Source organism: Cyclobacterium sp. SYSU L10401, from assembly GCF_010993705.1.
Lineage (GTDB): Bacteria > Bacteroidota > Bacteroidia > Cytophagales > Cyclobacteriaceae > Cyclobacterium.
The window spans coordinates 346,029-393,826 of sequence record NZ_WOFO01000003.1 but is presented as its reverse complement, the minus strand read 5'-3'; the positions used below and the strand labels follow the sequence as shown (position 1 = coordinate 393,826).

Sequence of the window (47,798 nt, the reverse complement as noted above, 5' to 3'; positions counted from 1 at the left end):
TGGCTATACCGTCATTGCGAGCCTTGCGAAGCAATCTGAATCGAAGCGATTACGCCAGGAATGAAGAATGACAATGGAATACACCGGACGTAAACGTATCCGTTCAGACTGCCACGGGTGCATGGGATGTTTTCGATAGGTTTTGTTATTCAAAAACGCACCCTCGCAGTGACGGTACCGGTCGTCATTGCTATGGTCCCTGAGCGGAGCCGAAGGGAGCAATCTGAATCGAAGCGATTACGCCAGGAATGAAGAATGACAATGGAATACACCGGACGTAAACGTATCAGTTCAGACTGCCACGGGTGCATGGGATGTTTTCGATAGGTTTTGTTATTCAAAAACGCACCCTCGCAGTGACGGTACCGGTCGTCATTGCTATGGTCCCTGAGCGGAGCCGAAGGGAGCAATCTGAATCGAAGCGATTAGGACAGCAAAATGAAGAATGACAATGGAATACACCGGACGTATACATATCCGTTCAGACTGCCACGGGTGCATGGAATGTTTTCGATAGCCTTTATTATTCTAAAACGCACCCTACCGATAACGTGTTTTTACCACCCCCTGTCTCCCCCTCCTGAAAACAGGAGGGGGCTGGGGGGAGGTGATTTGATGTCACTCTTTATTTTTTTTAAAATATTGATTTATAAATAGTTATAAACAAATACCGTCATCCCTATTTCTGCGATTTTTAAAATATTAGGTCTACCGATGACGTATTAAATCCATTTTTTATTGAAGAAAACCACCGAAAAAAATAATACAAATCGAAGAGCTACATTTAAATACGCAAAGAGCGCTGGACCGACAAAAAACCGGGGTGCGCAGGAGGCTGGTGGGGGGAAGGATTTTTTTGTTCCCGATGAAAAAATCGGGACAAAAAGTACAGATAATTAAAGGAAAAATAGCTAATTTCAAGCCATAACCCTGATAATACGACCAAATATATATTCCAAAAAAACCTATCGTCATCCCGATTTCTGGGTTTAAAAAAAGTTAATTCTCGCAGTAAAGATGAACCCCTTAGTGAGGACGGGTTTACTAAATAGTAAAAAACAATGAGTTGTAAAAATTCAACGTCATCCGAATTTCTACATTTTTTAAAAAAGTTAATTCCCGGAATACCAGTTTTATTATTAAATTCGGTCGAACTCAGGTTAATAATATATGCACCAAATACTCATCCGGTAACCCATGGACAACGATCACTATTTTTCAATATACCACCTCATCTTCGTATGTTTCCTGGTTTTATTCACGGCTGCCTGTAGCCAAACCAATCCAGAAGGTGCCGGGGCTGACTGGGCGACCTATCTGGGTCACCCTACCAGCAACCAGTACTCCAGGCTGGATCAAATAAACAAAGACAATGTGGCCCAATTGGAACTGGCCTGGACGTATAAAACCGGTGAGGCTGCCAATTACCAAACGAATAACCTTATTGTCGACGGTTGGCTATACACGGCTACCCCGCACAGCCGGGTGGTGGCTTTGGATGGGGCGACAGGGAAGGAACATTGGACGTTTGATCCTTCTGAGATTCATGAATCCCTTGCGGATGGAGACCAACGGGGGCTGATGTATTGGCCTGATGGTGAAGCTGGTCGCCTACTCACCATGAAAGGAAACCGGCTTTTTGCATTGAATGCCAAAACGGGCGAACTTATTGATTCTTTTGGCGAAAATGGATCCATTCACCTGGGTGCCGAAATGGACCTCCCGGGCAAGCCAAATGTAACGCTCAATACTCCGGGGCAGATTTACAAGGACCTATTTATCATTGGAGCCAATGTAGGAGAAGATGTCCCCGGTGCGGTGCGTGCATTTGACATGCGTACCGGAAAGCGAAAGTGGATTTTTCACACCTTGCCCCGGCCTGGTGAATTTGGATCCGATACCTGGCCGGAAAACTATTTGGAAAAGACCGGAGGGGCATCTGACTGGTCCGGTCTGGCCATTGATATACCGCGCGGCATTGTCTATGTATCCACCGAGACGGCCGGTCCGGATTTTTATGGAGGCAACCGGTTTGGAGAAAATTTATTTGCCAACTCGCTCATTGCCCTAGATGCGAATACCGGAAAACGACTCTGGCACCAGCAACTGGTACATCACGATCTTTGGGATCTGGACATTCCTCAGCCACCGACTTTACTGACGGTAACGCACGAGGGGAAGAAGGTTGACATTGTTGCTGTAGGTACAAAAATGGGGCTTTTGTTTGTGTTTGACCGGCTTACCGGAGAACCCCTTTGGCCGATTCAAGAACGTCCACAAGCAGCCACTAAAATCGACGAAATCCAAACCTGGACCACACAACCTTTTCCAACCAAACCACCGCCATTGATGCGGCAGGAATATACTCCGGAGGACTTTTCGACTATTTCTCCCCGAGCGCAGCAAATGAGCAAAGAGGTATTCCGTCAATCGGGAAATTATGGGGCCTACCCTCCCCCCGGTACCGACCAGACGATCATGTTTCCCGGATACGATGGCGGGATGGAATGGGGTGGCGCTGCGGCTGATCCTGAGGGAATCCTGTATGTGAACGTAAATGAGATCCCCTGGTTTTACCAGCTGGTTCCAACAAAAAAAGCTGATGGCAGCCCCTTGCCTACCGGCGAAAAGCAATACCTGATCCATTGCGCCTCCTGTCATGGAACGGATCGTAAAGGCAATCCTTCCGGCGGCTTTCCTTCCCTTGAGGAGGCGCCCAGCCGATTAACCAGGGAAACGGTAATGCAGGTAATGAAAAAGGGAGGAGGACGCATGCCCGCCTTTGATCAGGTTTCGCAATCCCGCCTGGACGCCATCGTATCGTTCCTATTTAGTGAAGAAAAGGCGATAGGCTCAAAAGATAATCGGGATGATAACGCCCCACCCTATGTCTTCCGCGGTTTCCAACGCTGGAACGATGAGAAAGGATATCCCGCCATTAAGCCGCCCTGGGGCACACTAAATGCGGTGGACCTGAATACCGGGACCATCAAATGGAAAGTGCCGCTGGGAGAATACGAAGCGCTGACCAAACGGGGTGTTCCGATTACCGGCACAGAGAATTATGGGGGTCCGGTCGTAACAGCCGGTGGGCTCCTGTTTATTGCTGCCACTGCTGATGCCAAAATCCGGGCCTTTGACAAAGACAACGGACAAGTACTATGGGAATACCAGCTACCTGCTGAGGGACATGCTACGCCCAGTATATACGCTGTAAATGGCAAGCAATACCTGGCCATCTCAGTAGGAGGCTCGAAACTAAAACCCCACCCGGAGGGGGCTGTGTTTGTATTTAGTCTGCCCGATTGATGCAGTTTTGATAATATGTCATTCTCTCGGGCGCAAGCTACAATCCGATGAACTGGGATGGAGCGGTAAGAAATGATGCACCACGGCGAGTCAGTTTAGCGAAGAGCCGGGATGCAGGTTGGATACAGCCGGTCCGAATTCATCGGGAAGACCGTATCTCCGGTGTTGTATAAAGCGCTCCTCATCAGCCAAATCTGGGGGGAAACTACAAATTTGGCATAGGTTATTATATTTATTGCAACATGTAGTCATTAAATTCTCCTGTTTTGGGGTAATATTCAATCCATCTGTCATATCCGCTTATATTTCCTGTAGCAGGTATCATATAATATTCGACCGATCCAGTTGAATCTATTCTCAATAGGGAATCTACTCTCTCTTGCTCACGTTTCCATTGCAATTCGTAGACAAAGGTATTATAATGCTGAATGTCGAAAGTCCATGGAATCGAATCAATTTGATAGTTTTTTAAATAGAGACTGTCTATTGGAGTATTTTTAGACCTCAGAAAGTCTATTATCTTCTCGATTGCATTTTTAATCTTTGGATTTTCATTTGGAGCGTCTGAAAGAAGGGGCGTTTCAATGGAAACTGAAAATTTTTGTTCCTGGCTACTCTTCTCTCCACAGGCTGTAAAAATTATAATAAATCCTATTAATAATTTTTGTATCATTTTTCAAACATGTTGTAACGGTTCTAATAGCCGATTCTTTATTTGTATTCCAATCACCTTTGTAGCTATGAACGGCGGGGGGGACCCTATCTTTTTGTCGGACGCAACCTGCCATCCGGTGAACTGAGGCGGAGCGTTAAGAAATGATTTGGCGCAGCGAGTCAATTTAGCGAAAGGCCAGGATACAGGGTGGATACAGCCTGTCACGATCCGGAAAGATCCATCGCTCGGTGGGCCCGATTATCAGAATAAATTTTGAGGAGTGCTCCACAGGCGTATGGCCTGCGGACATCCATGATTATGAACTCGGCCTAACCGATGTCGTTGTTTTACGCTTTTTGAAGTATTCCAAAATCTCTTCTTTTGTCATTTTTGTTAAGTTCACACTTAACCTTTCCCGCTGTTCTCGCATAAACTTCACCGCATCAAATGTCTTTTCAGTCGTCTTCATATTTTTCAAATTCTCTTGGTGAACGAATTTCCAATTGTTTATACCCGTTTTTTATATTAATTGAGTTGTAACCATTTATTCTTTCAATGTTTACAATATGCTTGAAGTTCCAACTGACCAAAAAGTCTGCCCTGTTTATTGTAGCTAACGCAATGTGTAAGCAATCAGCATAACTTGCTCGACCAACCACCTTTTCATAAATGTAGTCATTGGCTAAGTCAACTGCCTCTTCGGAAATCTCAAGAAATTCCGTTAGGTCAGCTTTTAGATTTCTTACCAGTTCTCTTACATGTTCTGGCGCATTTTCAAGTTCATCTTGCGTAATGATTGAATAAAGAACAACAAATTCACCTTTTTTTATCCTATCAAACAGTGGAACAGTATGTTCTGTAAATTCTTCGTCAAAATGTCCCCCAAAAACCAAAGTGTCTATGTAAATTCTTTGCTTCACCTTTTTAATAGTATAAACTTCATAAAAATACGAATTATTTTCTTTTAAACAGTTCGTTCTTCAAGATGTGTTTTTTGCATGGTTCATAACGGTTCCAGGAATGAAAGGTAGGGCATTTTGAAGCGCTTTTCTGTCTTCCTGAAACTAAATTTGCAAAGTGCCAAAAGCTTGTGGAAACCACTTTCACCCCCTATTCGGTGCCAATCAAAATTAATCATTTCATATTTTGCGTCAAAACCACTTGCTAATCCTTGCACTGTTGCTTTTTTTGCTTGCAGGTAAATTGGGTTATATGACGGGCGTTTTCGTGCGGTTTTCAACGTGGTAAAGGTTAATTTATGGATTAAGGAAATTTAAGTTCAAAGGTTTGGCTAAAGCCATGGAGATCTGGATACCAAATTCCCTACAGCTATTAGGCAATTGATACAATAATCAAAAATTTTTACCATTGGGTATTATCGCATTACTAATAATCTGACTTCACAAACAGTGACTTTGGCCAAAACTCCTCCTCAATAGTGCCTTGAATGGTGAATATAGGAATCCGGCTTTAGCCCATTCCTATAGATGGCATCTCAACATTTCGGCTTTAGCCAAAAATACCTAAATAACGGATTGATAATCAATACCTCCCAAGCGAATCTGAAAATTGGTAAAGCTAATAATACTGAAATAGTATAAGCAATCAAGCCTTTTATCAAGTTCGAAATGAAATTATTGAAGGAACGATGCCTTGAATGCTCAATCTGGCACACCTGACTGTCGTCAGGCAAGTTGTTTTCAGTTCCTTATTTAACCTTTCGATTTTTGGTTTATTTCTCAGACGATGTTTTTCGACGGATTTGTCAAATTCAATGCATCATTCGTCAAAAGATAGAAAATTTCGGTAATTTTATTGGCAGTCAAAGCGATATAAGTATAGATAGTTTTTTTATTTTCAAACCTTAATTTTAATAAAGACCATGGCATTTTCTGTTTTTTGCAATTATTATTTATTAAAAGCCTAATTCAAATATGAAAATATCCAATCTATATATTCTCTTAACAATTGTACTTATTTTAACCTTTTCTTGTACGTCCAACTCAGGGAAAATTCCTTCTATTAAAGGAATAGACATAATGGGTGAAGAATTGATGCTTTCCGAAATAGCCGTATCAATCGAAGAAATTCCTTTGGAAACGCGTGATGATTTACTTGTCCAAAACGTTGGTGCTATTACTAAGTCCGATAGGCACATTTATATTCGGGATAGGGATCCAATGCTATTAAGTTAAGGTTTTTGGTTTGTTATTTTAGTTTCAAAATGGAATAAATTTGATTTTCAGCTATCGGTTTACGGCTCTTTATCAGGTTATGGGCATACTTTTCCCTGCACCTAAAACAGGTAGCAATTTTTCGGGCGATATGTTGTATTTTTTTCTCTTTCCTTCCGTTTTTTCCTATTTATAGTATTGGTTGGTCCTTGCCGGTTTTCCTAGACCCTTTCTCGAGAATTTCCTTCCCATTTTTTACCGCTACCAGCTTTCGGGCTATCTTGTTGACCAGGGTTTCCAATATTTTTTCCACACTTTCCCGGCTGAACAACTCCACAATCCTTTTCCTGAGTTGTAGAAAGGCATTTTTCCAGTTGTATTTGTACGTCAATTTCCGTTTCTTTTTCCTGGTCCTACTTTTCTTTTCAATCTGCTCAGTAGCAGCTATTCCGGCAAGTGCTACCAGGTTCATGGCCAGGATATGGGCATAAAATTCCTGATAGATTCCCTGCGGCTTTCTACATCCGAACTGCTCTCCTTTAATCTTAGGCTTCAAGTTTTTTATCCCTTCCTTAACACCCCATCTCATGCCATAAAGTTCCACAAGATCTTCAGTTTTAATTGATTCCATATCCAGTAGACTGTTCACCAGCAATTCGGTTTCACCTGAATCAAGAACTGCTTTGGTTACCCTTACCCGTATCGTTTCCGATGTTTTGGCTGTTTCCCTCTCCGATCTACTTGGTGCCCATTCGGTGATAAAATCCATCCTGCTATCGGCCATTACGGCTTTTGCAAAATTGGATATCCCGGTAGACGTCTGGATGCAGAAGGGTCTTCCTTCGCAGGTCATTTTGTGTGCAATATGGAAGTTTCCAAAATTCCTGTCCAGCATCAACAGGTCATCCGGCCTGGGTGGAATTTCCAACAGGCAGTCATCGAGTAAGCCGGATTCGCCTGTACTCATTCTTCCGAGTCTTGCCTGTAGCGTAAGGCCGGTAAGTACGTCATAGACAAGAAGTATCCTAGCCAGAGAGGTCTTTAAACTATTGGTTTGAACTCCAAAATACCCTCTGATCTGCTTGGATGCTGGCAGGTTTAGCATACTTCCATCGCCGCCAAAGACGCTGTACCCCTTCCATCTGGCAGTAGTGAACCTGTCATAATCTTCTGAACTAATAGCGAAGAGATCAGAAAAAAATTGCCATTCAATATTATTGCGCGCCTGTGAGAAAGCACTTCCGGCGACTTCTTGTTTCCCCAGCTTGGAAAGGACATCTTCGGTATCAGAATCGGCGTATTCCTTGAACAGCTGGAGCACCGAAAGTACTACAGTTTGGAAGTCGAGTGGGGAAGATCTGGAAAAATGGGCAGGATCTGAACAGTAAAAGGACTGATTTTCTGTCGATTGAATTTTTTCAAAGATTTTTTTTCGGACAATCCCAAGATATATCCGTCGAGTTTTGGTTGATATTTTGTACCTTCAAAGCTATATGTTTTAGACGACATAATTTACCTAAAGTAGGCCGGTTTTCATAAGGAAAACCGGCTTATTTTAGCTCCTGAGGACATTTTTTTCTTAACTTAATAGCATTGCAGGGCAATCAGACCCGACAGACAGCTTCGTTATTGTAGGCCGGCTTTCTCGATCAAAGATCATCTATGGTCGTCACGTTGATCTTTCCGACAAACCTGGAATTGTTTTCCATCTCTATAAACCGGTGCATTTCCTTTTCCACAAGTTCAGCAATTACTGACAAATTGGCCCCATTCCTATCTTTTAAAAGCGCCGTATTTAGTTATCTAATATCTCCAAAGTCAGATGTTCATCAGCAAGCCACTTCCTAATATCAAAAATAAGGCATTCATATAAGGACAGAATAGTAACGCAATCTATTCTTTTATAAAATGACCAAAGTCATGCTAAAGAATGACGTAAGTCTTCGTAGATCGGAACTTGATTGATTAAATTTGATGAATCAATTTTACGAGGCGAAAATAGGCATGAAGAAAATATTATATGCTACCGACTTTTCTGAGAATGCAGAAAAAGCCTTTATTCAGGCATTAAAAATTGCTCAGAAGCATAAAGCAAATTTAATCATGCTGCATGTGTTTGATATTCCAACTTCATGGAACTATCCTTATACGGAAGATGCGCTTGAAATGGAAAGACAGGCCATCTGTGAATCGGAAAATAAGCTGAAAGGAATATTTGATCAGTATGCAAAGGATATAAATATAAAATACATTGCAGCCGAAAGTACTTCTATTGTAAAAGCTATTATTTCTGTTATCAGAGAAAATGATCCAGGATTAGTGGTCATTGGCACTAAAGGAGGAAGCAAGGTCAAAGAAGTCATTGTTGGCAGCACAACAAAGGAATTGATCAACAAATCACCTGTTCCAGTTTTAGCTGTTCCTGAAAATGCTGTTGATAGCGATTTAAAAAAGATACTGTATGCAACAGACCTTCACGAAGCCGATATACCGGCGCTCAAAAAGTTGACTGCACTTGTCCGACCATTTGATTCTGAAATTACAGTAACACACGTAAGTACACCCAATGAATATAAGGGCGCTGAGAAGATGGAATGGTTTAAGGATTTGGTGAAAGACAGGATTAATTATGATGGCATCACGATTCAATTACTGTTGGTAGACAATATCTATGAGGAGCTTAATGCGTACATCAATCAACAGGGGTTCAATCTATTGGTGATGCTTGAAAAGGAGCGTAAAGGAATTGTTGACAGGTTGTTTCACAGTGATCTTGTAAAGAAAATGGAGTTCCACACTTCTATACCCTTACTGAGTTTCAACGAGCATTATTTGCGTGTACTGGAAAAGAAATAAAGACCGAATCACCAAGAAAATTATAAAGAAGTGGTAGCAAGAAAGATATATTGGACAATATTAGTACTCTCTATTATCGTAGGGGTTTACTTTTACGGTATAGCACCAGATAAGTACAATTCTGATTTTCTAGTCCTTTTTGCATTAGTGCCTTTTCTAATGTTTGCCGGAGCTGTCCATGGGTTAATTACCCACTTGCTAAAGCCATCTGTAAAAGGCAAAGGCGAATCGCTCTTTTATCCTTTGATTATGGGGATAGTATTTGTCCTGCTGTTTTTTATACATGTTTTTGTGATATTGCCCCTTGTGTGTCCTGATTGATCAGTACCGTTCTGCTCTCCATCCATATATTCATCCTGTCTTTCAAGTGGGTCGATGTGATGGGACTGAATAACCCTGCCCCTTCACTCACACCTATCCCGTTGCAGGAAATTTCTCGTTAGGACGGGCAGGTCCGTCTCCCGATTTTATCGGAATTCCCGAATTCCGTAAATGAGCCCGGATAGCGTTTCCCTCTCAACTGCGGGACAGGCTACGCTCGCCTAAATGACACCATCCATACGGACTGTAAACAGGGTTCCTCAGTATTCAAATGGATCGCTATTAATAAACCTGAGGCATTACGGATCACTTTCCTGTCCGCCCATGACAAAGGAAGCCACGAAAAACGAACATTGCGGAAACCACTAACTAACCCATATTTCTTTAGGTGCTTTTACCGGGTATTTTTATTTTCGTTTTCAATTTCTTTATTAAGTTCACCGGTTTTTGCTGCCGTCCTTTTTTAACTTGATATTCAATTATCTGTTCTGCTACTTTCTTAATGGTCCGTCTTGATATTATTGAGCTATCATTTTGCCGATACACGACTTCGGAACCTTCACAAATAATCAGCTCATAACCTGGAACATTAAGTCTCCCAAATCGAAGCTCTTTTAGTTTAACTTTACTTTTTTTCAAGTCAATTGACATTTTAATCTGTCGGTCTTTTCGATCAATATTTTCAATAAATAACTTGTCGGTACTCGTTTCCAATGAGATCAATAAAGTCCTGTATTTAAATCTTTTTTCATCGAGGTAATCCCAAATAATCCACAAAATGATAAATGGCACCAGAAGATACAATGATATTACTCCGTCCTTTCGGTACAATAAAATGGTTGGAGTTCCCAGTAACGGTAATTACCATAATATTTGAATTAAGAATCGAAGTCGATAGGACTTTAACCGACTATTTCTATTATCAAACAATATTTGAGTTTGGCTATCGGTGTTATCCATCTATTAATGCTCGCTAACGTTCAAATGACCTGCACACTGCACTTTATTCCCCCTGAAACTGTAAGCTAATTTAGCCATGATTTTACATTTGGCTAGGCTTTATTGTCTATAAACTGAAATTTCCGGTCCAAAATGCCGCCCCCTCTATTCCATAGAATTCAGGATGTATTGGCCTGTATTGATTCCCTTATTCCTGGAATCGCTGGCTGGCCAGGGCTTCGGTTACCATTAGTGCCCGATCGAAAAATCGTAAATAATTTATTTTTCCTTTTATATCTGGCCCTATCCTTAAGGTAGGTGAACCTGCGGCAGACTGGAAAAAGGGGCTGAATCTGCCCCAGCCAAATTGCCGGTCCTCTCCCCCATCATTTAAGCGCTTGTCTACGACAAATGCGATGATCTTTGGCCCTCCATCCACAATGATACTTACCTGATGGCGCTTACCGGCCTTCAATAATCCGGGATCAGCGTTCCAAACCGCACCTGTCTGGCCATCATTCATTTGAAATTCCAACGTTTCATTTTCCGAAATGCTTATCCACCAGCCTTTGCCGGAAGCATCTCTGGTATCTGCCAGCACCTGGCCTTCCCTGAGTTCATGAAGCACAAAGCCCATTTCAATGGTAAAACCATTCGCAGTGTTTTTACCCCTGTAATCGGCTGTGTTGGTATCTCTGATCCGAAAAGAAGGCATAGCTGCTGCAGGCAGCTCCGCAGGTAGCGCTGAACCTTCTCCCCGCCAATTTATTTTTAGCCCATCATTCACCGGGGAGACGGCGTCGAATTGATTCCAAAGGGTGTTGAGAAAGCTGCTGTCAATCTGATGGAGGCGGGCAATGTCCTTCTGGGTTTCGGTCATATAATAGTTGCCATCGGCCTCTATCAGGTCAGGATAACTTATTCTAATCAAGGGGTCATCATCGTAAAGCAGGATTTCGGGTTGACTCCATTGTATGATTTTCCCATCATCCCCATCTACTTCCTTTCCTCCTGCTATCCACACGGGATTTCTGTCATTGTAGCCAATGGATCCCGGATTGGGATGTTCGCTGATAAATCTACCCCCATGATTGTGAAACCAATACAGAAACTTTCCGTTTTGGCATTTCCAGGCAAAATTGGCTGCCCGGGGATGTTTCATCAACCGACCATCTGCATACCTCATGTACTGCGGAGGATCCCAGGTTTTGCCCTGATCCCGGCTGTAACTGTATACCGGGTGCCCGTCCAGCGAACGGTAAACCACAAAGAAGGAACCGTCACTTAGTACGGAATAGCTGTGTTCAGCAGCAATCGGCCCTCCGTTTTCAGGGGTTCTCAGGCCAATATCCCCCTCGGGCAGGGTTTGCCAAACAGCCCTATTGGGATCTGATTCTGTAAATAAATTATCACTCTTTAACAATACCCCCTCATTGGAGGTGAAAAACCCGTTCCCAAAGCCGCCTACTTTGGTCAGCGGAACAAAGGCGCTCCCGTTATGTGAAAAGGCTTTACCAACGTTCCAGAAAAAGCGGATATCCCCCTGATAGGGATTGTTTCGGTCGATTTCGAATTCACGTACCGGAATGGTATACCGGCCTTCCGACCAGGATTGGCCGTGATCGTCGGAATACTTAAAGACGAAATAGCCCTGACTGTCCACCCTTTTAACCACACCATCTTTGTAAGGAGGATCCTCTCCTTTCACTTCCCTGAGATTGTCGGTATTGTGGTTGTAGAATACAAATACCCGACCCGAAGGTGCTTTCAAAAGCACGGCATAGGAAGCCTCAGGGCCATCTGCGGGCTCTATTTCTGCCCTATCTTCCCAGGTAATGCCCTGGTCAACACTTCGCTGGCTGATGATATGCTGTCCACTGGCACCTTCATGCCCGGCTCCGGTAGTCATCACGCATAACCAGGCTCCGTCATCCGTTTTTACGATGTAGGGCTGGTCACTATAGCTTTTGTCAGGAATGACCAGGCCATTTTCAATATTTCTCCAATCGGTTGCCTGGGCTAAAGCAGAACCTGCATTGCCTGCAAATGTCCCAAATAACAGGGCAACGAAAAGGCTATGGATGGGGCTTAATTTTATGCTCATTGGGTCAAAACAAACTAAGTACGAGGCATCAATAAATGGCTTACTAGTTAAGATAAAAAATGGGTAAAGCCGAAATTTATGCGCTAAAAAATAAATAAAAACATACGGACTGAGGAAAAATCCCCCTTGCCCCCTTTAAAAAAGGGAGATTTCGTTTACTGTCGGATTTCTCGGTACATTCGGTTTACCAGTAACGGTATTCACGAGTAGTTTTTTCAGCCCGTTTAAATGGCACCTATTTAGCTTCAATCATGCATTTCAGCAAATCCCCCTTTTAAGGGGGTGCAGGGGGATTTTTTCGTGCCCATCCCATCTATGCGCTTATGTAAATTTGTGGTAGGACTAGCAATGAATAAAATTAAAATCTGTAAACCTATTTCAGGACGAGTCATTACGATTTTGATGCGATTTTCGTCCGTAAATCCCCCTTGCCCCCTTTAAAAAAGGGGGATTTCGTTTACTGTCGGATTTCTCGGTACGTAAAATTCCAGCCAGATGCCGTTCATTGTGGGAAGCACTACTCTTTTCCAATCCAGCTGATATCCTATTTATGCTTGTCCCAAAACCGCTTTAGTTTGACCTAAGTTCAATCAATTAGGCCTTGATTTAAAAAACTAGACCTGCATTTAATAAATTAAAATTACGTTTAAAAATCAAACATCAAGATACTGATATTCTATTACTTATACATTCTTTATTCGAAATTGGTTTAGGGTTGTTTTTATGCGCATACGCTATTTGAGTCTAGCTGAAAACCAAGGGGAGTTCGCTACAATCCTCGCTTAATAAATGCCAGTAAATCTGCCATCTCTTCCACGCTGATTTGATTTTCCAACCCCTGGGCCATCCCTGACACCGGCAGGGCTTGCATGCTGGAAATCTCTGACCGGGAAATGGTCCGGGTTAAACCGCCGGCCTGCACTAGCTCAATGGCAGTGGTTGTCTCATGGGAAATGATTCCCTGGACGGTTTGGTCATCGGACAGCTCTATTTGCCAAAGATCATAACCGTCTGCTATGGAAAGGTTGGGATCAAGGATGTCCTTAAGGATACTTTCATAGCGTCGGTTTCGAAGGGATGCCAGGTCGGGACCATACAATTCTCCCCGCTCCTCCGTCATTTGATGACAAATGGAACAATTCTCTTCGTAGACCTGCAGGCCCTTTTCAGGCATGCCTTCCAGCTCAAGGGCAGTCTGGAACGAACGAATGACATCCTCTCTTTCGCTTTCCGAAGGCACCAGCAAAGCCCTGGCCTTATCCCGGATGGCCGGGTCTTTTTGGTTCATCAAAAAGACCGTATTGCCCCAGGGAATATGACTAGGCAAAACGGTTCCCTGCTCCAGCCCGTCCAGTAACGCATGAATGCGAGAGTCACTATTTAAAAGAGAACCAACCGCAGTATTTCTCACCTCCGGGCTGAGTCCCTTCCACCGCTCCATTAAAAAGTCCGCATATCCCCCATCGGCCGTATTGCTCAAATAGGAAAGTACTTCTTGCTGTAACCTGACCGGCTCTTGTGGTTGAATCAATTGCTTTAATTCTTGGGATACATTTTCAGGCTGAAAAAGCCCCATGATCCGCAACCCAACCAATCGATCCTCCTCCTTCTCGGAAGGATTTAGCGTAATTTCGAATGCCTGATGCACTATTTTATTTTGTGCCGGGATTTCGGGTATTGGTCCCAGGGACACCAAATCAATAAAAGCATTTTTTAGTGGCAGCGAGGAAATCACCGGTAGCTGCAGGATTATTGCTTGCTGCAGGTCTTCCCAGCCCTTTCCCGAAGGCAGGGAATGTTGCAAACCGGAGGCCATGCCCTTTATGAGAGAGGGCTCCCAACCTGCTGTAGAATAAATTGCCTGCACTAATGGAGTTATTTTAGTCTGTACTGCTTCAAATCCATCCCTTGCGGCCTGCATGCGAGCGGCTTTCTCGATCATCTCATTGAATCCGGGCTGATCGGCACGGTACCCGCTGATCAGTTCTTCCAGTATATCCTCCTGATTCCCTAACGGTGCGGCCAGCACCGCCAACTGCACCCATTCATCGTCCATATCCTTTTTCAGTACGGCCATACGCGTAGCAAATGCCCATGGTTCTGAAAGCGTGCTCAATGTGTTTACCAACTGAAACCTACCCTTGGGATCCGGATCATCGACCATCGCCGTTAGGTCCTGTTTCCAGCCTGCCAGTTTGTCTGGAAAAAACTCCGCCAATTTCAAGGCATTTTTCCGGACCCCTGCCTCCGGATCTTGCAATGCTTCTTTCACCTGTTCTGCCTGCAATTTTCCCAAACCATGCAAGGTCCATAACGCATGAAGGCGGCCCAGTGGCTGGCTGGCATTTCCAGCAAGTTCCATCAATTGCCTGGGTAAGGGATTCGGGTTGCGCTCCACCAAAATTCGTTGCGCATTGGATCGCCACCAATGGTTGGGATGCGATAATTTTTCGATTAAGGCTTGTTCCGTCAGCTGCTCCAAATCAATGGACTGTGACCAATCGGCCTTTCCCGACCCCTTTGGACTGATTCGGTAGATTCTGCCTTTATCCGTTCCCTCATAGAGGGCTCCGGATTGCGTCACTTCATCCGCCATCCATTCCGGATGCTCGATGATTTTTCGGTGATAGTCCAGCAAGTACAAGGCGCCATCCGGCCCCAGATACATATTAACCGGCCTGAACCAGGCATCCCGGGATCGAAGAAATTCACTTCGAGTGTATAATTGGCTGCCGGTGAAGGTGGCTCCCTTGTCCTGCAAAATGTCTGCATGAACCAGATTACTAACGGGTTCTGCCGTAAAGATCACCTGATCAAATGGTTCGGGGAATGCCCCACCCAAATAAGGGGTGATTCCACAGGCTGAAGTCATGACTCCGATATCTGTCAAGAGCTGATGTTCGGGATTATCCGTGATGGGATACACCTCGGCGGCATTACCGTGATCGGATACGGATTGGGTGACATTGCTAATCGGGAAAAAGGGGTTTTTACCCAAATACCTGGCCGGAAGCACTTCGTGAATCAAATGGTTATTGTTGTTAATCAGAAATCGTTCTCCCCATTTATCCGTGGCATGGCCAAATTGCGTCCGGCTTGCCAAGCGTTCCAATCCGGATCCATCCGGCTTGAATCGAATGCTTCTGCCACCGGCGTTGACGGGCAGTTGGGGTCCTTCCGGGAGAAATGGAAAGTGGATTTCACTGCCTTTATCACCCAATTTTTCCGTAAACATTACCGTAGTAACGGCCGGTTCATGGCCCAGGTAAATCCAGTTGTCCAAACCATAGCGGGGACTATTTACATTATGTTGGGGATTGGAGCGGGCAAAACCTGTTAAAATCACCTCGCGCTTGTCTGCTATTCCATCCTCATTGGTATCCTCCAGGTAAAGTACATGTGGAGGGTCTGTAACCAACACCCCCTTTTTCCAAGCCATGATGCCCGTAGGCAAGATGAGACTATCGGCAAATACCGTATGCTGATCCATGACTCCATCCCCGTCGGTATCTACCAAAAGTTTTACCTTTCCACTGCCACTTACATCCAGGGGGTAGCCGTGCATTTCTACCACAAACACCCTTCCCTTTCCATCGATGCACATGTCAACAGGATCTGCCACTAAGGGTTCAGCTGCAATTAACTCCATCTGAAACCGCTCGTCCAATTCAAAACCAGCCGGAAGATCCGCAGGAGAATTTTCATTTTGGCAGGCGCTCACTACCGTCAGTAGGTACAGGAATGCTGGTAGATGAAATAGTACGTTTCTCATAATAGTAACAAGCTATTCATTTTTTTTCGGACAACCATCCCATTAAAAAAGAAGAAACAGCGGAGATCAGGTCATCACCGGCTCTTGGAGTAAAAGCATTTACCCTCTCTACTTCGTATCCACCATGGGCATAGGCTGCTGCCGTGGGCAAATAACCCAGCCAACCATTGCTATACCCATAATAAAAGGTAAAGGGAAAAGGAGAATCCTGACGAACTTCGTTGGACAATTCACAAAAGAGTTCCAATGGAGCACTCCACAAGGCGGCAGTTTGATTGATTCTTAAAAACCGCACCGGTAACAGGACTTGCGGATTACCTGCGGCATCATTATTCGTGTACTTTTCCAGATCTGAAGGCCAGGAAAGTCCATCTTTCCTGGGGGTAGTCACTGTAAGGGCAGAAGTCTGCAGGTCTATTTTTTCGGACAGGTTTCCAATTCCCTGATAAGCATCCAGGATTTTATCCCCTAATAAAACTTTGAATTGGCTCAGATGTCCCGCTGCCGGGTTGGGGTAAACACTATAAATGGGAGCAATATTTCCGGCGGCACCATTGATAAACAGCATGGGGACACCTATTTTTTCTTCTACATATTCGGCTACAATACCCGGGGCATCTCCACTGATGGCCGTATGTTCCTGACCCAATACAGTGCCATGTATGGCATAATTGGAAACTAGGGTCAAAGGGCTACCATCCATTTTATCTATCCGGATCAGCCCGATTTTCCGGTCTACCGGTCCGTCAGGATTCAAACCCAGGGAAGCCTTTCCAGATTCATCTATCGCCCTGCGGTTGATGTTTGCCTGGGAAAATCCCCAACCCAATCCCAATTTGGCAGGTTCAAGGTTGCTGAGTGCTTCTTCTATGGCTTCCAACATCTTATTTTCGACCATTTGGGTATACTCTCTGTCCCACTCGTGTTCATACCGATCACCCATAAAGGCTTCTGGCAAACCCGGAGGCCCAACTTCAGGAGCGGAATGCGTATGGGTAACTGTCCACCAGATATTCAATACGGGTATACCAAACCTACTGTGGATCTTTTCCGCTACCCGATCGTATTCGGCCGGAGACACCAGGCAAATATCCGAGGATATCAGACAAAAAGTGTCATCCCCATCATCCAAAATCAAAACCTTGTGGTAAATTTTATCGTGTACACCTGTAGACTTACGGGGACCATACCCTAGCAGCCATTGACTGTCTTCAGGGGTGATATCGGTTTTCACCACTGCTGCTTTCAAGCTTTGGGCTTTGCCAAAATGGAAAATACTTAAAGAAAAAACCAGGAATACAATCGTAAATGATAGGTGGAATACTGAGCCTTTTCGCATTTTTTACGGTATTTGATAATTTTGGAATCTTAATGTTGCCTATTCAACCTTAATCCTGTAATATTGCAGGCAAGAATCAGGTCGTTAGCTCAGTTGGTTCAGAGCGCTGCCTTGACAGGGCAGAGGTCACCAGTTCGAGCCTGGTACGACCTACTTTTTTAACTTCCATTATTGATGCCGGTCAAGTTTTCTCTGCAATAAATCCACTTCTTCCTTCAATGCCTTGATTTTTTCCTGTAAGTGGACAATGGCCTGAAGACCTTCTAAGTTGATTTCCATTTCGTAATGCAATCTGGATAGCTTTTCCAAATCTGATACCTGATCCGGCAGAATATAGCTTTTCTCTTCTACTATCACCACTTCACAAAGGCCATAATCAGATAGTTTTTGTACAAAAGCGATTTCTACCCCACAGGTTTTACAAAACAAATCAATGGGTATATAAGATTCGTCCGGGTTATTCATGTGCTTTCAGGTTTGCCAATTGAGTAAACAGCTTTTTTTCTTCTTCGCTAAGGTTTTTCGGAATTTTGATATGATAAGTTAAAAATAAATCTCCAAAAAGCCCTTCATTTTTATATCGGGGGAAGCCTTTTCCTTTCAATTTTACCTTGGTACCATTCTGGGTACCCGGAGGGATATTCAATTTAACCTTGCCATTAAGCGTCTCTACGATGATTTCCCCTCCCAGAACGGCCGTATATAAATCCAGCTTTTCAGTTTTAAACAAATCCTTTCCTTCTCTTTTGTAGGTAGGATCTGGTAAAATCTTAAAAGTAATGTAGAGATCACCTTTTGGCCCCCCATTGACTCCTTCCCCCCCATGCCCCTTGATTTTAATGGTTTGTCCATCTTCTATTCCGGCATGGATGGTCAGTCTTATTTTTTTGCCATTGATATCCAAGGTGCGCTTATGTGTTTTATAAACCTCCCTTAAAGGTAATTCCAGGCTGGCATTGAGGTCCTGTCCTTTAAATCGAATCCTGGACTCTGATCTGCTACCGCTTCCTCCAAAAAGGGACTCGAAAAAATCGGAAAATCCTCCCTGCCCAAATGCCTGTTCAAAATCCTCGGCACTGTATTGCTGCGATCTGCTCCTTCCCTGACCCTGCTGAGCTCCTCCTTGCTGATAGGCTTCGGCATGTTTCCAGTCCTTCCCAAATTGATCGTACTTTTTCCTTTTTTCCGGATCACTCAGGACCTCATTCGCTTCATTGATGGCTTGAAACTTTTTTTGCGATTCCTTGTCATCAGGATTGAGATCAGGATGATATTTCCTGGCCAGTTTCCTATAGGCTTTTTTTATTTCTTCCTGACTGGCCGTTTTGGGTATTTCCAGTAGGCTGTAATAATCTATAAAATCCATTTTCCACTAGTCTTTATGCTGACCATTTTTGTGTTAAAATTGCTCTAATACTTCTATCCTTTTTTCTATGGGTGGATGAGTTGCAAACAAGCCGGTAATGGCTGATAAAATACCGGATGATTTATCGGGTCGGTTTTCAATAAACAATTCGGCAACATCATCACTTTTAACCGATTGAACCCGGTAGTTTCCGGAGATTTTCTTCAATGCAGCCGCCAGCGCCCAGGGTTTTTTGGTCATCTCAGCAGCACCGCTATCGGCCATGTATTCTCTTTTCCTGGAAATGGCAAACCTAAACAGCATGCTCAACAGAAATGCAATAAAGGCAATCACCATGGCGATCAGCATGGCCCGGTTGTCATTTTTACCCCTTCTCCGTCCGGCACCGTACAGCATACTTCTGAAAAGAATCTGAGCAATAAAAGAGAAGATTCCCACAAAAATAATGGAGATGATCAGCAACCTTACATCCTTATTGCGAATGTGCATCAATTCATGGGCAATGACCCCTTCCAGTTCTTCATCATTGAGCTCATTGATAATCCCCCTGGTTAAGGTTACCGTATAGGTTTTTTCATTGATCCCACTGGCAAAAGCATTTAGTGCCTGGTCTTCTATGATGTTTACCTTTGGCATCCTCATGCCCTTGCTAATGCACAGGTTTTCTACCAAATTGTACACCCGCATGTTTTCCTTTCTTTCCAAAGGTTTAGCTCCTGCCGCACCGCTGATCATTTTTGTATGAAAGAAAAAGGCAATCACAAACCAAATGGCCACTGCAATCAATACGCCGGGGATGGTATCCAGGAAAATATCATTAATGGAAGCATTGGTATTCTCCGGAGGTAGGGTAAAATATAGAAAGGCATATACCGCTGCCAGAATTAACAGCGGAAAGCCCAGCAATAGCAAAACAGACCGCATATTATTTCTTCTGATTTGGGTCTGAATCCCAATATAAGTAGCCATTTATGGGTTAAAATTTTATTTCAGGCGCCTGGTCCAATCTTTCTCTTTCCGCATTTCCTACATCAAACATCGTTTCGGTATGAAAACCAAACATGCCGGCGATCAGGTTGGAAGGAAAGCTTTGCACGGCAACATTGTATTCCTTGGTAGCCGAGTTAAAATACCTCCTGGCGGCGGCCAGTTTATTCTCCACATCAGATATCTCATTTTGGAGTTGTAAAAAGTTGGTGTTGGCTTTTAGATCCGGATAGGCCTCCACCTGGATCTGTAATCCTTGCAGGGCGGCACCTAATTCCTGTTCTGCGGCGATTTTACCATCAATGGTAGAAGCTTTCATTGCCCTGGACCTTGCTTCGGTAACCCGGGTCAGGACCCCTGCTTCATGTTCCATGTATCCTTTTACACTGCTCACCAACTGTGGAATAAGGTCATGTCTTTGTTTGAGTTGCACATCAATGTCAGCAAAGGCATTTTCCCGGTTATTCTTATAAGCAACCAGTTTATTATAAAGTGAAACAATGAAAATACCGATTAGTACGGCAACAATAACGATAATTAGTGTAGTACTCATAGTCTGGGGTTTTATCCAATAAAGTCTGAATATACAAAAATTGGGATTTATTCTTATATTTAATGCCTTATAACTTCAATTTTAAGCTTATGAAAAAATTTATCGGCCCTGGAATCGTTCTGCTGGTCATTATCCTTGCCGGAGTTTTTTGGTGGAGGTACTATTTCGTTTTTGCCGAAGGAGTAAAAGCCGGTAATTTGAATTATTTTGAAAAAAAGGGATTTATTTTCAAGACCTGGGAAGGCCGTCTGGTTCAGGATGGGTTTCAAAGCCCAAACCCCGGTGCCTTGCAAAGCAATGAATTCAGGTTTAGTGCAATTGAAGGTGATTCCGTATCTATGATACTGGAAAGGTCAGGAGGAAAATTTGTAGAGCTCAGGTATAAGGAATATCTAAACCCCATCCCCTGGAGAGGGGCAAGTGAATATGTGGTCACCGAGGTTTTGGAAGTAGGTGATGACAGAGATTCCGGCTTGCCTATGCAATGAGAAAAAAAGGCGAAAACACCCTGTTTTCGCCTTTGATATTCTAATAAAACACTTACTTTCAGGCAGGATCGCCCAATTTGACATTTTTCATTTCTTCCTGCTCCATAAAAGGCTGATTCCTTACCCTTTTTCCGGAGGCCTTGTAAATGGCATTGGCTATGGCTCCGCCCGTAGGTGGCAATGCCGGCTCTCCCAGCCCTGTAGGATCTATTCCATTTTTGATAAAATGGGTTTCTATTTCAGGAATCTCCTTCATTTTGATCAATCGGTAAGAATCAAAGTTTTTCTGGTCTGAAATGCCATCGGTAAAGGTCATGTTGGTAAACATGGCATGTCCCATTCCATCTACCATTCCCCCTCTTACCTGCTGATCAGCTCCCGTAGGATTGACCACTATGCCACAATCGGTCACAGCATATATTTTATCCAAAACAGGTGCTCCGTTGACCATTCTGGCCTCGGCCACCTGGCCAACATAAGATCTGTGGGAAAAATACACACTAATACCTTGGGAAACACCCTGCTTTTTACCCCATCCGGATTTTTCCGCCACAGTTTCTACTACTTTCTTCATCCTGTCTATGTCGTAATGGATCTCTCCTACAGGGTTGGATTTTGCTCTATCCAATAATTCTAACCGGAATGCCACCGGGTCTTTTCCGGCAGCTTCAGCTACTTCGTCTAAGAAGGACTGCTCCGCAAAAGCGAGGAAGTTGGTGATGGGTGCCCGCCAGGCATTGGTAGTAATCGGAGATTTATACTCCAGTGACTCTATCAAAAGGTTCTCTACCGATCCTGAAGGAAAGTTATTCTCCCGGGTACAATTGCCAGCATTGATCCCAACACCTCTCAATTTGTACCCAACCAGCTTGTTATCGCTATCCAGAGCTGCTTCAAACCTGTATTTCACGGCAGGACGATAGGCACCACCGGTAATATCATCTTCTCTGGACCAGGTCAATTTCACTGGTGCATTGAGCATTTTTGATAATTCTACCGCTTCTTCAACAAAATCGGCCCTAAGTCTTCTACCAAATCCGCCTCCCAAACGGGTCATCTCCACAGTCACCTTGTCTGGTGAAACACCGCAGATCTCAGCCGCTGCATTTCTTGCCCGGTCCGGGGTTTGTGTAGGACCTACCAATTCTACCCCATCGGCTTTTACATGGGCAAAAAAGTTCATGGGTTCCATCGGACTATGGGATAAAAACGGACATTGATACTCACTTTTTACCACCTTGGCAGCGGTACTAAAAGCCGCATTTACATCCCCATCCTGTCGCTTGATGTCTCCTTTTCCAGTATTCAACATGTCATCAAATACCTGGTTGTGGTAGGCAGTGGATTCGAGTTTACCGTCTACAGGTTCATATTGTACTTTTAACTGCTTCCTGGCTTTCATCAAAGGCCAGGTAGCTTCCCCAATAATGGCTACGTTTTCCTTAAAGGTAACCACATCTTTCACGCCTTTGATTTTTTTGGCGGCCTCAGCATCTACTGATTTTAGCTTCATGCCAAAAGGAGGACGCTGAATCATGGCATGTACCATTCCCTCCCGGTAAATGTCCAGGCCATACAACGGCTGCCCGGTAAACATGGCCTTGTTGTCCACATTTTTTACCGGCGTACCAATGATTTTAAAATCATTGATGTTTTTCAGTTTTACATTTTCCGGAACCGGACCAAGTGCAGCTTCATTTGCCAATTCTCCATAGGTTAATTTTTTCGACCCATGAATTACCTGCCCATTTTCCGTTTTCAAATCGTCTATGGAAACCCCCAGCCGTTTGGCAGCCGCTTCCATCAGCATTTGCCTTGCCGTAGCTCCGGCAGTTCGTAATCTTTCCCAGGAGTGTGGCATGGCTCCTGAGCCTCCCGTCACCTGACGATCATATTTTTCAGTATCCAGGAAAGCTTGTTGCACCCTTACCTTAGACCAGTCAACATCCAGTTCTTCGGCTACGATCATCGGAAATGAAGTTTTGATATTCTGACCCAGCTCTGGGTTGGGCGAATATATAACCACATGATCTGTAGGTGAAATAGATAAATAACTATTGAAATTCAAGGCACTGTTCAACACTTCCTCATCACTGACCACCTTCATTTTAGGGGAATCACAACCAGACCAGTTAAACCCAATCAAAAGTCCACCGCCTGCAGTGGCAGCAATTTTCAAGAAATCTCTTCTATTTGTTTTCAATCCTTTTTCCATGGTTATTTGGTTTTAGCTGATGCCAACTTTACTGCCTCTTTGATTCTGTGATAGGTACCGCACCTGCAAATATTGGCATTCATACCTTCCACAATTTCTTCATCACTAGGTGCCGCATTCTTTTTGAGTAGTGCCGCAGCAGTCATGATCTGACCTGCCTGACAGTAGCCACACTGTGCCACATCCACCTCTTCCCATGCCTGTTGCACCGGATGATCTCCCTTTTCTGACAACCCCTCTATGGTAGTCACCTTATCATCCTTTACGGCAGAAATGGGTAAGACACAAGACCTTACTGCTTCATCATTGATATGCACGGTACAAGCACCACATTGGGCAATGCCACAGGAATACTTGGTCCCGACCAGCCCGAGGTTGTCACGGAGAACCCACAATAAAGGGGTGTCTTCATCGACATCCACCTCATAGCTTTTTCCGTTGATTTGAAGTTTGTAGTTAGCCATTTTTTTCTTAATGTTAATTTTTGAATTTAAAGTTTTATCAGTTGTAATTCAATTGATTGCTATTTCAATGGTTATATGCTGGGATAACTTGCCAGGATTTTAGAAATCTTTAATTGATAGACAGTTATCAAAGACTATAGCTTTTAATTTTGGTTGGAATTTAATAAAAATCAGAGAAAATTTAATGGCAAATATAGAAATGATGCAAAATGAAGCCTGAAAAACAGTTATCTATAATTGATCTAATTTACCAAAGCCCAAAACCCAAAAATCTATTTATTCCCAGCGGCATATTTTTTTTAAAAAAAGGCAAATAATTTTTTTGAACTTCTATTTTTAATAATTAAATTTTGATACCAATAAAACCAACATTATTTTTCTTTTGCCCTATAACTAAAATATGCCAAATGAACAGGTTTTTAGGACTTCTGCTGCTAGGTTTGGTGGTTCTGGTCATTGCTTTCTTTATATACAATCCCCGGTCTTTGGAAAATATTTGGATGTGGGTGGTTGGATTTATAGGTTATGTGATTTATTTCCTAAGAAAAGGTGCCCAATCCATAAAAGAATTATTTAGCGGGCAAGGCCCTTCCCGGTCAGTAGTCCTTGAAGAAAAAAAGGCAACCCAGACCGGGGTTCCCCTAACGCAGCTGAATCAGAAAGAACCTGATATTTCCAGCCTGGAGAGATTGCTCAGTAAAGTTCAGCATGAGGAAGAAGGTCTTTCTCAATCAGACCTTACCGTATTGAGGTACCTGGATGACGGACTCACCACACTGGGCTTGCTGTTTATTGATGGGCGCTTTTTTGCCTATACCCTGGAGGATACCCACAGGGATGAAAAGATTTCCGGCAATACCCGAATTCCCGAAGGCAGGTACCCCTTGTCCTATAACCAGAATTTAACCGAATTAACCCAAAGATACCGCAAGCGATTCCCCTGGTTTGAATACCACATTGAAATTAAAAATATCCCGAACTATGACCTGGTTTACATTCATATTGGCAATACGCATCAGGATACCCGGGGATGTATATTATTGGCTGACGGAGTCAATACAGCATCTAAAGAAAAAATGGTGACTCATTCCCAAAAGGCCTACGAACGGTTTTATCAAGCCATATATCCAAGAGTAAGTTCCAATACACCCCTCAGCATCCAGATTTTAGATGAAAGCTGGGTGAAAAGGGCTACCATAAAAACAAAACATTTACAGGCTGTCCCCCAGACCTGAATAAATTCATTTTACAGACACTGACAGTAACTATGGAAACGGATAAAGAAAACAATAAGGGTCCCCTGGAAAAAAACAAAGGTATTTCAGAAAGAAAATATTTGTACATCCATATTGGGTCAATACTACTTATCATGTTGGCAGTACTCCTATTTATTGTCCCTGGTATGGAAACAACCAATCAATTACTGGGTTCGGGATTGGTAATTGTGACTGCATTAATATTTATTTATGGCCTATTGGCCAGGTATTTTGGTCCAAAAACAAAGGACAGAAATCCAAATTTCAACCCGTACCATACTTTCTTTTTTAAAGGTACCGTCATATTATCCTCCGTTTTAGTGATTTTTGGTATCCTGGGAGCCTTTTTCGTCTATGTGGAGTATGATAATCTTTTCCAGGCAGTGGGCTTGGCCACCTCTGTTGTATGGATCGCTTTATTCCTGATTTATTTTATGTGGTCTGTTTACCATTACAACATCAATTATGGACTGACAGACCAGGATTGGCAGCGGATATACGATGCAAAGGACCGGTACAGTCAGGGTTTGCCTGTAAAGGCTTCTGAAATGTCCATGCCTGATCACAATCCCTATCGGAGCCAGACCTTTGGGCTTCCTCCCGGAACGGTGCGGGGAATGATCGCATTTACTTTGTTAATGGGCGGCATGGCATTACTGATCGTAAGCTTTGGAACCCAATATACGGGAGTGGATGCCGCCTTGCTGAGTCAGCAATTTGAATTCTTTGAAACAGCTTTTCTAATGATGATTGCCTTTTATTTTGGGGATAAATCACTCAAATACTTGCAAAACAGGTGGGTGCCAAGAGATCGTCCTGAAGAAAATGAAGGGGAGGAAAGCAAATCTCCACGTACTACTGCTACTACCAAAAGCGATGCACCAGCCCACCCATTAAGTAGTTTGGATATGGACAATAGTCTTTTTTCAATGGAGGATGCAGGCTTTGAGCAAAAGGAGGAAACATCCAAAAGTGAATTGACTGACCAACGGATATCTTTATCCACCTCATTTGATAATAAGCAGGAAGATTTGATGTATAGGGAGGAATACGTGCAAATCAAAGACAATGTCAACAGTAAAATTTTAAGTGATATGGATATCCGGCTTGCTTTGGATGAATTGGAGCAGCGGGATAAAATCAAAATCAGCCTGCCAGTAATCAAGGCCATCGTAACCGTAGAATCAGCCGGAAGGGGTCACCTTCATGATGGCAGGGCGAAAATCCTCTTTGAAGGGCATAAGTTTTGGTATTGGCTGGAAAAATTCGGCAAAGATCCCAAAACCTTGAGCCAGGGAAAAGAACACATTATTTATAAAAAGTGGACGAGAAAGCATTACCGGGTAGGTGCCGGTGAATATGACCGCCTGAATGAAGCCAGGAATATTGATCCCAAAGCAGCGATTTATGCTACTTCCTGGGGCCTTTTTCAGATTCTGGGAGAAAACCTGGAACATCACATCAAGGGTAGAAAGTACAAAAGTCCGGCTGAATTTGAGGAACGCCAACATGAATCAGAATATTTTCATTTTTTGGATTTTCTGGAGTTCATTAAATCCAAGAAAGTCCGGGGAAAGGCATTGATAGATTATATATCCGAAGAAGTGCAGGACAATTACGACTGGGAGTCTTTCGCATATGGATACAACGGGAGCGGATATAAAGTCAATCAATACCATATCAAAATGAAAAATCACTACGAAAAATTCAAAAAAGAAGGCACATGGTTGACTTGAAATGGAAAGTTATAGCAATTGGCTGCCTTCTAATCCTTTCTTTTACTGCTTGTGAAAAGGATGAAAGAGGCCTGGTCATAGGGAAAATTCAACAGGCAAGTGATTTGGTGGTTTCCGAATTCGTGGTGGATAAAGTTGTTTTTGGAAAAAAAACGAAAAACATCTTATTCATTCCGCTTAATGAAGCCTCCTTCCTGGCCTATTCCAGGGCAAAGATAAAAACCGGCATTAACCTGGATAAGATCAGCGAAGAGGACATCCTTATACAGGGTAAGAAAATAACCTTGAAATTACCTCCCATTGAAGTGCTTAATTTTTCCTATCCACCCGAAGACTTTGTTGAAGACACTTTGATTTCCAACCCTGAGCGGTTTCTTAATGAAATCAACCTGGAAGATCAGGAAACCTTCTTTAGAATGGCTGAAATGGATATCAGGGATAACCTGCCTTATATGGGATTGGTAAGCACCAGTCAAAACCATGCCCGCGAACTCATTCAAATGGTTCTTAAAAGTTTTGAGTTTGAAGAAATCTATATCCAATTTGAAAATGATTCCCTTTTAATCCGTCAAGTAAACAGTCCCGATAACCTGATGAACCCATGATTAGGCAAATCCTCCATAGCGGCCGGTTTATTTTGGAAATCCTTTTGGTGGGAGCATTGGTTGTGTTGCTTTTTTGGTGGAACCCACTGCATATTTTCGGAGGAAAACCTGAACTACAGCCTACAGCAAACATTGTTTCTGAAATCCGTGAAGTTGGTGAAATGATTACCGCGGAGTACTATGGGGAAGTGCTGGCATCCATAGATGAGGCCCAAATCAATCTGCTGGAGGAAGAAGATATCAGATCCCAGGCAGAATACATGTATCAGGATATAAAAACTGCTCTGGAAAACCTGAGAAACTTTCACACACTTTCAGCTGAAAACAGGCTATCCATTGGAAATGAAGACAATAGTCTCAATCGCAGGGAAAGAAAAAGGTTACTTATCGATCCAGTCAATCAGAAAAATATACTTGAAAAACTCTATTTCCTGGAAGATTGGGCCAATACCAGTCAAATGGCCTTGTATGATGAGGTGTTTCATTTCATCGGCCTGGAAGCTGGGATCATCCGTTCCGGCAACTCCATTTCCGATAAGCAAGCCAGACAAGTCCTCATGGGATGGTACGAAAGGCCTGAAAACGATTGGTGGCAACCTGATGGATTTGTCACTGATTTTTTTGAAAACAGACTATCAAACTTATCACGAAGGGAGTCCAGGAAAAAGCTGGCCATCATTGGTCGGGGAACCGTCAAGGCAGGGTTTGATTTTAACGATTTGGATCAAAGCATGTATCATTTCAATGAGGATATGGGCGAACTCCATTTTTTTGGACTGGCACCACAGGTCCTCAATTCAGATATCAATCCCTGGTTTATTCCGGAAAAGGGAATCCCCGGGTTTGATATCCTGACCTACAATGGCAAGGTTGATTTTAAAGACAGTAGAAAAGTAAAAATTTATGCTGTTCAAAAGCTAAAAACCAATGCCCGCAATGCCGGGATAATTGAGCAGGCTGAAAAAAATGGGGCTGAAACCCTAAGTCGTCTATTTTCATTGCTGACCGGTAAAGAAATAAAAAAGGTCATTTTCCACCATGACAAAATCATTCAATTAACCAAAGAAATTAACGCGGACCGATACATCAGTTACGAGGAGGCCGTACAATTTGAAAAAACGATTAAACAGGAGCTGACTTCCATCGACTCCCTGAGGGCTGCGTCCGAGGACCGGTACAACAACAGGAACCTGGCCGAAAATAAATGGAATACCCTTATACAAATGATAGCGCAGGTACAGCAATTGGAGTTTGAAGCCCATGCCTTGCCCTATAATTTTTATTCTACCTTTTGGTACAAGATCACCAGGGATTCATTGATTGATTCAACGGAGTGGAGGGACATAAAAAAACATGCCCGCCCTGAGTTAATAGATAACCAATCCATACAACTTTGGTCAAAAAATGACAGCCTGTGGTTTCAGGCATTATATAGCGAAGGTTTATACCAGTTGTTTAAGGAGAACATACCCATAGGCTCATTTTCAGTAGATTCCACTTCCCTGGAAGCATGGAAAAGTATGGAAAAACCTCTCAATCGGATCAAAAATGTTTCTTTTCATCGGGAAGGAGTGGTTTTTGAGTATTTTCAGCCTCAGCCAGACTTAAGGGACAGCTTGTACCAACTCATGAGTCCGCTGAGGTACAATCCGGTAAAATTTGAGCAATGGATCTCTCAGAAAAACACCATAGAAACCATTGGGCAGATGGATACTGTTCAAAGTCTGTCTGCTGATCCGGAAGGGTTTTGGCTTTTAGATACCAGGAAAAACGAGGGACTTTTTAAAATCAATGTTCCTTTGGATCAGGTTACCCTACCGGATATATTTGCCAATGATGCATTGCCCGAAGGGTCACAGCTATCCCTGGATAGCATGGTAATTTTTAAATCCACCAATGATTTCCCTGCTTTACGGAACAATCCCAGCTCCTCCTCAAATCTAAGCCAGGATCAGAAAGAAATGCTGAAACAGTACCTCAGTACGCTCTATTCCTCCCACAAAACCTATCATGGAAGAGATTTTTTAACCAAAACCAAGTCCTGGTTTGCGGAAAAATGGGAAAGTAAATCCAGCCTGACGGAGAAATTTCAATAACCTGATGCCTTCTTTTACTTAAAACTAAAGTAGGTTTCATAAACATTCCCAGCAAAGAATTTACCGAAGGTAGCTATGGCCGAGATTCCATCACCTTTGCTTTTGGGATGGATGGCTTTTACGGTTCGCAATTGCCGCAATAAATCAGCCACTTTGATCACTAATTTTCCTTTTCCTAACAATGGTCCTTGGGAGTTCTTTCCTTCATATACTGAGATAAACAGCGTTGTAGTATCCTTCCAGGCATCCACCACATGGTCATTAAATACATCCTTAAATCCTTCAAAGTAATAGCTTTTCCCTTCTTCACTCAACAATTCAGCAGTATAATTCATTTTCTTTCTGGAGTCATCGGATTTATCAATGATAAAAAGATTGAAAACACCATTATAGGCACTCATTGGTTTTTCAGAAAGGGCAGGTGCCAGCATGGTCCCAATCATTTTGCCCGGATGATTCTCCTGCTGTACAAATTCCTGAATGTCTTCTGTCTGAATGGTCAGGGTAAATTCGAAGGGAGAATTATCTTTCTTACCCCTGGAAAATCCGGATTCAAAGTCTTCCGTTTCCCCCATACCAAAGAAACCTTTCATTGATTCGGTAAATTGTACGCCTGTTTCCAGCGAAGGAGGGTTGTCAGGACCTTCTGGCACATTTGAAAAGCCATCATCCAGCTGATATCCTTTTTCATCAGCAATCAACTGGCAGCTCCTTTCCGCCAGGGCACTTATGGTGAGCAAGGGATTGGTGCCCACCGGCCGGGGAATGACCGCCCCATCCATGACATACAATCCTTCATGCAGTTCTTCTCCCTCCTGTCCGGCAAAAACCTGTCCTTTGTGGTCTACCACCCCCAAGGCTGCATGGTCTGCCATACCACATCCACCCAGGGGATGCACCGTTACCAAATCATAGTTCATCAACTCATTCCAGGTGGGATTGGGAATCTTTGTCCCGCCAAGCGCTTCAGTGGCACTGTACATTTCACCATTTACCTTTTTAAAAATCTCTTGCTTCCCTACTCCCTGCCAACTGATGTTTAATTTGTCCGTTTCATCCATTTTCAGGACCCCATTTCCATCATCATGGGTCATCACCAGGTAAACTTGTGTCCTGGCAAGCGCTCCATGAAAGGGACCCAAAAACAAGCTTCGGATTTCCCGCCATTTTTCCTTCAGGTAATCCATGATGCCCCGATCTGTGTCTTTACCGGCAAGTCTGGAAAAAGCAATAAGTGCTTTTGGCATGATTCCCCTGATGGGACCAGGTATGGTCCCTTCCTCCAGTGTCATGCCAGCTTCCAAATCCTCCCTTTCCCTCAAATCTATGACGCTGGTAATGCAGGGACCCACGTCGGCAATGCTTTCCGTACCTTTTTTCCCGAGGCCAATGCCGTTGATGCGGTGCTCATTGTTATACCCAAATCCCAACACGTCGCCATTTCCGGTAAATCTTTGGCCTAATTTCTTAGAAACCTCCAGTCCCATTTTTGCGGATCTGAGGAGAATTTCAGTGGAACCGAGGGAACCAGCTCCCAGTATTACATTTTTGGCCTGTACAAACAACAAAGGGGCATCGAAATGATCTCTCCCGATACCAATGGGATGATAATATACTTGCCAGAAGGCTCCCTTTTTCTTTATGTACCGGACATTGATTTCAGTAAAAATTTCTGCTCCATGATTATAGGCATCCGGTAAATAATTCATGGCGGTGGTATTTTTCGCCCCAATATTGCAACCGGTAACGCAATCTCCACAATTGGTACATTTGGCCTGCCTGATCCCAACATGGTTGGTCTGATCCTCGAAATTTACATTGATATCCAATAGGCGAAAGGGGGCAGACATGTGGGCTGCAGATTTACGCATGGCTTCCGTTTTTTGCAATTTCGGATATCCATTTTTATTCTCAGGATAGGGATTGGGCTTTAACATTGCCCAGGCCCGTTTTATCCCCAATTCAAAAGAAGGCATGTCTGTTCTCAGTGCATTGGGCCAGGCGGGGTCTTCCATTACCCTGGGTTCAGGTTCAATAGAAACGTTGGCATTCACAAGGGAAGTACCTCCCAAGCCACAACCTTTGAACACATTGATACCACTTCCCATGGTAAATTCGTACAGGCCGTTCTTTTCCAGATTGACAGTCTTTCCACCTACAAAATTCATCTCTTTCGATGCCTGAAACAATGTTTGTGGAAATTCACCCGGTAAAAATTCCTTTCCTTTTTCCAGGAGGCAGACAGACTGCCCACACCGGGACATCCTCGAAGCGGCAATGCTACCGCCATACCCAGAACCTATTACCACATAGTCATAATAGGGTTTAATGGAAGTCAAAGGTTTAGCTAACTTTTTCATTTTTGATGTATATAGGGTCCTCAATCAAATCATAATTTATATCCCCTCCTTCAAAGCGGGGCTTTTCAGCTGTTCCTACATTTTCCCAATTGCTTACTACCTTTTTTACGCCTACCGGAAAAATGGTGATTCCTTCGCTATTCACTGAAAACCGGAGGAAATTCTTATATCCCTCCCAGCGGTAGGAAGAAGAGGCTTCTGTAATATGGTTTTTTAATATCACTACACTGAAAGTCAGGTAAAACCCAAACAAAACCGCACTTATAATCCCTCCCGCAAGGACCATTTCAGCAGTAAATAGGATTACTTGCCGGGGTTCATTTATCCCAAGACCCAATTGGTTAAGGTTAATATAGGAAAAAAGCCAAAGTAGAAAATAAAAATTGACCAAATGAAGCATCCCGTGGATCAGCCCTGCCAGGTAATTCCAGTTTTTACCTCCGGACTTAACGTCCGTAAATATCACTATGCCTGCAAAGAGCAAAATATTCAAGAACAATGCACCCGGGTGATGACTTATGCCTTGTATGATCAAATAGAAAAAATCAGCAGCTTGTCCATCAAAGAGACTCAATTCACTCATCTTTTCCATTAGCGAGGCTCCCGAGTAAACCTTGGTTTGTAAAACCCAGGAAGTGAAAACATGAAAAAAGCCGAAGAAAGAAAGCATGGTAAGGCTGAAATAAGGGAAAAGTAAATTTAGCATACTCAAATTTACCGAGGTGCTTTTTGAAGGAAAAACCTTTTTCAATTCATGGGTTTTCCCATCAATTCCAGAAATTTCCTGCTTCAGGGTATGGGTTGGATGCATGAAGGCTCCCCCTCCTCCTGCGGTAATCAATTGACAAGGTTCACCCTTGCTATCCTTTGATTCATAGCGGGCGTAGTGGTGCAAATCCCCCGTCAACACCGCCTTAATCTGGATGGTTTTATTCTTTTCTTCATAGTTTTTTTCACCCTTTCCAAAAAGGACCCATTGGATAAAGAATTCCAGGCGGTCAAAAGATTCATTTTTGGCGTCAAAGGATTTGTAAACCCAGGATGGCTCAGAAGTGCATAATATGATTTTGCTCCTCTCATTTAAATGTTTTTGGGCAATTTCTCTAAAGTAACAGATCTGAGGATAATCAATGTCTGCATTCAATTGTACGTCAATGGCAATAATCCAATAATCATGGGGTAATTTTAAAGCAAAATAACTTCTGCTCTGCCGGGTTTGCCAATTTCCAAACGACCTTTTTTGGGTAAATAACCTCAAAAAATTGGTCAATCCGTCGTACCAGTCATGGTTACCCGGAACAGCAAAAACATCGGGACGGTCTGGATCATTTTCTATTTTGGGAAATGCAGCTATATAGGGGCCTCTCAGGCGGTTATCGTATTCAATTTTTTCAGGGGTAGGATAAACTTCATCTCCACCCATAATCAATACATCCCCTCGCTTTAACCGTTTTCCCCTCAAAGTAAGGGCATCCCTGGAAAGGAGTTCAGCCAGGGTATACGTAGGGTTAAACCCATCTCCCAGGTCAGAAATAAAGTCTACCCACAACTCCTCCTTGTGAGAATAATCGTAAAATTTGGTTTCTTTATCCAAAGCAGCTTGCAGCTCCCTCCTGTCGGCAAAATTCCCAAATACAGATGACAAAACTGTCTTAACTGCCGTGAAAGCCAATTGCTTTGGATCGTACCAATTGACCATGGGCTTTTTTTCAAACTTCATGTTGCATCATTTTTTTTATCAGGTTAAATTTTAATCTCATGCCCCCCCTGCCTCCATTTTGCTTTTTAGCCAAAGCCTTCCAGGTACAACGGAGCCTGGACACAAAGGATTGCTGGAGGCTGCCTTCCAGTACCATTTCAGAATCTGCTTCATTTTTGGGTCGCAAAGTAATTTCTGAAACTTTAAAATCCAGTCCCGCCAACCAATACCAGGGGCCTTTGCAACTCATTTTGGCAATCAACAGCCATTCTTTTCCCTCAATGGTCAGGGTGGTAATTGTTTCAAGCTGAGTCAGTGAGCCCAAGTATTTTACCTTAATCTCATGTATCCCAGCTAAAAACTCTTTTTGGTAATGACCTAAATACAAACTGGAAAATACCTCCAACTGCTGCTGATCACCTAGAAAAGAAAACCGTAAAAAGACAAAATATCTTACTATATCCAACTTCTTCTTGAATTCCAGCTCACCTGTAAAACGAAGACGGAAACACAGGTAATCACCCGTATCCCTGGTTTGGGTTGCAAGGATATCCAGTTTCTCACCAGCATCTGATACTTTTAAAAAATAGTTTTTTGCATCCTGATAGCCCATGTTGATCAAATCACGGTTGCTTATTGTTTCTAAAAAAAGCTCCGGATCCAGGGGAAGGGGAAAATGGGGTTTGATAAGGAACACTTTTATGGGTTGCCGTTGCCCAAATACAGCATCCCCTCTTTCTATGGCCCTGTTTATCAGTTGGATTTGCTCAAATTCTTCCCAAAGGGCTCCATTGGCACTCATTTCTATGGAGTGGACATATTGGTGCAATGCACCTGAAAAATAGGTTGGGTAGTTGCCTATCCCCCAAGCCAGCCAGATTTCTTCCGCCCCCATCCTTACTGCCTCCATCAGGTTGGCATCCTTGATCCAAACAGCATCTATGAACCAGTCTTTACCTATTTTAAGGGCAGGCATGAGTATAGGAAGGGAAACGCCGGCTAATAGGTGTTTTTCATCAACTTCTTTCGCAGAAACGGCCTGAATGGTTTTATTAGAAAAATTACACAAGGAAAAAGTAATGGGTAAACCCAGACCCTTAATGGTGTCCAACTGCACTCCAAAGTGCGGCAAAACTTTTTGTTGAATATTGTCGGCATCCCCCAGGCCCTTTAATTTCCAGGGCCTTAAATAATCCCGAAACCTGGCTAAGGAGGCAAAATGTCTGATAGGTAACGTCCTCCATTTTTCAATCATTTGGTCTACGGAAAGACCTGATGCCAGCATGGCAGCATTGAAAATCCCCCCTGAGGTACCATCCACATGGTCAAAGGTCAATCCCTCCTCTTCCATGGCCTTAAGGATTCCTGCCTGATAAGCCACCCTTATGCCTCCACCTGCCAGTATCAGCGATCGGTGATTCTTAGGTCCGTTATGGACTAAATGGGTCAGCATGAAGGTAGGATATAAGCATAAATTAACGGTCTATTGCCGTAGCCAACAGGTTCCCTAAGAAAAATTTTGGCCCTCAATTTTCCCATGAGCTCAATACTTTTAAATACATCAAGAAAACAATTCCGGAAAACAAATCAAAGAGGGCTACTGACAAGGCCAATAAGGAAAACAATCCTTTGAACACGCCTATAGAAACTGCCAAAAAAGCACCAAACTTCTGAAATGCCGTCCAGAGCATCACCTGTTTATTAGTAACCGCACTGTAAACCGCATGCACAACCATCCCCCCAAAAAGGGCCATGAACATACCCACTATCGCAAAGAAGTGAATGGCCTCTTCGGTATTGGCTGATTTGCCAATCAGGTTCAGAACCGTAGATGGGGTTATGAGTTGAACCAAGCCCGAAATCAGGGTAATGAAGGCAATTAAAACCACCAGCAACTCCACATATCGCGGAGAGATACCGAAAATCATTTGGTTATTTTTCATGGTTTAGTTGTTGATATTTTGGTTTGGCTTTTGCGATAAAAAAGTACATGGTGATTCCCCACATGATGGTTAAAATAATCCATCTTATATCATTCAGCCACATCCACTCCTCCAGCAAGACCTGAAGCCTTGCTTCATCCTGCAAACCAGCCTTAAATTGATTGTTTACGTCTTCGATATACCTTTGTTGGACGATTACAGGTATCAGGAGCCCGGGAATCCAGGATAAAGGAACCCAGCGCAAACCTGTTTTCCACTCCGTTACCAACATGACTACCAATGCCACTGCCATAATGGGGATGGTTATGAAGAAAAAATTGGTTGCCAGATCCGTCTGGGGAATGATGGCATCATAATAATTGTCCAGGTTTAAAGTATTAGGGTAATTGGGAAACCAAAAAAAATGCAGTGACCAGAACATGCCCAGGTACATGGAAGCACAGAAAAAAATATAGGCATTACTGAGGTCGATTAATGTCTTTTTTATCGGGTTCATGGCATTTTGAAAGGTTTAAGGGTCAAATACGGAATTTTTCGTAATCAGTAAACGCTGGAGGTGCCAGCCATTCCTCACCATAGCCCAGGGGATAAACCGTTTCCAGTCCCTCAGGCATCTCTTGAGGAGCCGACTCGTAAGTCATAAACCAACATTGAAAATGGTCATCCAGAATGCCATTCGTTTTTGGCATAAAAGTGGTAAAAAATGGATCCGGATTGATTTCCAGATCTCTTAGTTTAGCCACATTGGGGTGGTCACCAATAAAAAGGCTTCCCCTTGCTTTGCCAAATAAATTGATTCCCGCCCTGCTTTCAAAGTAAATATAGGAAGCCATCAGCATGTTTCTGAAACGGCAATAATTGGTGGCGCCAACTTTTAACTTGATGGTTGGAGATTTGGGCTTGGCTATTTCTATCCTAAAGGCAAATTTGCCATCCTTTTCATATTGGCTACTTACCGTTTGGGAGGTTTCAATGAAATCCAGGTTGGCCTGGTGCTTGGGCATACCCCAAATCCCCTTTCCCCCTTTCACCGATATTTCACTACTCACCGGCAAATCCAGTATATACTGTCCTGTGCCATAATGGCCCAACAATAAGGCATTCAAAAACCTGGGTGCAGGCTTTGAACCATGGGTACAGGCTATGGCAATGCTGTATTCTATGTATTTGCCAATACTGGTATGCAAATAGTTGATTACCGTAATCAATAATGCAGCACGCCCATTGGGTAATTTCATGGCATGAATTTCATTTCCTGGAAGCAAGGCATTGGCTTTTTCCCAGTCACAGGAAAATCCTGCCATAAGCGCAGGGGAATCTGAAGAACTGACGGGCATTTGGTAGGGGATGCCATCAACGAGAGCAAATCTTCCGGTATATCGCTTGATTCTTCTGGGAGGCATAACTTCAATTTAACCTTGTTCCAATTCACTGATCATTTTCGGAAACACATCTACATGTGCATTTTTACCGAAGAATACATCCAAATGACTATACCCGTCAAGGAGATATAGTTTATGAAATCCCGGTCTCACCTGTTCAAGATAATGAAAGGTTTTCTCTTGACTTTCGGGTAAAAAACATTTGTTCTTTTTACCCCCAAACAGCACAAATCTGGCTGCAGTCTTTGGGGAATCCGATACATAATCGGTTCCATTATCTCTTAACTTTTTTAAGGCACCATGCTGAATGCATTCTTTGATATGCCTGAAAAAAGAAAGCGGCACATGGGCAAATTCATATTGAATCCAGGATTTGGTTTTTTCATCCAGGTTATCCAATTCCCAAAGGGCCGGAAACCCGGAACCATAGGTGAAACTGACCATCTTACCTACTTTCGTATCGTTTTCCCAGTGGGTAGCCTTGACCAGATTCAATATGATCCTTGACTTAAAATCCGGTGGATAGAGACCCCATTGGGGGTCCAGGTAATTGAAAAACCTGCTCACAACTGGCATCAATACATTCAATTTGAATTTAGAGAAAAAGGGTACAACCGGGTGCAGGGAAACTGCATTACTGATAATCAGTTTCACTTCAGGAATCAGGCCCATTACAGCTGATATCATAAAACTGGTACTTCCCTGACAATGGATGATGGCTTTTATTTCTTTGGCTCCGGTGATTTCTACAATTTTTTTCACGGCAGCCGGATGGTCATTGCGTGCTACCTGGTCCAGGTCCCACTCGTTCGGTTCCAGGTGTATGCTACCCCTCCAGTTTTCCAGCCACACATCATATCCCTGCTCCGCAAGTTGGTTGATGATATTTTTCTGTGAGGGTGGATTAAAAATGTTGCTACTTACTCCGGCACCATGAACCAATAAGACCGGTCCTTTGGTAGCCTTATCAGATTTCAGGTGTCTTAAATCACACTTAAACCCATCCAAAGCTTCAAATTCTATGGTCTCAAAATACTGATTCATTATAATAATTTTTATTTGGGTTAATTTAACAAAATATCATGAATAATAAACACAAATAAATGGGTATTTTTAACATTTATCCTGCGAGTTTATTTCGGTAAATTTTCTATAATCGGTAAAAAACCTACCTTTACTTTATAAAAATCCATGCTTATGAAGTCCTTCTTTCCCTTTATAGTCCTTAGCGTGCTGGTCGTTATCGCTATCTTTGTATTCTTCCCCCTCCAACCAGAAAATAGCACTGAGGCAGAAGACATCAGGGCCATAGAGGCCATGAGTAATGCCCGGGCCGAAGCTTTCAATGCCGGTGATGCAGCAGCCATAGCTGCGCATTTTACCGACGGGGCTTTTCTGATGGCTCCCGGTGCAGCGAAAAAGATTGGGCCTGAGGCAGTAGAGGCATATTACCAGGAAATATTTGACACTTACCAAACCAGGCTGGAAAGCGGGTATGAAGAGGTTAAAGTAGATGGAGACCTGGCTTATGGAAGAGGTTTTGCCAAGGTCACCTTGTATGAAAAATCAACCGGGGATACCCTTAATTCCAGCTCCAAATATGTAAATATTCTGGAAAGGCAGGCAGATGGCAGCTGGAAAACCACCCATGATATTTGGAATGACAACGAATAATTTGGTGATATCCTATGGTTTGGGTTTAGTAGGGATCCACATCGATCAAAAACCGCACGGCACGAAACCTTTTATCCGCCTGAAGCTCCGCAATCCTATCCATGAGTTGTTGCTTGAAAAATTGTTGTACATTTCCTGACTTGTCCAGTTTGATCCATATTTCAAACAGGTAGAGGTTTTTAATTTTTCCAATCAGGGATTTTTCAGGCCCCAATATGATCTTTTTTGCTTCAATGTCTGTCAATAAATTTTTGAGGTTTCTGGCGGCATTTTCAGCCGTTTTGAAATCTTTGTGTTTGGTGATGACCTTGATGTTTTTTACAAACGGTGGATAAAAAAACTGCTTCCTCTCCCCCATCTCCTGCCGGTAAAAATCACTGTAATTTCCGGACATGATCTGCTTGAATATCAATTGATCCGGTCTTCTGGTTTGGATGATTACCTCACCGGTTTTATCTCTCCGGCCGGCCCTACCGGCCACCTGGGTGATTTGCTGGAAAGCCCTTTCTCCTGCCCTGAAATCCGGGTAGAAAAGTATGCGGTCAGCATCCACTATCCCCACCAAAGAGACTTTGTCAAAGTCCAGTCCCTTGGTAATCATTTGGGTTCCTACCAGGATATCCACGTTACCTGCACCAAAATCCTCCAAAATCCTTTGGTAACCATATTTGCTGCGGGTGGTATCCAAATCCATCCTGGCAATCCTTGCTTCAGGAAACAACAGGCCCAGACTTTCTTCAATTCGTTCGGTGCCGGTGCCCACCGTTGTCAGCTTTTGGCTCCCGCAAGCCTGGCAGGATACCGGGATTTTTTCTTTAAATCCGCAATAATGACACCTCAACTCCTCCTGATATTGGTGGTAGGTAAGGCTTACGTCGCAATGCTCGCATTCAGGTATCCATCCGCATTCATCGCAGGAAATATAGGGCGCATACCCTCTCCTGTTTTGAAAAATCAATACTTGTTCCTGTCGATTCAGTGTATCCTGAATTTTCTCTCTCAATAAACGGGTAAAATCCAATTTCAATAGATTTTTCTTCTTGTCACTGAGCATATCAGCTAAAAAAAAGTGGGGAAGCTCCGCATTCCCATAGCGCTTATCGATTTTTACAAATCCATATTTACCATTTTGGGCATTGTAATAGGACTCAAAGGCCGGCGTGGCAGTCCCTAAAAGGGTCTTTGCCTGGTGCATCCAGGACAACATGATGGCGGCATCTCTGGCCTGAAATCGGGGAGCAGGGTCAAATTGCTTGTAGGAACTTTCATGTTCCTCATCCACAATGACAAGTCCCAAACTGTCAAAGGGAAGGAATAAAGAAGACCTCACACCGATGATGAAATTGTATTTTCCTTTCAGCACGCCCTGCCATACTTCAACCCTTTCATTATCCGAGTACTTGGAATGAAAAACACCCATTTTATCGCCAAATATTTTTTGCAGCCGATAAACCAGGTGGGTAGTCAAAGCTATTTCGGGTAAAAGCAACAAAACCTGGGAGCCACTTTGGAGAACATCCTTAATCAATTGCGCATAAATTTCCGTCTTACCTGATCCTGTAATCCCCTGCAACAATACGGTATTTTTCTCTTCAAACTGCTGGTGAATACTTTGAAGGGCTTCGGTCTGAACAGCCGAAAGTTCAATCTCTTTATCAGACACGGGCTGGGTTTCGAAACGACTGACAAGTACTTTGAATGATTCCAAAACTCCCTTTTTAACCAGGGTGTCAATAGAACTTGGCGAACAGCCATGATCTGTCAAAACATTTTTGGGGAGACCCTGCGCATTATCTTCGGGTCGTTGAAAAACGGAAACCTGCTGGAGGTATTTGAGTAAAACTTCCTCCTGTTTTTCCTTACCTTTCAATGCTTCAAACAAGGCCTCCAATGAGCTTTTCTGCGCTGCATATTTTGGTGCTAATCTTATCCGGTGTTCTGTTTTGGGACTATATTTTTCCTTAACGGATTCATACACCAAAATGGCCCCCTTCGCCAGTAAACTTTTGATGATTTTATGGCTTGTTTTTCCCGGCAGCAGCTGGTCAACCTGTTCCACATTCATTTCATCATGCTTACTGAGCGTGTCCAATAACAGCAATTCCCGCTCATCCATGGGAAAACCAGGATCATCCAAATCAAAATCAGGATGGACCTGCACCCTGCTTTCTGTGGAAAGTTTCAACCCACTGGGGAGGGCAGCATTCATCACTTCCCCTATATGGCAACAATAATACGAAGCCATCCAACTCCAAAATTTAATTTGTAAGGCATTAACTACCGGATAATCATCCAACAGGTCCAATATGGGTTTTGCCTGATATACTTCAGGGGCTTTTTGATGAACCCTGGCGACAATTCCTGTCAAGATCTTTTTTTTGCCAAACTGCACCATTACCCTGAAACCAATACCTATTTGATCCTGTATGTCTACCCCAATGCTGTAGGTAAACCACTTGGGAATGGGTACGGGCAATATGATATCCGCATACAGGTTTTTTGAACTAGCGGATGGATATTGATGAGCAAAAAGATCTTCCAAAACAAAAGGATTTAACAGTTCAGGTTAAAAATGGGAGTTGATTCAAGGCATCCGTCACCCCTGATACAGGCTGTTTGCAGGATTTATTAAAGCATACATAAAACAGGTCTTTCTCCGGGGGTTTATCAAGCAATAGGGGCAAATTGATCGCACCTTTTGATGCAGAAAGGACCAGGTTGGGCCGGTAAGTATTCAGAAATGTCAATGCTTTTTCCTGGGCCTCAGGACCTGTCACCGCAATTTCGGCAGTAGGAGTTGCTTTTTCCAGGTAAAAATTTGCCCAGTTGGCTAAAAATGACGGCTCCTGGTGAAGCAAATCCTGAACCATTTGTAACATTTTTTCAGCTTGGCTCAAGTAATTTTCCTTGTAAAAATACAAGCCTAACTGGTGTAAATTGCGGGCCATTACAGAATTGGATGCAGGAATGACATTGTCAAAGACCTCTTTCTTATCTGCTATCAGTTTTTCCCTGGCAGGATCATTGAAATAAAACAATCCATCTGATTTATCCAGAAACCTATCCAATACCCTTTCCGCCAATTGATCTGCCCTGTATAGCCATTTGGAATCAAAAGAAATGGTATACAATGAAATATAGGCCTTAATGACCGCAGCATAATCTTCCAGGAATGCCGATGTATAGGCTTCCCCGTTTTTAAAATTCCTGAACAATTCTCCCTCCTGTACCATTTGCTGCCAAATAAATTCTCCTGCCTTGATTGCCCGATCCTTAATGGCAGTATTTCCAAACGCATGAAAAGCCTGACTTAACCCGTCTATGACCCATCCATTCCATCCGCTGATGATTTTATCATCCAGTCCAGGCCTTTCCCTGCGATTCCGGAATTCAAGTAATTTTCGTTTGACTTCCTTTAGCTTAAGTATAAAATCTGCTTCCGATAATCCCAGAGATTGAGCCAGTTCACCATATTCCGGTTTTTGAAAAAGTATATTTTCACCGGATTCCCAGTTTCCACCTGCTTTGACCCCATATAGTCTGGCAAACCAATCAAAATCATCGGCCAGCAAAGATTGAAGTTCATTAAAGGTCCAGGTATAATATTTTCCTTCCCTGCCTTCGCTGTCAGCATCCAGGGCAGCATAAAAAGCTCCTTCCTTATCCAACATTTCATTCTCAAGCCATGCGATCGTTTCTTCACCCTTTTCTTTGAAAAATGGGTCCTGGCTGTATTGAAAGGCTTTGGCATATAAGCTTAATAACTGACCATTATCATAAAGCATTTTTTCAAAGTGAGGCGCAAACCATTCTCCATCCACACTGTACCTGCAAAAACCACCTCCCAGCTGGTCATAAATTCCTCCCATACCAATCTTTCTCAAAGTAAAGCAAACATCTTCTCCCAGATCTTTCTGCTGGCTTAATATGGCCATGTCCAGTAAAAAATCCCAAATAGCCGGCATGGGAAATTTGGGCACCCGGTTCATCCCACCCCACTGCCGGTCAAATCCTTCCATTAACTTCCGGGATATTTGAATCACTTCTTTAGCCTCAAATGGGGACTTATTGGCCTTTAGCCCATACTTTTCTACCAAAGTCCTGTTAAGGCTATCACCAAAACCCAGGGCACTTTGTTGCAGCTCTTCATATTGATTTGTAAAAGCCGTGGAAATACCGGATAAAACTTTCATCCATTGTTCTCTTGGAAAGTAGGTACCACCATAAAAGGGCTTTTGATCAGGCATTAAAAATACGTTCAATGGCCAACCACCCTGTAATCCCATTACCTGAATGGCCTCCATGTAGATATTATCCAGATCGGGACGTTCCTCCCTGTCAATTTTAATGCAGACAAAATTTGCATTCATCAAATCAGCTACCTCCTGATTCTCAAAAGATTCTTTTTCCATAACATGGCACCAATGACATGCCGAGTACCCTATGCTTACCAGCAAAGGTTTGTGCTCCAGTTTGGCTTTTTGCAAGGCCTCTTCTCCCCAGGGATACCAATCAACCGGGTTATGGGCATGTTGTAGTAAATAAAGGCTTTTGCTATCGATTAATTTATTTGCTTTCATCTCCTGGTTTCGGTTTTTCATTTTGTTGGTAAGCTTCAATTTGTTTTAATTGCTCCACAATACGTTTTTTCTCCTCTGTGAAATCAAGATTGGACGGCATACGTGATATCTTCTGAAGCAATTGATTTAAAAAATCAAAATGGCCTCCGGAAAAGGGTTCAAAGGGCCTGTGATTTAAGTTTTTTTGAACCTGATCTACAGCGTTCAATATGTCTAAAGTATCGGGTTGAAAAAATGACTTTTTAAATTTTTCCCAAATATAATTTTCAGCTGTAGCATTGGGATGGATCAGGTCATCTTTGTAAAACCTATAATCCCTGAGGTCATCCATCTGAAGCTCATAGGCGGGGAAGTAATAAATGTCCTGGTATTGCTTTTCCAACTGATCACAAAACACCCTGAGTAAACCCTTGCTTACCTGGTTTTCCGGTATTCCATCTTTAACATGCCGCACCGGGCTGACTGTGAGTACCATTTGAACCTTGGGATTGTGATCTTTCAGCCGTTCATAAAACCCTTCAAATGCCCGCTTCATATCGTCTAAGCCTAGAAGTTCCTTCTTAAATTCCTTTTCCGGTTGTTTGTGGCAGTTGGCCACAATTTTACCGGTTGCTAAATGCCTGAAAACAAATGCCGTTCCCAGCGTGATCAGAATATGACTGCTGTTTCCGATACCATCATTTACCTGTTGAAGCTTTTCATGCAATAGCGCTTCCAGTTCCTTTTTAGAACCTGCATTGACCCTGGAATGAAATTGAAAATGATAATACTTATGGTGCCGGTTCAGGTATAAATCGTCCTGGGGTTTTTGTTGTTGTAGGCAAAGGGACAGCAATTCAAAAATTGAAACGGGGTTAAAGATTATCCCGAAAGGATTGACCAGAACATTGAATTTATTGTGGGTTAACTTTTCGCCCATCACCTCAGAAAAGCAGGACCCTATGGTAAGCAGCTTCCGCGAATGATCAATACTTTTCGGACTGGGATGAATTTTAAACTCAGTTCTGAAACTTTTCATTGTTGCTTTAATTAATAGCAAATTAATCAATGACGGGGAGGAAGAAAAGCGGCTGATAAAGAAAAGAATTCCAATCGCCGTCTGAACAGGAAATAAAAAGCCAACTACTTATTAAATTAGCTAAACCCAGGCTTTTGAATCATCATATCCATAAAATATCCCAACATGTATAATCTCCTGAAGGTTTTACCCTTCAGGAGCAAAATTTTTTCAGTTGGAGTGCTTGATCCATTGAATGAGGATTGATTTGAAAAAATTGTTATACAAAAAAAGCCAGGTAGAACCCGGCTTTTTTTTATTATTTTGTGGCTGTCTGATGTTATTCAGCAACTACTTCAAATTTAACATTGGTTTTAACCTCTCTGTGAAGGTCAACTTCCGCTTCATATTCACCTGCAGTTGAAACCGGCTGATTGATAGATATTTTTTTCCTATCAATGTCAATACCTTTTTCTGCCAGTGCATCAGAAAGCTGCAAAGTGGTTACTTTTCCGAAAATCTTACCTGAATCGCCGATTTTAGCTTTGATTTCCAGGGTAAGGCTTTCTAATTTTGCAGCGATTGCCTCAGCTTCTGTTTTTATTTTCTCAGCTTTATGGGCTGCCTGCTTGATATTTTCTTCCAGAATCTTCCTATTGGAAGAAGTAGCTAAAACCGCAAATCCTTGTGGTATCAGATAATTACGTCCATATCCGGGCTTTACAGCCACCAGGTCATTTTTATACCCAAGTCCTTTTATATCTGTTTTTAAGATAACTTCCATTATTGTAATAATTTAATTAGGTGAAGGATACATCAGGCTTTATTTCAAGCCATCTGCTACGTAAGGCAATAAGGCCAAATGACGGGCTTTTTTAATTGCCTGTGCGACCTTCCTCTGGAATTTTGCGGAATTGCCTGTGAGTCTTCTGGGAAGGATCTTACCTTGTTCGTTTACAAATTTCAACAAAAAATTAGGGTCTTTGTAATCAATGTATTTGATACCTAATTTCTTAAATCTACAGTATTTTTTCCTGTTTTGTTCCCTGTTGATTGGTTCGTTTTTTAATGTCATTTCGCTGGCTCCTCCTTAGCTTCAGATTTTTTATTGAATTCACCTTTTCTTCTTCTTTCTGCGTAAACAATGCCATGTTTATCCATGACCGTTGTTAGAAAGCGTAAAACGGTTTCGTCTCTTCTGAAACCAAGCTCAAATTTCTTGATGGCAGTAGGATCAGCCTTGTATTCAACCAATACATAAAAACCAGTGGTTTTCTTCTGAATAGGGTATGCCAATTTTTTCAGGCCCCAATTCTCCACATTGATAATTTCTGCTCCCAATTCTTTTAACAAGCCTACATACTTGTCAACGGTATCCTTCATCTGAACTTCAGACAAAACGGGAGTAAGGATGAATACCGTTTCATAATTTTTTTGGAACATTCTTTTAAATTTTTGTTTATTATTTTAAAACAGTTTGCAAAATTAAAGCATATAGGCTAATAAACAAAAATTAAAGGGTTTATTTTATCTCAAAAGTCCCCTGCCCTATCTCTGAACCTTCAGAAAATACCTTTACAGCATAGGTCCCTTTCGCATAATCGGAACCTTTCTCATAATAATAAGTCAATTGCTGCCGGGTATTATTAAATAAAAAATCCTGCTTGGACGTGTAGAACTCTTCTTTTCCATACAATTGAAAGGTCCCGGATCCCTTGGCTATATCAAAAATTACCTGGCCATTTGGGGCGAGAACCTGAACATAAACATCCCGGATACCTTCCGGTGCCACGGAATTTTCAGCGATATTAAAGGAAATTTTTAGTTTGGTCAACTGCCGGTTACGGAATTCATCTTCCCGCTCCCTACCTCTGGAATTAACCGCTGAAACGATGATATTTTCAGCCTTTAATTTTGAAGCAATCGTAACTTTTTCCTCTAGTTCTTCCTTTTTAATATTAAGCTTGGCCACTTCTTCCGCTATCTCTGCTTTGTCGGTCTTCAACTCTTCATTCTCTGAAAACAATTGTACGTTTTGTTCTCTCAACCTGACGATATCTGCATCTTTTTCACTCAATATTTTGCCATAGGAGTCTATCCTGGAATTTAGCTGTTCGATTTCAGCTGCTGATCTGCTTCGCTCCAATTGCCTTTCCCTTACCAATTGATCTTTGATCTTCAACAAGGAATCAACATCCCCACCCAGATTTTCAATCTCCTGGATTCTCAAATCCAACTGAAAAGTCATGGAATCCAGCCGCATGTTCAAATCGCTGTTTTCTTCCGTTAAAATTAATATTTCTTCATTCTTTTGCGATTTTTCTCGGTGGTCATTCCAAAGCCTCCAGCCACTAAGCACCACCAAAATGACCAGCACAATGATCAGAATATTTTTTCCTTTTTCCGTACCGTTTTGATTATTTTCAGGCTGCTCCTCCTTTGTCATAGCTATTGGAAATCAAACATGTAAAATTCTACCTGTATCTTTTGGGGTTTTGATCTGCCAAACAGAAGATGCATCAATTATCAGACCAATTCATTGAATAGGTTTAATATATATCTTTTGGCAAATTTATGAATTGTAGCAAGTAGTCAAAATGCCAGATCATAAAATATTTATATTTCCAATACAAAATGGTTTTTGAATGCTGAAGGATGGAAAAATAGCACACCGAAGTCAAAAAAATCGATACTAGAACCAACATCTGACCGTATTTTTATTTCTTCCCATGCCGATTTCATCTCTCCTGACCAATGTATATCAGCAATTACTACGATGCTTTTTTTATGCAATTTGGGTGAAATAGCATTGAAATAAGCAAGGGTAGGCGCATATCTATGGTTGGCATCTATCAAAACAAAATCTATGGTAGACAAGCTTTCCAATACCTTTGGTAAGGAAAGTTTCAAGTCTCCTTCAATTAGGTAAAGCTCTGGGTTTGGTCTGAGATGCTTTTCAGCCAAGGCTAATAATTCAGGATCACCCTCAAAGGAGTACAGCGTCCCCTTTACTTCCCGCATCAGGTAGGCCGTATTTACCCCCAGAGAAGTACCCAGGTCCAATACCGTTTCTGCGGGGGTTTGTTTACAAAGAAAGCTATAAATCAAAGAGCATTTAACCGGAGAACCCGCCCTTTTCATGATGGCAGAAATGGACCTTTTACCTTTTCCAAACCACCTGGATCCGGCTCCAAAATCGGTACTGCTTATTTTATAATTTGAACCAAGAAAATCTTTTCTGATGGCTTCAATCTGATCATTTCCACCCTTTTTGAGGTAGATTTTCAAATTCCGGTACAAACTAAAATAGAAAGGGGAATGTAGACTGTGGCTGTTTTCCTTCCTTAAAAAATAAAGTAGATATTCCCAGAAATGGAACAGCATGGTTGATGTTTCAATTATCAAAAATATTGGCAATAAGTTGAAATTCGGGAATAGCCACCATCAAAAGCTTGCCATCTACCTGCTTTTCCATGGTATATTGCCCCGTCATTTTACCCATTCCTGACCTGAGATTACATCCTGAAATATAGGCATGGGTTGCCCCAGGCTCCAGTACAGGTTGCTGCCCTACCACACCCTCTCCTTCTATTATTTTTAAATCGGAGGCTGCATCATAAACTTCCCATCTTCTTTTCAGTAATTGCAAGGTAAAGTTGCTGTGATTTTCAATGGTGACTTTATAGGTGAAAACATAATGGTGTTGTCCGGGATTGGAAAAACCATTTTGGTAATTTGCTTCAACGCTTACTTTGACACCCTCTGTAATTGCAGTTACCATGCTGTTTTATTATACCAAAACTTATTCGAAATTTGAGCTATCAAACAAATATACCAAGAGAAAACATATAAATGAACGTCAAAATTGAAAATAGTTGGAAACAACTGCTGGAGGATGAATTTTCAAATCCCTATTTTAAGGAGCTGG

41 protein-coding genes and 1 tRNA gene (1 of these 42 only partly in view) are annotated in these 47,798 nt (G+C 42.6%); 12 read left to right on the top strand and 30 right to left on the bottom strand.

Features of this window, described 5'->3' with window-relative positions:
- The first annotated feature begins 738 nt into the window (after window positions 1–738).
- Window positions 739–900 (top strand): hypothetical protein, encoded by a 162-nt coding sequence (locus GL182_RS09525; protein WP_163379428.1) that lies wholly within the window; start codon window positions 739–741, stop codon window positions 898–900.
- Between the two features lie 297 nt (window positions 901–1,197).
- Window positions 1,198–3,309 carry a PQQ-binding-like beta-propeller repeat protein gene (locus tag GL182_RS09520; RefSeq protein WP_163379427.1) on the top strand — a complete coding sequence of 704 codons (2,112 nt, stop codon included), beginning with the start codon at window positions 1,198–1,200 and terminating at the stop codon, window positions 3,307–3,309.
- 232 nt (window positions 3,310–3,541) lie between these two features.
- On the opposite strand, the gene GL182_RS09515 is transcribed toward GL182_RS09520, so the two are convergent.
- From GL182_RS09515 to GL182_RS09505, 3 genes are all read right to left on the bottom strand, one after another.
- Window positions 3,542–3,982: a hypothetical protein gene (locus GL182_RS09515; RefSeq protein ID WP_163379426.1), complete on the bottom strand. Its 441-nt coding sequence runs from the start codon at window positions 3,980–3,982 to the stop codon at window positions 3,542–3,544.
- A 437-nt stretch (window positions 3,983–4,419) separates the two neighbouring features.
- Window positions 4,420–4,884, bottom strand: a complete 465-nt coding sequence (locus GL182_RS09510) for a PIN domain-containing protein (protein ID WP_163379425.1) — start codon at window positions 4,882–4,884, stop codon at window positions 4,420–4,422.
- Between the two features lie 83 nt (window positions 4,885–4,967).
- On the bottom strand, window positions 4,968–5,204 hold the full coding sequence (locus GL182_RS09505; protein WP_163379424.1) for a hypothetical protein: 237 nt from the start codon (window positions 5,202–5,204) through the stop codon (window positions 4,968–4,970).
- 694 nt (window positions 5,205–5,898) lie between these two features.
- On the opposite strand from GL182_RS09505, the gene GL182_RS09500 reads away from it, so the two are divergent.
- Window positions 5,899–6,159, top strand: a complete 261-nt coding sequence (locus GL182_RS09500) for a 6-bladed beta-propeller (protein ID WP_163379423.1) — start codon at window positions 5,899–5,901, stop codon at window positions 6,157–6,159.
- Between the two features lie 169 nt (window positions 6,160–6,328).
- Here the strand turns inward: GL182_RS09500 and GL182_RS09495 are convergent, their stop codons facing one another.
- Window positions 6,329–7,552, bottom strand: a complete 1,224-nt coding sequence (locus GL182_RS09495) for an IS4 family transposase (RefSeq protein WP_262889335.1) — start codon at window positions 7,550–7,552, stop codon at window positions 6,329–6,331.
- Between the two features lie 590 nt (window positions 7,553–8,142).
- Between GL182_RS09495 and GL182_RS09490 the strand changes: the two genes are divergently transcribed.
- A complete protein-coding gene (locus GL182_RS09490) occupies window positions 8,143–8,994 on the top strand; it encodes a universal stress protein (protein ID WP_163379421.1) in 852 nt (283 codons plus the stop codon).
- Window positions 8,995–9,699: 705 nt separating this feature from the next.
- Here GL182_RS09490 and GL182_RS09485 read toward each other — a convergent pair.
- The 4 genes from GL182_RS09485 to GL182_RS09470 all read right to left on the bottom strand — a co-directional run bounded on the left by GL182_RS09485 (window position 9,700) and on the right by GL182_RS09470 (window position 17,469).
- Window positions 9,700–9,954, bottom strand: a complete 255-nt coding sequence (locus GL182_RS09485) for a hypothetical protein (protein ID WP_163379420.1) — start codon at window positions 9,952–9,954, stop codon at window positions 9,700–9,702.
- A 508-nt stretch (window positions 9,955–10,462) separates the two neighbouring features.
- Window positions 10,463–12,358 (bottom strand): exo-alpha-sialidase, encoded by a 1,896-nt coding sequence (locus tag GL182_RS09480; RefSeq protein WP_163379419.1) that lies wholly within the window; start codon window positions 12,356–12,358, stop codon window positions 10,463–10,465.
- Between the two features lie 769 nt (window positions 12,359–13,127).
- Complete coding sequence (locus GL182_RS09475) at window positions 13,128–16,130, bottom strand: PVC-type heme-binding CxxCH protein (RefSeq protein ID WP_163379418.1); 3,003 nt, start codon at window positions 16,128–16,130, stop codon at window positions 13,128–13,130.
- Window positions 16,131–16,146: 16 nt separating this feature from the next.
- Window positions 16,147–17,469, bottom strand: coding sequence for a neutral/alkaline non-lysosomal ceramidase N-terminal domain-containing protein (locus GL182_RS09470; RefSeq protein ID WP_163379417.1), 1,323 nt, complete (start codon window positions 17,467–17,469; stop codon window positions 16,147–16,149).
- 78 nt (window positions 17,470–17,547) lie between these two features.
- Between GL182_RS09470 and GL182_RS09465 the strand changes: the two genes are divergently transcribed.
- Window positions 17,548–17,622: transfer RNA gene (locus GL182_RS09465), tRNA-Val, on the top strand.
- A gap of 15 nt (window positions 17,623–17,637) precedes the next feature.
- Here GL182_RS09465 and GL182_RS09460 read toward each other — a convergent pair.
- From GL182_RS09460 to GL182_RS09445, 4 genes are read right to left on the bottom strand one after another with little or no spacing between them, the layout of a single operon-like run.
- Window positions 17,638–17,934: a chaperone modulator CbpM gene (locus GL182_RS09460; protein WP_163379416.1), complete on the bottom strand. Its 297-nt coding sequence runs from the start codon at window positions 17,932–17,934 to the stop codon at window positions 17,638–17,640.
- Entirely contained in the window at window positions 17,927–18,835 is a 909-nt protein-coding gene (locus GL182_RS09455) for a DnaJ C-terminal domain-containing protein (protein ID WP_163379415.1), read from the bottom strand. Before GL182_RS09455 ends, GL182_RS09460 begins: the two co-directional genes overlap by 8 nt.
- A gap of 33 nt (window positions 18,836–18,868) precedes the next feature.
- The gene (locus tag GL182_RS09450; protein ID WP_163379414.1) at window positions 18,869–19,804 is read right to left on the bottom strand and encodes a M48 family metallopeptidase; all 936 of its coding nucleotides are present in this window, start codon (window positions 19,802–19,804) and stop codon (window positions 18,869–18,871) included.
- Window positions 19,805–19,811: 7 nt separating this feature from the next.
- On the bottom strand, window positions 19,812–20,375 hold the full coding sequence (locus GL182_RS09445; RefSeq protein WP_163379413.1) for a LemA family protein: 564 nt from the start codon (window positions 20,373–20,375) through the stop codon (window positions 19,812–19,814).
- Between the two features lie 89 nt (window positions 20,376–20,464).
- Between GL182_RS09445 and GL182_RS09440 the strand changes: the two genes are divergently transcribed.
- Window positions 20,465–20,863, top strand: coding sequence for a hypothetical protein (locus GL182_RS09440; protein ID WP_163379412.1), 399 nt, complete (start codon window positions 20,465–20,467; stop codon window positions 20,861–20,863).
- 58 nt (window positions 20,864–20,921) lie between these two features.
- Here the strand turns inward: GL182_RS09440 and GL182_RS09435 are convergent, their stop codons facing one another.
- Together GL182_RS09435 and GL182_RS09430 are read right to left on the bottom strand one after the other, a co-directional pair.
- Window positions 20,922–23,078, bottom strand: a complete 2,157-nt coding sequence (locus GL182_RS09435; RefSeq protein WP_163379411.1) for a xanthine dehydrogenase family protein molybdopterin-binding subunit — start codon at window positions 23,076–23,078, stop codon at window positions 20,922–20,924.
- 2 nt (window positions 23,079–23,080) lie between these two features.
- Window positions 23,081–23,542, bottom strand: a complete 462-nt coding sequence (locus GL182_RS09430; RefSeq protein WP_163379410.1) for a (2Fe-2S)-binding protein — start codon at window positions 23,540–23,542, stop codon at window positions 23,081–23,083.
- A 407-nt stretch (window positions 23,543–23,949) separates the two neighbouring features.
- Here GL182_RS09430 and GL182_RS09425 point away from each other — a divergent pair, with 407 nt between their 5' ends.
- From GL182_RS09425 to GL182_RS09410, 4 genes are read left to right on the top strand one after another with little or no spacing between them, the layout of a single operon-like run.
- Window positions 23,950–24,777: a DUF5675 family protein gene (locus GL182_RS09425; RefSeq protein WP_163379409.1), complete on the top strand. Its 828-nt coding sequence runs from the start codon at window positions 23,950–23,952 to the stop codon at window positions 24,775–24,777.
- Between the two features lie 32 nt (window positions 24,778–24,809).
- On the top strand, window positions 24,810–26,534 hold the full coding sequence (locus tag GL182_RS09420) for an N-acetylmuramidase domain-containing protein (RefSeq protein ID WP_163379408.1): 1,725 nt from the start codon (window positions 24,810–24,812) through the stop codon (window positions 26,532–26,534).
- The gene (locus tag GL182_RS09415; protein ID WP_163379407.1) at window positions 26,522–27,139 is read left to right on the top strand and encodes a DUF4230 domain-containing protein; all 618 of its coding nucleotides are present in this window, start codon (window positions 26,522–26,524) and stop codon (window positions 27,137–27,139) included. The genes GL182_RS09420 and GL182_RS09415 overlap by 13 nt, the downstream gene beginning before the upstream one ends.
- Window positions 27,136–29,235, top strand: a complete 2,100-nt coding sequence (locus GL182_RS09410; protein ID WP_163379406.1) for a DUF4230 domain-containing protein — start codon at window positions 27,136–27,138, stop codon at window positions 29,233–29,235. The genes GL182_RS09415 and GL182_RS09410 overlap by 4 nt, the downstream gene beginning before the upstream one ends.
- A gap of 14 nt (window positions 29,236–29,249) precedes the next feature.
- Here GL182_RS09410 and GL182_RS09405 read toward each other — a convergent pair whose 3' ends face one another.
- The 7 genes from GL182_RS09405 to GL182_RS09375 all read right to left on the bottom strand — a co-directional run bounded on the left by GL182_RS09405 (window position 29,250) and on the right by GL182_RS09375 (window position 37,663).
- Window positions 29,250–31,595, bottom strand: a complete 2,346-nt coding sequence (locus tag GL182_RS09405) for a GMC family oxidoreductase N-terminal domain-containing protein (protein WP_163379405.1) — start codon at window positions 31,593–31,595, stop codon at window positions 29,250–29,252.
- Window positions 31,579–33,315 (bottom strand): metallophosphoesterase, encoded by a 1,737-nt coding sequence (locus GL182_RS09400; protein WP_163379404.1) that lies wholly within the window; start codon window positions 33,313–33,315, stop codon window positions 31,579–31,581. Before GL182_RS09400 ends, GL182_RS09405 begins: the two co-directional genes overlap by 17 nt.
- Window positions 33,305–34,747, bottom strand: coding sequence for a patatin-like phospholipase family protein (locus GL182_RS09395; protein WP_163379403.1), 1,443 nt, complete (start codon window positions 34,745–34,747; stop codon window positions 33,305–33,307). The genes GL182_RS09400 and GL182_RS09395 overlap by 11 nt, the downstream gene beginning before the upstream one ends.
- Before the next feature lie 73 nt (window positions 34,748–34,820).
- Window positions 34,821–35,237: a patatin gene (locus GL182_RS09390; RefSeq protein WP_163379402.1), complete on the bottom strand. Its 417-nt coding sequence runs from the start codon at window positions 35,235–35,237 to the stop codon at window positions 34,821–34,823.
- A complete protein-coding gene (locus GL182_RS09385; RefSeq protein ID WP_163379401.1) occupies window positions 35,227–35,733 on the bottom strand; it encodes a hypothetical protein in 507 nt (168 codons plus the stop codon). Before GL182_RS09385 ends, GL182_RS09390 begins: the two co-directional genes overlap by 11 nt.
- 22 nt (window positions 35,734–35,755) lie before the next feature.
- Window positions 35,756–36,640: an acetoacetate decarboxylase family protein gene (locus GL182_RS09380; RefSeq protein WP_163379400.1), complete on the bottom strand. Its 885-nt coding sequence runs from the start codon at window positions 36,638–36,640 to the stop codon at window positions 35,756–35,758.
- Between the two features lie 9 nt (window positions 36,641–36,649).
- Window positions 36,650–37,663, bottom strand: coding sequence for an alpha/beta fold hydrolase (locus tag GL182_RS09375; RefSeq protein WP_163379399.1), 1,014 nt, complete (start codon window positions 37,661–37,663; stop codon window positions 36,650–36,652).
- Between the two features lie 153 nt (window positions 37,664–37,816).
- Between GL182_RS09375 and GL182_RS09370 the strand changes: the two genes are divergently transcribed.
- Entirely contained in the window at window positions 37,817–38,293 is a 477-nt protein-coding gene (locus GL182_RS09370) for a YybH family protein (RefSeq protein ID WP_163379398.1), read from the top strand.
- A 25-nt stretch (window positions 38,294–38,318) separates the two neighbouring features.
- Here GL182_RS09370 and priA read toward each other — a convergent pair whose 3' ends face one another.
- The 9 genes from priA to apaG all read right to left on the bottom strand — a co-directional run bounded on the left by priA (window position 38,319) and on the right by apaG (window position 47,651).
- On the bottom strand, window positions 38,319–40,835 hold the full coding sequence (gene priA / locus GL182_RS09365) for a primosomal protein N' (RefSeq protein WP_163379397.1): 2,517 nt from the start codon (window positions 40,833–40,835) through the stop codon (window positions 38,319–38,321).
- A 19-nt stretch (window positions 40,836–40,854) separates the two neighbouring features.
- Window positions 40,855–42,873 (bottom strand): thioredoxin domain-containing protein, encoded by a 2,019-nt coding sequence (locus tag GL182_RS09360; protein ID WP_163379396.1) that lies wholly within the window; start codon window positions 42,871–42,873, stop codon window positions 40,855–40,857.
- Window positions 42,860–43,891 (bottom strand): GSCFA domain-containing protein, encoded by a 1,032-nt coding sequence (locus tag GL182_RS09355; RefSeq protein ID WP_163379395.1) that lies wholly within the window; start codon window positions 43,889–43,891, stop codon window positions 42,860–42,862. The genes GL182_RS09360 and GL182_RS09355 overlap by 14 nt, the downstream gene beginning before the upstream one ends.
- Window positions 43,892–44,210: 319 nt before the next feature.
- On the bottom strand, window positions 44,211–44,654 hold the full coding sequence (gene rplI / locus GL182_RS09350) for a 50S ribosomal protein L9 (RefSeq protein WP_163379394.1): 444 nt from the start codon (window positions 44,652–44,654) through the stop codon (window positions 44,211–44,213).
- Window positions 44,655–44,693: 39 nt separating this feature from the next.
- Window positions 44,694–44,945 carry a 30S ribosomal protein S18 gene (gene rpsR, locus GL182_RS09345; protein ID WP_048643752.1) on the bottom strand — a complete coding sequence of 84 codons (252 nt, stop codon included), beginning with the start codon at window positions 44,943–44,945 and terminating at the stop codon, window positions 44,694–44,696.
- Entirely contained in the window at window positions 44,942–45,313 is a 372-nt protein-coding gene (gene rpsF, locus GL182_RS09340) for a 30S ribosomal protein S6 (protein WP_163379393.1), read from the bottom strand. The genes rpsR and rpsF overlap by 4 nt, the downstream gene beginning before the upstream one ends.
- Before the next feature lie 79 nt (window positions 45,314–45,392).
- Window positions 45,393–46,316, bottom strand: coding sequence for a hypothetical protein (locus tag GL182_RS09335; RefSeq protein ID WP_163379392.1), 924 nt, complete (start codon window positions 46,314–46,316; stop codon window positions 45,393–45,395).
- 170 nt (window positions 46,317–46,486) lie between these two features.
- Entirely contained in the window at window positions 46,487–47,158 is a 672-nt protein-coding gene (locus GL182_RS09330) for an O-methyltransferase (protein WP_163379391.1), read from the bottom strand.
- A 106-nt stretch (window positions 47,159–47,264) separates the two neighbouring features.
- Window positions 47,265–47,651 (bottom strand): Co2+/Mg2+ efflux protein ApaG, encoded by a 387-nt coding sequence (gene apaG / locus GL182_RS09325; RefSeq protein ID WP_163379390.1) that lies wholly within the window; start codon window positions 47,649–47,651, stop codon window positions 47,265–47,267.
- 71 nt (window positions 47,652–47,722) lie between these two features.
- Here apaG and ung point away from each other — a divergent pair, with 71 nt between their 5' ends.
- Window positions 47,723–47,798 carry the beginning of a uracil-DNA glycosylase gene (gene ung, locus GL182_RS09320; RefSeq protein WP_163379389.1) on the top strand. Its footprint extends 587 nt past the window's final position, so the window shows 76 of its 663 coding nt (coding positions 1–76); the start codon lies at window positions 47,723–47,725; its stop codon lies off the right edge, out of view.

Coding starts and splice junctions, on each gene's coding strand:
- GL182_RS09400 (WP_163379404.1), bottom strand. CDS start 33,315: ATGAAGTTTGAAAAAAAGCCCATGGTCAATTGGTACGATCCAAAGCAA.
- apaG (WP_163379390.1), bottom strand. CDS start 47,651: ATGGTAACTGCAATTACAGAGGGTGTCAAAGTAAGCGTTGAAGCAAAT.
- GL182_RS09410 (WP_163379406.1), top strand. CDS start 27,136: ATGATTAGGCAAATCCTCCATAGCGGCCGGTTTATTTTGGAAATCCTT.
- GL182_RS09490 (WP_163379421.1), top strand. CDS start 8,143: ATGAAGAAAATATTATATGCTACCGACTTTTCTGAGAATGCAGAAAAA.
- rpsR (WP_048643752.1), bottom strand. CDS start 44,945: ATGACATTAAAAAACGAACCAATCAACAGGGAACAAAACAGGAAAAAA.
- GL182_RS09470 (WP_163379417.1), bottom strand. CDS start 17,469: ATGCGAAAAGGCTCAGTATTCCACCTATCATTTACGATTGTATTCCTG.
- GL182_RS09385 (WP_163379401.1), bottom strand. CDS start 35,733: ATGAACCCGATAAAAAAGACATTAATCGACCTCAGTAATGCCTATATT.
- rpsF (WP_163379393.1), bottom strand. CDS start 45,313: ATGTTCCAAAAAAATTATGAAACGGTATTCATCCTTACTCCCGTTTTG.
- GL182_RS09425 (WP_163379409.1), top strand. CDS start 23,950: ATGAACAGGTTTTTAGGACTTCTGCTGCTAGGTTTGGTGGTTCTGGTC.
- GL182_RS09455 (WP_163379415.1), bottom strand. CDS start 18,835: ATGGATTTTATAGATTATTACAGCCTACTGGAAATACCCAAAACGGCC.
- GL182_RS09460 (WP_163379416.1), bottom strand. CDS start 17,934: ATGAATAACCCGGACGAATCTTATATACCCATTGATTTGTTTTGTAAA.
- GL182_RS09390 (WP_163379402.1), bottom strand. CDS start 35,237: ATGAAAAATAACCAAATGATTTTCGGTATCTCTCCGCGATATGTGGAG.
- GL182_RS09450 (WP_163379414.1), bottom strand. CDS start 19,804: ATGGCTACTTATATTGGGATTCAGACCCAAATCAGAAGAAATAATATG.
- GL182_RS09475 (WP_163379418.1), bottom strand. CDS start 16,130: ATGAGAAACGTACTATTTCATCTACCAGCATTCCTGTACCTACTGACG.
- GL182_RS09435 (WP_163379411.1), bottom strand. CDS start 23,078: ATGGAAAAAGGATTGAAAACAAATAGAAGAGATTTCTTGAAAATTGCT.
- GL182_RS09380 (WP_163379400.1), bottom strand. CDS start 36,640: ATGCCTCCCAGAAGAATCAAGCGATATACCGGAAGATTTGCTCTCGTT.
- GL182_RS09480 (WP_163379419.1), bottom strand. CDS start 12,358: ATGAGCATAAAATTAAGCCCCATCCATAGCCTTTTCGTTGCCCTGTTA.
- GL182_RS09520 (WP_163379427.1), top strand. CDS start 1,198: ATGGACAACGATCACTATTTTTCAATATACCACCTCATCTTCGTATGT.
- GL182_RS09500 (WP_163379423.1), top strand. CDS start 5,899: ATGAAAATATCCAATCTATATATTCTCTTAACAATTGTACTTATTTTA.
- GL182_RS09375 (WP_163379399.1), bottom strand. CDS start 37,663: ATGAATCAGTATTTTGAGACCATAGAATTTGAAGCTTTGGATGGGTTT.
- GL182_RS09420 (WP_163379408.1), top strand. CDS start 24,810: ATGGAAACGGATAAAGAAAACAATAAGGGTCCCCTGGAAAAAAACAAA.
- GL182_RS09370 (WP_163379398.1), top strand. CDS start 37,817: ATGAAGTCCTTCTTTCCCTTTATAGTCCTTAGCGTGCTGGTCGTTATC.
- GL182_RS09360 (WP_163379396.1), bottom strand. CDS start 42,873: ATGAAAGCAAATAAATTAATCGATAGCAAAAGCCTTTATTTACTACAA.
- GL182_RS09415 (WP_163379407.1), top strand. CDS start 26,522: ATGGTTGACTTGAAATGGAAAGTTATAGCAATTGGCTGCCTTCTAATC.
- GL182_RS09445 (WP_163379413.1), bottom strand. CDS start 20,375: ATGAGTACTACACTAATTATCGTTATTGTTGCCGTACTAATCGGTATT.
- GL182_RS09430 (WP_163379410.1), bottom strand. CDS start 23,542: ATGGCTAACTACAAACTTCAAATCAACGGAAAAAGCTATGAGGTGGAT.
- GL182_RS09405 (WP_163379405.1), bottom strand. CDS start 31,595: ATGAAAAAGTTAGCTAAACCTTTGACTTCCATTAAACCCTATTATGAC.
- GL182_RS09355 (WP_163379395.1), bottom strand. CDS start 43,891: ATGAAAAGTTTCAGAACTGAGTTTAAAATTCATCCCAGTCCGAAAAGT.
- GL182_RS09335 (WP_163379392.1), bottom strand. CDS start 46,316: ATGACAAAGGAGGAGCAGCCTGAAAATAATCAAAACGGTACGGAAAAA.
- GL182_RS09440 (WP_163379412.1), top strand. CDS start 20,465: ATGAAAAAATTTATCGGCCCTGGAATCGTTCTGCTGGTCATTATCCTT.
- GL182_RS09395 (WP_163379403.1), bottom strand. CDS start 34,747: ATGCTGACCCATTTAGTCCATAACGGACCTAAGAATCACCGATCGCTG.
- GL182_RS09515 (WP_163379426.1), bottom strand. CDS start 3,982: ATGATACAAAAATTATTAATAGGATTTATTATAATTTTTACAGCCTGT.
- rplI (WP_163379394.1), bottom strand. CDS start 44,654: ATGGAAGTTATCTTAAAAACAGATATAAAAGGACTTGGGTATAAAAAT.